Genomic DNA, 43,166 nt, shown 5'->3' with positions numbered 1-43,166 from the left:
GCTCCCGGCCGCGACCACACCCACACCCGTACCCGGGGCAGGGGTCGCGTCCACGAACGTGGCCATCAGCGGTGTCATGACACCATTCTCCCAAGACTCGAACAAGAATTCGAGCACATCACCATCCCACAATCAGGTGATCAACACGCGAAAACTCTTGCATATATGGGGAAACCAGAAACAACCTCAAGGGGGCCGTGCGCAAGCCAAGACAGTCCACACGAGAGCAGAGAACGGTTCGTAGACGCGGGAACTGCTATTACCTGTGCGAAGTTGAGGCTGGGTAGAAGACGTCAGCGTCACCCCGAGCCAGTGGATCCACGTTCGGCGGTGCACCGGAGACGGAGCCGGGGAACGTCACGCCAGAACACGCCGCCAGGCGACCGCTACCCACAACCAAAATCCGAGCAACACCCCGAAACCCCACAGCTAGCCCGCAACCAGAAAACGAGCCACCCCTGAACCCACCGGTTCCACCCCGCACGACACAACCCCCCCCACCAGTCCCGGCCACCTCGTCACCGGGGGCCGAGTCGAGAAGCCGGGTCCGTCCCACACCGGGTCATCCCCGTGACATGAAGCCGAACCAGCCCCACAACCCCCAAACCGCGGGGATGGCCACCCCGCACGACACAACCGACAACAAGCCCCAACCACCCACCCCAACAGCAACCTCGAAGCAGCAACGAACATCAACCAGCAACCCACCCCCAACCGAGCTATGTTCGCCAACATGGTCGGAAGGACGAGAACCGGAGGAGCGAGATCCCAAACCCTCTCCAGGGGAATCAGGATCCTGGAACTCCTGTCCACCTCCGACCGACCGCGCACCATCGACGAGATAGCAGCGGAACTCGGCGTGCACCGCTCGATCGTCTACCGGATGGTCCGAACCCTGGAAGACCACCGCCTGGTAGCCCGCGACTCCGCTGGGCGCTGCGCCCCTGGCGCAGGCCTGGCCGTCCTGGCCCACGGTGTCTCCCGCGACCTGCAGAGCGTCGCCGTCCCCGAGCTGGCCTCGGTGGCGGCGGACCTGCGCATGACGTGCTTCGTGGTCGTGCACGACCACGGTGAGTGCATCACCTTGGCCAGTGTCGAGCCCCGGCGCGCGGCGGGCACTGTGGCCGAGCACCCCGGTACCCGCCACCCGCTGGAGCACGGGGCTCCGGGCATCGCGCTGTTGACGTTGCTCGGGACTGAAGGGATGGGCGCTGACGTGGCCGAGAGGGTGGCGCAGGCGCGTCGGCAGGGGTTCGCGACCAGTCATGACGAGGTGATCCCCGGGTTGTCGTCGCTGGCCGTGCCGATTCCCTCGCATGCTCCGAGCTGCGCGGCGATTGGTGTCGTCTACGTCGCCACCGATCGTGCACTGGCGGATCTGGCCGAGCGGCTGCAGATCGCGGCGAACTTCATTGGCGCGCAGACGGCGTAGGTGGCGCTGCTGCGCAGCCGGCGGTGACCGTCGCCCAGTTGCGCCTATTCTTCCAGGCATGACGGTTTTGCGGCGGGTGCCCGGTACCGCGGTCGACGTGGCCTTGGCGGTGCTGGTCGCTGTCGTGGTGCTGCTCTCCGTGCTGCTGAACTTCGCGGTCGAGCAGGGTGTCCTGCGGCTGTTCGACGTGCTGATGATCCTCGGCACCTGCACGGCCCTGGTGCTGCGCCGCCACTTCCCGGTTCCCGTCGCGCTGGTCGCGCTGGTGGGTTGTGCGGTCTACTACCCGCTCAGCACGGTGGACGGTCCGCTGCTGCTGGCCTTCGCGGTCGCGCTGAGCACCGTGGCTGCCGAGGGACGCACGGCCGTCGCGGTGCTGCTCGCGGTGGTGGCGATGCTGCTCGTCGGCTACGGCGAGGTCAGCGGCGGGCAGCGGCACCTGGACGACACCTCGCTGTACCTGTTCGCCGGGTGGCTGGTCGCAGCCGTCGCGATCGGCGGGCTGGTGCACAACCGGCGCGCTTACCTCAACGAAGCGGAGCAGCGGATGCTGGCGGTGGAGCGGGAGAAGGAGGAGGAAGCCCGCTCCCGGGCGAACGAGGAGCGGCTGCGCATCGCGCGGGAACTGCACGACGTGCTCGGCCACCACCTCTCGCTGATCAACGTGCAGGCCGGGGCCGCGCTGCACCGGATGGACGCCGAGCCCGCGCAGGCCGGGTCGGCGCTGACCTCGATCAAGCAGGCCAGCAAGGAGGCGCTGCGCGACCTGCGGGCCGCGCTCGGCGTGCTGCGCCAGGTCGACGAGGCGCCAGTCGGGCCGGCGCCCGGGTTGGGGCGGCTGGACGACCTGGTCGCCCAGGCCCGCGCGACGGGGTTGGCGGTGCGGGTCGAGGTCGACGGCGAGCCCCGGTCGCTACCGCCGGAGGTGGACCTGGCCGGGTACCGGATCGTGCAGGAGGCGTTGACCAACGTGACCCGACACGCCGACGCGCGCACCGCCCTCGTGCGGGTCAGCTACTCCGGTCAGGATGTGCACGTGCAGATCGACGACGACGGGACCGCTACGCCGACGCGGAACGTCCATCGGGGCAACGGGATCCGCGGCATGGAGGAACGGGCGCGGGCGTTGGGTGGGGAGCTCACCGCGGGCCCCCTGCCCACCGGTGGGTTCCAGGTGGCGGCCAGCCTGCCGTGGCGGGCCGCGCGGTGATCCGGGTGCTGCTGGCCGACGACCAGACGCTGGTGCGCGCCGGGTTCCGCTCCATCCTGGCCGGGGAGGACGACATCGAGGTGGTCGCGGAGGCCGCCGACGGTGCCGAGGCGGTGCGCCGCGCCGCCGAGCTGCAGCCCGACGTGGTGCTGATGGACATCCGGATGCCGGCGCTGGACGGGCTGGAGGCGACCCGGCGGATCTGCGCCGACCCGCAGCTGGCGGCGGTGAAGGTGCTCATCCTGACCACCTTCGACGTCGACGACCACGTCTACGGGGCGCTGCGCGCCGGGGCGAGCGGGTTCCTGGTCAAGGACACCGAACCGACCGAGCTGATCCACGCGGTGCGCGTGGTGGCCCGCGGCGACGCGCTGCTGGCCCCGGCGATCACCCGGCGGCTCATCGCGGAGTTCGCCGCGCGCAGCGACCGACCGGCACCCAGCCCGCGGTTGGGGGCGCTGACCGATCGGGAGCGGGAGGTGCTGGTGCTGGTGGCGCGTGGGCTGTCCAACGACGAGATCGCCGGTCGCCTGGTGCTCAGCCCGGCCACGGCGAAGACCCACGTCAGCCGGATCATGAGCAAGCTCGGGGTGCGCGACCGCGCGCAACTGGTGGTGCTGGCCTACGAGTCGGCGCTGGTCACCCCGGGCTGGCTGAGCTGAACCGGGCGCAACTCCGGGTGTAGGGGAGCGCCCCTAGGGGGCAACCGGCGCGGTACCCGAAGTGCCCTCCGCAGCCCGACGTCCGGCGCCCGCCGCGGCGCCAGGCTGGTGGGCATGGATCCGGAAACCCTCGACCTGGCGCGCCTGCAGTTCGCCCTGACCGCAGGCGGGCACTTCCTGTTCGTCGCGCTGACCATCGGGTTGGCGACGCTGGTGGCCTGCGTGCAGACCTGGGCGACGCTGTCGCGGAACCCGGTTCACGAGCGGATGACCCGGTTCTGGGGTCAGCTGTACGTGATCAACTACGCGGTGGGCATCGTCACCGGGCTGGTGATGGAGTTCCAGTTCGGGCTGGCCTGGAGCGGGCTGATGCACACCGCGGGCAACGTCATCGGTGCCTCGCTGGCGATGGAGGCGCTGGTCGCATTCTTCCTCGAATCGACGTTCCTGGGTTTGTGGATCTTCGGCTGGGGGCGGGTGAACCGCTGGGTGCACCTCGGGTTCATCTGGGTCGTCGTGCTCACCGCCTACGCCTCGGCGTACTGGATCATGGTGTCGAACGGGTTCCTGCACAACCCCGTGGGCTACGAGCACTCCGACGGCGTGCTGCGGCTCACTGACGCCTGGGCGGTGTTGACCAACCCCACCGCCACCACCGCCTTCTGGCACATCCTGGGCGGTTCCCTGGTGACCGCGGGCGTGTTCGTGGCGGGGATGAGCGCCCTGCACCTGTTCCGCCGGACCGCCGAGGTGGAGCTGTTCACCAAGTCGCTGCGCACCGGCCTGTTCACCGCGTTGCCCGCGCTGTTCGTGACGGTGGTGGCGGGCAGCATGCAGTTCCCCCACCTGCAGCCGATGAAGGACGCCGTCCTCTCCCAGGACGGCGACCGGGTCGTGGAGCTGCAGGCGGAGCTCGCGGGCCGCTTCGGCCCCGGGGACTACGTGCCGCCGGAGGCGTGGACCGCGACGGCCGCGATCGTGATGCTGCTGGCCTTCGCGCTGCTGCTGTACCTGCTGGTGCCGAGCGTGCTGCTGGCGTTGTTCAAACCCGTCGTGCGGCGGTTCCGGTTGTGGCACCTGGTGCTGGTGGCGGCCGTGCCGCTGCCCTTCCTGGCGATGATCTCCGGCTGGGTGTTCCGCGAGGTGGGCCGCCAGCCGTGGGTGGTCTACGGCGTGCTGCGCGTCGAGGACGCGGTCTCCGACGTGTCCGCGACGGCGATGCGGACGTCGCTGCTGCTCTTCACCGTCCTGTTCGGACTGCTGCTGGTGGTCAACTGGTGGCTGCTGGTGCGCCAGGCGCTGCGCGGCCCCGGCGCGGTGGCCCTGGGGCGCGCACCCGAACCCGAACCCCGTCCGATCTCGGCCGCGTTCTGAGGAGCGAATCGTGGAGTTGCTGGCAATCGCGGTGCTGGGCGTGTTCGCCCTCGGCTACTTCCTGCTCGGGGGTGCCGACATCGGGGTGGGCATGCTGCTGCCCGCGCTGGGGCGGGACGCGCGGCAGCGGCGGGTGGTGATCACCGGCATCGCGCCGTTCTTCCTCGGCAACGAGGTGTGGCTGGTGGCTGCCGCCGGGATTCTGGTCGGAGCCTTCCCCGAGCTGGAGGGTGAACTGCTCAGCGGCCAGTTCCCGGCCGTGGTGCTGCTGCTGGTCGGCTGGGTCGTGCGTGACATGGGCCTGTGGCTGCGGGGTCGGCTCGATGCCCGCGGGTGGTGGGCGGTGTGTGACGCGGCGATCACCGGCGGCAGCTGGGTGGTCGCGCTGAGCTGGGGCTGGATGTTCGCCGGGCTGCTCGTGGGCCAGGTCGGCGAGGTGGCCGCCGGTCCAGGGGCGCTGCTGGCGGCGGTAGCGGTCGCGACGCTGTTCGCGGTGCACGGGCTGGCGTTCGACCGGCTCCGGTTGTCCGGGTTGCCCCACCAGCGCGCAGGCGCCTTGTTCGGGCGCTTCGGGGAGTGGCGGGGGTTCGCGCTCACCTGCGCTGCGGTGGTGGCGCTGTGCCTGGCGGTCGGGTTCCGCCTGCCGCTGGCGGAGCGCACCGCCGACCCCGGCACACTCGGCCTGCTGCTGCCCGCCGTGCTGGTGCTCACGCCGTTGTTGGTCGCTGCCCAGGCCTGCGTGTGGTGGGTCTTCCGGGCTCGCGCGGAAAGGCCGCTGTACCTGTGAACAAGCGACTGCTCGGCCTGCTGCCGCGGTGGACCCGGTGCTCGGTGGCGGTGCTGGCGCTGGTGCAGGCCGGGCTGATCATCGCGCAGGCGGACCTGCTCGCCCGCGCCATCGCGCTGCTCGAAGCCACCTACCTGCCGTGGCTCGCCGGAGCCGTGGTGCTGCGCGCCTGCACCGCCTGGTGCAGCACCGCCCTCGTGCAGGGCGCCGCTGCGAATCTCAAGGCAGACCTGCGCGGCTCGCTCTTCTCGCGCGCGGCTTCGCAGCGGTCGAGCGGATCCTTCAGCACGCTGGTCACGAAGGGGATCGACGCGCTGGAACCGGCGATCACCGGAGTGGTGCCGCAGCTGGCGGTCGCGGTGCTGGTGCCGCCGATCGTGCTGCTGCGGCTGGGGCTGGCCGACTGGTCCTCGGCGTTGATCGTCGCCCTGACCCTCCCGCTGATCCCGCTGTTCGGCGCGCTGATCGGCCTGCGCACCCGCGACGTGACCGAGGACCAGTGGACGCACCTGCAGCGGCTCGGCGGGCACTTCCGCGACGTGCTGGCCGGGTTGAGCACGCTGCGGGTGTTCCGGCGGGCCGAGCATCAGCGGGCGGTGATCGGGCGGATGGCCGACGAGCACCGCTCGGCGACGATGCGCGCGCTGCGGGTGGCGTTCCTGTCTGGTTTCGCCTTGGAGTTGGTGGCGTCGCTGGCGGTTGCGCTGGTCGCGGTGCCGGTGGGCTTGCGGCTGCTGTCGGGCGGGGTGGACCTGACCACGGCCCTGGTGGTGCTCCTGCTGACACCGGAGGCGTTGCTGCCGTTGCGAGCACTGGGCACCCGGTTCCACGCTGCCGCCGAAGGCATGGCGGCGGCCGAGCAGGTCTTCGAGGTCCTGGACGCACCAACCGCGGTGCAGGGCGGCACGCGGCGCGAGGCCACTGCGGGCGAGATCCGCTTCGAGGACGTCACCGTGCACTTCCCCGGTCAGGAGACCCCGGCGTTGGACCGCGTTTCGCTCGTGGTCCGGCCGGGGGAGCGGGTGGCGCTGGTCGGACCCAGCGGTGCGGGCAAGTCCACGGTCCTGCACCTGCTGCTCGGGTTCGTCCAGCCAACCGCCGGCCGGGTGCTGGTGGACGGTGTCGACCTGCGCGAACTTGACGTGGCGGAGTGGCGCCGCCAGGTCGCCTGGGTGCCGCAGCACCCTCATCTGTTCGCCGGGACGATCGCGGACAACATCCGCCTCGGCGCCAGCGGTGCCTCCATGGCGCAGGTCCGGGAGGCCGCCCGCGCGGCGCACGCGGCGGAGTTCATCGAGCAGCTCCCGGACGGCTACCGAACCCGGCTGGGGGAGCGCGGCGCCGAGCTCTCCGCCGGTCAGCGGCAACGCGTCGCGGTCGCCCGCGCCTACCTCAAGGACGCGCCGATCGTCCTGCTCGACGAGCCGACAGCACGCCTGGACCTGCACGCCGAGGCAGCCCTGATGGCCTCGGCGACAGAAGTGCTCCACAGCCGGACCGCCATCGCGGTGGCGCACCGGCCAGCGCTGCTGAAAACCGCGGATCGGGTGATCCGCGTGGTCTGCGGCTCGGTGGAGGTGGCGGCATGAGCGGGCTCGCGGTGACGTCGCTGCTCCGCCGCACCTGGCTCCGCCTGCTGGCGGCCATCGCCGCGGGGGTGACCGCGGAGCTGTGCGCGGTGGGCCTGATGGCACTGGCGGCCTGGCTCATCACCCGTGCGGCCGAGCAGCCCGCGCTGTCCGCGCTGAGCCTGGCCATCGTCGGGGTGCGCGCCTGTGCCCTCGCCCGCGGGGCGTTCCGCTACCTGGAGCGCTTGGTGGGGCACGACGCCGCGTTGCGGGCGGTCGCGCGGCTGCGGCCGGAGGTGTTCCGCGCTCAGCTGGGGCGACCCGCGCTGCGTGACGGGGATGCCCTGTCCCGCTTGGTCTCCGACGTCGACAGCGTGCAGGAACTGCTGCTGCGCTGCCTGTCCCCGGCCGCGATCGCCCTGGTCGTCGCCACCGGCTCGGTCATCGCCTGCACCGCGGTGGTCCCGGCCGCCGGAGTGGTGCTGGCAGGTGGGCTGCTGGTCGCGGCGGTGGCGCTCCCGGCCTTCGCGGTGCTGACCCACCGGCAGGACCAGACCGCCGCCGACCGGGCCGAACTGTCCGTCGCCGCGGCCGACCTCGTGGAGGGAGCCCACGAGCTGGCCGCCTTCGGCGCAGTTCCCGTGGCGGTCGCGCGCGCCGAGCAGCACGCAGCGCGGATGCGTCGACGGGACGGCCGAGCAGCGCGCAGCACCAGTGCCTTGGTGGCGGCCGGTGTCCTGGTGGAGGGCGCAACAGCGGTGGCCGTGTCCTGGTCGGCGCTGCTCGCCGGACAGTCGCAGACCGGTGCCGCCGTGGTGGGGTTCCTGGCCCTGGCGGCGTTCGAAGCCGTCCTCCCGCTGACCGACGCCGCGCGCCGCTGGACCGAGCACCGCCCAGCGCTGCGGCGGATCACCGAACTGCTCGCCGCACCCCCGGTCGCGCTCCCGCCGGTCAACTCGGAGGGCCTCGCGCTCCACGGTGTTTCGGTGCACTACGACCGGCCAGCCCTCACCGACGTGGACCTGACCATCGACCCCGGCCGGACGGTGGCCGTCGTCGGTGCCAGCGGAGCGGGCAAGAGCACTTTGCTCGGCGTCCTCGCCGGGCTCGTCCCCGCTTCGTCGGGGCAGGTGCAACGGCCGGAAACCCGTGCGGTGACGCAGGACGCGCACGTCTTCAGCGCCACCATCCGGGACAACTTGCTGCTGGCCGCACCGGGTGCCGACCAGGCTCGGCTGGAACAGGCGGCCGAGCAGGCCGGGCTGCTGGCCTGGATCCGCCGCCAGCCAGCAGGTTTCGACACCTCCGTCGGCGAAACCGGGCAACCGCTCTCCGGCGGTCAGCGGCAGCGCCTGCTGCTGGCGCGGGCGCTGCTGTCCGAGCCGGACGTGCTGCTGCTCGACGAGCCGACCGAAGCGCTGGAACCTGAACTGGCCGACGACGTCCTGGCGCGGGTCCTGCGCACCAGGGCCGGGCGGACCACGATCGTCGTGACGCACCGGCTGGCCGGTCTGGAGCGGTTCGACGAGGTCCTGGTGCTCGACTCGGGCCGGATCGTCCAGCGCGGACCGCATCGGGAGCTGGTGGCGGCCCCAGGCCCGTTCCGGGACCTGTGGGCGGCGGAAGCGTTGACGGACTTCGCGACCTGGGCGCACGATGATTTGGAGGCCGCGCCGCGGCGCTCGGGGAGAGGAGGCGCGACCGGTGACCCAGCACACCCCCGCGGGGTACTTCCGCGACTGGACGATCACCGAGCTCGCCGACCAGCTGCGCAGCGGTGAGACCAGCGCCGTCGAGCTCGCCCGCGCCGCGCTGCGCGCCATCGACCAGTTCGACGCCGAGCTCAACGCCTTCACCGCCGTCGACCGCGGCGCAGCGGTGCGAGCCGCGGAGAAGGCCGACGCCGAACTCGCCGAAGGCCTCGACCGCGGTCCGCTGCACGGCATCCCGGTGGCGGTCAAGGACCTCGTCGAGGTGGCCGGGTCGCGCACCGAGATGGGCTCGGCACACTTCGCCGACCACGTGTCCACATCGGACGCCGACTGCGTGCGGCGGCTCCGCGCCGGTGGCGCGGTGCTGGTCGGCAGGACCACCACCCACGAGTTCGCCTTCGGCCCCACCGGTGACAGCGCGCACCGCGGCCCGGCCCGCAACCCGCACGACACCACCCGGATCACCGGCGGTTCCAGCGCGGGCAGCGGCGCCGCGGTCGCGGCCGGGATGGTGCCGCTGGCGCTGGGCACCGACACCGGGGGATCGGTGCGGGTCCCGGCCGCGCTGTGCGGGGTGGTGGGGTTCAAACCAGCGTTCGGCGCGATCTCCACCGACGGGGTGTTCCCGCTGGCGCAGTCGCTGGACCACGTCGGCGTACTCGCCCGTACCCCGCAGGACTGCCGCACCGGCTACCGCGTCCTGGCCGGGCTGCGCAGCACACCCAGCCAGGAGCGCGGGCAGGCCGCGAGCATCGGGTGGCTGGACCCGAACGCGCTGCACCCGACGGACCCGGCCATCACCCGGGCCGCCCGCGCCGCCCTCGACGTCGACGGACTGGCTGTGCGGGAGGTCGGCATCCGCGATCCGGACCTGGTGCACCGCGGCTTCCAGGGCATCCAGCACAGCGAGGCCTACGCCAACCACGCCGAGCGCGTGTCCGAGCACCCGGAGCTGTTCACCGACGACGTCCTGGAGCGGCTGCGGCAGGCGGCCCGGACTGCTGGTTGGCAGCACGTGCGCGCGCTCGCCGCGCGCGACCAGTGGCGGCGCGAGGTCCAGGAGCTGCTCTCCGAGGTCGACCTGCTCGCCATGCCCACCACCTGCGTCGTCGCCACCGAGCTCGGCCGCCGCGAGACCACCGTCGACGGGGTCGAGGTGGACGTGCGCGCCGCACTGATCGGGCTGACCAAGCCGTGGAACCTCGCGGGCGTCCCCGCCGTGTCGGTGCCCGCCGGGCGGGTCGGCGGACTCCCGGTCGGCCTCCAGCTCGTCGGCCGACCGGGCCGGGAGGACGTCCTGCTGGCCGTCGCCGCCCGCACCGGCGGCTGAGCCTCAGCCCCGGACCGCCTCCGCGATCGCCCTGCCCAGGTCCTCGGTGGTCGCCCTCCCACCGAGGTCGGGCGTGCGCGGGGCCGAGGAGTCGGCGAGGACGCGGTCGATCGCGGCGACCACGTCGGCACCAGCCTCCGCCAGCCCGAGGTGGTCCAGCATCATCGCCGCCGACCAGATCTGCCCGATCGGGTTGGCGATGCCCCGACCTGCGATGTCCGGCGCCGACCCGTGCACCGGTTCGAAGGTCGACGGGTAGTTGCGCTCGGGGTTGATGTTGCCCGACGGCGCCACCCCGATCGTGCCGGTCACGCCCGGCCCCAGGTCGGAGAGGATGTCGCCGAACAGGTTGCTGGCCACCACCACGTCGAAGCGCTCCGGCGACATCACGAACCGCGCGCACAGGATGTCGATGTGGTCCTGGTCGACGGTGACCTCCGGGTACTCCGCGGCGATCGCGGCGAACCGCTCGTCCCAGTACGGCATCGAGTGGTAGATGCCGTTGGACTTGGTCGCCGAGGTCACGTGCGGTTTGCCGAGCTGGCGGGCCAGCTCGAAGGCGTAGCGCATGATCCGGTCGGTGCCGTGCCGGGTGAAGGCCGCGGTCTGCAGCACCATCTCGGTCGGGGTGCCCTCGCCCTGCCTCCCGCCCAGCTGCGAGTACTCGCCCTCGGTGTTCTCTCGGACCACCCAGAAGTCGATGTCGCCGGGCTGCTTGTCGCGCACCGGCGGCGTCACGCCCGGCAGCAGCCGCACCGGCCGCAGGTTCACGTACTGGTCGAACTCGCGCCGGATGGGCAGCAGCAGCCCCCACAGCGACTTGTGGTCGGGCACGCCGGGCCAGCCGACCGCGCCGAGCAGGATCGCGTCGTGGTCCCGCAACCGCGCCAACCCGTCGGCGGGCATCATCGCCCCGGTGCTCTTGTAGGTCTCGCAGCTCCAGTCGAAGTGCTGGTAGCCGAACCGCACGCCGTACTTGGCGCCGACCACGTCGAGCACCCGCAACGCCTCGGGCATGACCTCGTTGCCGATCCCGTCACCGGGCAGCACCGCGAGTTCGTACTGCTGCACTCTCCACCTCGTCCCTCGGATGTCGCGTTCCCGGGGCCATCTAACGCCCCGCCCCGGGCGCGGGCCAAGACCCCGGCGGCAATCGTCGGTGGCGTCACCGCCGCGCAGCGACTACGAAGGAGCACGTGGATGCGGCACGGGCACTGCGCGAGATCGCGTTCTGGCTGGAACGGGCCGGTGCGCCCAGCTACCGGGTGCGGGCGTTCCGGCGGGCCGCCGCGGTCGTCGACGAGCTGCCGGACCTCGACGACCGGGTGGCTGCCGGGCGGCTGACCGAGCTGGCGGGCATCGGCCGCACGACCGCGGGCGTCATCGAGGCCGCCCACCGCGGCGAGGTCCCCGCCTACCTGGCCCGGCTCCGGTCCGAAGTGGACGTGCCGGAGCGCGGTGCGGAGCTGCGGGCGGCGCTGCGCGGCGACTGCCACACGCACTCGGACTGGTCCGACGGCGGCAGCCCGATCGCCGAGATGGCCACCACCGCCCGCGACCTCGGCCACGAGTGGGTCGCGCTGACCGACCACTCGCCGCGGCTGAAGGTGGCCCGCGGCCTGTCCGCGGACCGCCTGCGCGAGCAGCTGGAGGTCGTCGAGGAGCTCAACGAGCGGTTGGCGCCGTTCCGCGTCCTGACCGGCATCGAGGTCGACATCCGCACCGACGGGTCGCTGGACCAGGAGGAGGAGCTGCTGGCCCGGCTCGACGTGGTGGTGGCCAGCGTGCACTCGGAGCTGCGGATGCCCGCGGCGGAGATGACCCGCCGGATGTGCGCGGCGGTGGCCAACCCGCACGTGGACGTGCTCGGGCACTGCACCGGCCGCCTGATCGGTGGCAAGAAGCGCCCGCAGTCGACCTTCGACGCGCGAGCGGTGTTCGAGGCGTGCCGGGACAACGGGGTCGCCGTCGAGATCAACTCGCGGCCCGACCGGCTGGACCCACCCCGCGAGCTGATCCGGTTGGCCCGCGACGTCGGCTGCCTGTTCAGCATCGACTCCGACGCCCACGCCCCCGGCCAGCTGGACTGGCTGGCGCTCGGCTGCGCCCGCGCCGAGGAGTGCGACGTGTCCCCGGACCGCGTCCTCAACACCCGCACCGCCGACCAGCTCGCCGCGGGCTGAGGGACCCGCACTGAGCAGGGCAGATGCCTGAACGTTCAAGTACTTCTCGCGTATGCTGGTCCGGTGACCGAACCCCGATGGCTCAGCGACGCCGAGCAGTGCGCCTGGCGGAAGTTCGCCGCGCTGATGACGGTTGTCCCGGCCAAGCTCGACGCGCAGCTGCAGCGGGACTCCGGGCTGACCCACTTCGGCTACTGGGTGCTGGCGATGCTCTCCGAGGACCCCGACCGCGCGCTGCGGATGAGCGACCTGGCGGCGCGGGCCAACGCCTCCCCGTCCCGGGTCTCGCACGTGGTCGCCCGGTTGGAGCAGCAGGGCTGGGTGCGCCGCCAGCGCGCCAGCAGCGACGGGCGGGGCAACGTCGCCGAGCTCACCGACGCCGGGTACGACAAGGTCGTGGCCGCCGCGCCGGGGCACGTGGCCCAGGTCCGGGACCTGGTCTTCGGCGGGCTCACCGAAGACCAGGTGCACCAGCTCAACGAGCTCTGCACGGCCGTCCTCGCGCACCTCGACCCGGGCGGCGAGCTCACCACCACCCCGCCCCGCGCCTGACGTCGGGCACGCGCGCACAGGTGGTGCTCAGGCCACGACTCCGGTGTCCTGCTGGGCGAACTGGGTGCGGTAGAGCTCGGCGTACAGGCCGTCGCGGGACAGCAGGTCGGCGTGCGTGCCGTCCTCGGCGATGCGCCCGCCGGAGATGACCAGGATTCGGTCGGCCTCCCGGATGGTGGCCAGGCGGTGCGCGATGACCAGCGCGGTCCGCCCGGACAGGGCCGTGCGCAGTGCCGCCTGCACGGCTGCTTCCGACTCCGAGTCCAGGTGCGCGGTCGCCTCGTCCAGCACCACGACCGGCGGGGCCTTGAGCAGCAGGCGGGCGATCGCCAGCCGCTGCTTCTCGCCACCGGAGAGCCGGTAGCCGCGGTCGCCGACCACCGTCTCCAGCCCCTCCGGCAACGCCTCGACGAGGTGGCCCAGCTGCGCGGTGCGCAGTGCGTCGAGCAGTTCCTCGTCGGTGGCGTCGGGCCGGGCGAAGGCCAGGTTGGCGCGGATGGTGTCGTGGAACATGTGCGCATCCTGGGTGACCACGCCGACGGTGCGGTACAGCGAGGCCAGCGTGACGTCCCGGACGTCGTGGCCGCCGATGCGCACCGCGCCGGAGTCGACGTCGTAGAGCCGCCCGGCCAGGTTGGTGATGGTGGTCTTGCCCGCGCCGGAGTGCCCGACCAGGGCGATCGTCTGGCCTGGTGCGGCGCGGAAGGAGATGTCGTGCAGCACCTCGTGGGCGGGCGAGCTGTCCTTGCGGGCCACCGACTCCAGCGAGGCCAGCGAGACCTCGTCGGAGGCCGGGTAGCGGAACGACACCCGGTCGAACTCGACGTCGGCGGCGTCGGCGGGCAGCTCGGTGGCGTCGACCTTCTCCTGCACCATCGGGCGCAGGTCCAGCACCTCGAAGACCCGGTCGAAGCTGACCAGCGCGGTCATCACGTCCACGTGCACGTTCGACAGCGCGGTCAGCGGCCCGTAGAGCCGGGTGAGCAGCGTGGCCAGCGCGACCAGGGTGCCGAGCTCGAAGGCGCCGGTCAGCACCAGGCCGCCGCCCAACCCGTAGACCACCGCGGTGGCCAGCGAGGCCAGCAGCGTCAGCGCGACGAAGAAGACCCGGCTGTACATCGCCGAGACCACGCCCATGTCGCGAACCCGCGCGGCCCGCTCGGAGAACCTGGCGGCCTCCTCGTCGGCGCGGCCGTAGAGCTTGGCCAGCATCGCCCCGGCCACCCCGAAGCGCTCGGTCATCAGCGAGCTCATCTCGGCGTCGACCTTCATCTGCTCCCGGGTGATCCGCTGCAGCCGCCGCCCGATCCAGCGCACCGGCAGCAGGAACAGCGGCAGCAGCGCCAGCGCGATCAGGGTGATCTGCCAGGACAGCGTCAACATGGTGGCCAGCACCAGCACCAGGCTCAGCACGTTGGACACCACCGAGGACAGCGTGCTGGTCAGCGCCCGCTGCGCGCCGATGACGTCGTTGTTGAGCCGGCTGACCAGCGCCCCGGTCTGGGCCCGCACGAAGAACGCCACCGGCATCCGCTGCACGTGGTCGAAGACCTCCGAGCGCAGGTCGTAGATCAGCCCCTCGCCGAGCCGGGCGGAGTACCAGCGCTGCAGCAGCGACAGCGCGGCGTCGAGGAAGGCGACCCCGGCGACCGCGACCGCCAGCCAGACCACCACCGACATGTTCCGCGGCAGGATCCCGTCGTCGATGATCGCCTTGAACAGCAGCGGGTTGACGATGCCGAGCACGGCGGCCAGCACCACCAGCGCCAGGAACGGGATGATGTCGCGTAGGTACGGCCGGGCGTAGCGCAGGATGCGGCGGGCCAGTCCCGGCGAGAGCCGCTGCCGGGTCACCGACCCGTCGCTGGCGAAGGACCGCATCGTCTCCCAGCTCACCGTCATCTCCGCTGCCCCCTCTGGATGTTCGTCGAATGCACGACGCCATCCTCGAACCTCGTGCAAGGTCGAAGTCAACCACGCCGTCCGCGGTCCGGTGCCCGGATCGGAGATCACCCAGGTGTCGCAACGGCGCGCACGGGCGACGAACTTGAACGAACCTTCGGGTACGTTACTCTGTGCGCTGGCTCGGGCACTTTCCGAACTCGGCGGGGGATCGGTTCGGGGGCGGCGGTCCAGATGGGAGCGACTGGGTGTTGATCGGCACGTCAGCCGGGGGTGGCTGGTGACGGTTTCCGAGCTGGATGCCAACCGCATCCCGCTGCGGGTGGCGGATCGGTTCTTCCTCGCCGCGCACGCCGGCGGGCAGCGGATCACCCCCCGGGTGGACGGTGCGCTGGTGTCGCTGGGCTGCGCCGCGGGCCTGCTGGCCGAACTGATCCTGGAGGAGGAGATCGCGGTCACCCCCAGCGTCCGGCCCAGCGGGCGGGGGCGTTGCCCGGACTTCCTGTCCTGGGCGGTCCTGCGGGAGATCCGCGAGGAACCCGGCCACGACCTGCGCACCTGGCTGGACTACCTGGGCCAGGCCGCCACCGAGAAGGTCCGCGCCCGGCTGGTCATCATCGACGTGCTGCGCGAGGTGCCGGTCTCGGCCGGGTGGCGCGGGGGCGCGGCCTCGGCGTGGCGGTTCGCCGACTCCGGCGTGGCCAGCCCGGAAGCCGCGCTGGAGCTGCTGTTCACCAGCGCCGAGACCGCCACGGGCAACGGCATGATCACCGTCCCGGAACGCCTCGCCGAGATCACCTTCGCGCTGCTGGCGCGCGAGACCGGCGTGATCCGCAACGTGCGGTTGCCCAAGAACGTGGCGCGGCAGGGCGACTTCCGGATGAAGTCCTGGCAGAAGCGCGTCCCAGGCCCGCTGCGGAACCTGATCGCCGAGGTCGCGGCCGCGCGCGGCCAGTCGGCCATCACCCCGAGGCACTGATATCGCCGAACCCGAGGAGGAGCGAGAGTTGCCACCGTCCAAAGTGTCCGCCGCACTGGCCCGCGCTCGACTGGGTGTGACCTCGATCGTCTTCTTCACCGTCGCCGCGGCGGCCCCCGAGACGGTCGTCGGCGGCGGCGCGGTCAGCGGTTTCGCGGTGTCCGGGGTGACCGGGATCCCGCTGGGCTACCTGGCCATCGCGCTGGTCCTCGGGCTGTTCGCGATCGGCTACGTCACGATGTCGCGGCACGTGGAGAACGCCGGGGCCTTCTACGCCTACATCGCCAAGGGCCTGGGCCGGGTGGCCGGCACCGGGGCGGGCGCGGTCGCGCTGGTGTCCTACCTGCTGATCCTGGTCAGCCTGGCGGGTGGGCTCGGCGTGGGGGCGGCCGACTTCCTGCGGCAGGTCACCGGGAGCACCGCGCCGTGGTGGGTGTTCGCGGGCGTGGGACTGGCCGCGGTGGCGGTGCTCGGCGTGCTGCGCATCGACGTCAACGGCCGGGTGCTGGGGGTGCTGCTGCTGGCCGAGGTGGCGATCATCCTGACCTTCGACGCGGCGTTCGTCGCCAACCCGTCCCCGGACGGCGTCGTGCTCGACACGCTCAACCCCGCGCAGCTGGCCACCGGGGCGGCCGGGGTGATCCTGGTGATCGCCTTCACCGGGTTCATCGGCTTCGAGAACTCCACCGTGCTGGCCGAGGAGGCCAGGAACCCGCGCACGGTGATCTACGCGACCTACATCTCGCTGGTGGTCATCGGCGGCCTGTACTCGCTGTCGACGTGGGCGATGACGGTGGCCACCGGGCCGGGCGACATCGTCGCGCAGGCCGAGACCCACTCCACCGAGCTGCTGTTCGTGCTCGCCGGGCAGCGGCTGCCGGGGGTGCTGGTGACCCTCGGCTCGGCCCTGTACGTCACCAGCCTGTTCGCCGCGATGCTGTCGTTCCACCACGTCTGCTCCCGCTACTTCTTCGCGCTGGGCCGGGAAGGCGTGGGCCTGAGCTGGTGGGGGACCACCAGCTCGCGCACCGCGGCCCCGGCGGCGGGCTCGCTGACCACCACCGCGATCTCCCTCGTCGTGGTGGGGCTGGTGGCGGTGACCGGGATCGACCCGATCACCTACCTGTTCTTCTGGGGCGCTTCGGCCGGTGCGCTCGGCGTGCTGTCGCTGGTGATGCTGACCTCGGTCGCGGTCCTGGGCTACTTCCTGGCCCACCGCGACCACGGCCACAGCCGGTGGCGCACCCTGGTCGCCCCCTCGATCGCGGCGCTGGTGCTGGCCGTGGTGCTGCTGCTGACGGTGGTCTCGTTCGGCACGGTGCTCGGTGTGGAGGACGGCGACCCGGCGGCCTGGGCGCTCCCGCTGGGCTTCCTGGTGGTGTTCGTGCTCGGTGTCATCTGGGGCGTGACCTTGAAGCGCGTCCGCCCGTGGGCGTACGCGCGCATCGGCTTGGGAGCGCGCGCGGCGACGGTGCAACCAGGGAAGGAGACGGCCGGTGTCCGGTGACGACGTGCGCATCCGAACCCTGCTCCGGGCCTTCGCCGACGACGAGTTCGCCCGGTGGCTGGCGCCGGACCAGCAGCACCGCCACCGGGTCTACCGGGAGTGGTTCGGCATGGTCGTGCCGCGCGCGGAGCGGATCGGCGAGGTGGTCGTCGGAGCCGACGGCCTCGCGGTGCAGGTCTGGCTCCCGGGCCGCGACGGACCACCGAGCCTCCTCGACGAGGACGGCAACCGGCGCTTGGCCGAGCTCGCCGGGCCGCGCGCGGAGCGCTTCCGCGAGTTCGGCGCGCTGGCGGAGGCCCAGCACCCCGCCCAACCGCACCAGTACCTGGCGATGATCGCGGTCGACCCCTCGGCGCAGTCCACCGGCGTCGGTGGCGCCGAGCTGCGCCGCGCCCTGCAGCGGTGGGACGCCCAAGGGCTGCCTTCCTACCTGGAGGCCAGCAGCGCCCGCAGCCGGAACCTCTACCTGCGCCTGGGCTTCCGCGACACCGGCGCCCCGATGGTCCTCCCGCACGACGGCCCCACCATGTACCCGATGTGGCGCGACGCGGGTGGGTAATCGTCAGCCCACCGCGATCGTCCCCGCCTGGACGACCATCCGGGGCGGGCGGGTGAGCGCGGTGATGTCGGCCAGCGGGTCGGTGTCCAGCACGACCAGGTCGGCGTGCGCACCAGGGTCGAGCGTGCCGACCTCGCCGGGCATCCGCACGAGTTCGGCGGCCACGGACGTCGCGGACCGGATGATCTCCAGGGGCGCCTGCACCTCCGCGCGGATCCTGAACTCCTCGCTCTGGTAGCGCTGCATGCCGCCGAGCAGGTCGGTGCCGAAGACTACGTCGACACCGCCGCGGACCGCCCGCTCGAGGGCGCCGAGCCCGCCTTCCAGGACCTGCGCCACCTTCTCCCAGCTGCCGCGGGGCAGGCCGTGCTCCATGCCCTCGCGCTGCAACGCCCAGTAGGTCACCAGCGTTGGCACCAGGAACGCCCCCCGCTCCACGAGCAGCTGCACGCTGCGGTCGTCCAGCAGGTTCCCGTGCTCGACGCAGCGCACCCCCGCTTCGAGCGCCCGGTTGATCGCCGCTGGTGGGTAGGCGTGCACGGTCACGTACCGGCCAGCGGCCCGAGCTTCGTCGACGATCGCGCGCAGCTCGTCCACCGAGTACTGGGTGGAGTCGATGTGGTCGGTGGGGGAGGCGACGCCACCGGAGGCCATCACCTTGATGTGGTGCGCGCCGCGCCGCAGTTCGTCGCGCGCGGCCAGCCGGACGCCGTCCACCCCGTCGGCGATCCGGCTGGAACCACCGCAGAACGGGTGGTCGTCGTGGACCCGCACCCCGGCGGTCCGCTTGTCGCCGTGCCCACCGGTCTGGCTCAACGCCTTGCCGCCGAAGACCAGCCGCGGGCCGCGGATGAGGCCGTCCTCCTGCGCGGCGGCGAACCCGTAGTCCGCGCCGCCGACGTCGCGCACCGTGGTGAACCCGCGATCGAGCATCGCGCCCATGTTGCGCACCGCGCCGGCGGCGATGTAGCTCGGCGACCAGCCGCGCAGCGCGGTGGTGTCGGCGGTGATGCCAGCGACGTGCACGTGGGCGTCGATCAGGCCCGGCAGGACGTACCCGCCGCGCAGGTCCACCTCGGTGGCACCGGTGGGAGCGGTGGCCCGTCCGCCCACCTCGACGATCCGCCCGTCCGCGCACACCAGGTCTCCTTCCCGGTAAGTGCCTGATCCGACGTCGAGCAGGTGGGCGTTGCGCAGGACCAAGGAGTTCAAGGGTGTCCCTTCGAGTAGTCGTCAGCGGACCGGAGCGCCCGGGCCGAGCGGGATGCCCAGGCCCCACCAGGCGAAGAACAGCACCGTCCAGACCAGCAGCATCGACAGCGCGAGCGGGATGGTCATCGCGGCCAGCGTGCCGATGCCGGCCTCGCGCCGGTACCGCTGGACGAAACCCAGCGCCATCACGAAGTACGGGCTCATCGGCGTGATCACGTTGGTGCAGGAGTCGGCGATGCGGTACAGCGCCTGGGTGGTCTCCGGCGGGATGTCCAGCAGCATCAGCATCGGCACGAACACCGGGGCGACCAGCGCCCACTGCGCCGAGCCGCTGGTGACCACCAGGTTGATCAGGCTGACCAGCACCAGGATGCCCAGGAATACCAGCAGGCTGTGCGCGCCGAGCGATTCCAGCAGCGCCGCGCCGTGGATGGCGGTGACCTCACCGATCCCGGTCCACTTGAAGAAGGCGAGGAACTGCGAGACGGCGAAGAACAGCACCAGGATCGGGGCGATGTCGCGCAGCCCCTGCACCATCAGGTCCGGCAGGTCGCGGCTGCGCCGGACCACCCCGACGGCGGTGCCGTACGCGGCGCCGGTGATCACGAACAGCAGCGACAGGACGGCCGCGATCCCGGACAGCAGGGGCGATTCCAGCAGTGACCCGTCCTCGCCGCGCAGCGGCGACCCGCTCGGGAGGGTCACCACCACCAGCACCGCGAGGTAGCCGAGCGCGGCGATCCCGGCGTTGCGCAGGCCGCGCCGCTGGTCAGCGGTGAGCGCCAGGGACGAGTCGTCCAGCTCGACGTTCGCGTCGTCCTCGCCGGTCTCCACCCTCTTGGCGAGGAAGCCCTCCACGACCAGCGTTATGACCGCGGACAGCACCACCGAGGAGGCGGCGGAGAAGAAGTAGTTGGCCACCGGGCTCACCACGTGGGTCGGGTCCAGCGTGCCGGCCGCGGCGGTGGTCAGCCCGGACAGGATCACGTCGGTCGGCGTGATCAGCGGGCTGGCGTCGGTCCCCGCGGAGATCGCGACCAGCGCCACCACGATCCCCAGCACCGGGCTGCGCCCGACCGCGCGGAACACGATCGCGCCCAGCGGGATGAGCACGATGTAGGCGGCGTCGGAGGCGACGTGCGCGATCATCCCGGTGAACGCCAGCGCGAACGTCACCCCGCGGCGGGGCACCCGGACCACCGCGGCGCGCAGCACGGTGGTCAGCAGTCCGGCCTTGTCCGCCACCGCGACACCGATCATGGTGACCAGCGCGGTACCCAGCGGCGGGAACGTCACGAAGTTCTCCACCACCCCCGAGACGGCGGTGCGGATCCCGTCGGCGGAGATCAGGTTGCGGACCGCGACGATCCCACCGTCCGCCGGGTTGACCGCGGTGACGCCCAGCGCGTGCAACACCCAGCTGAGCACCGCGAGCACCGCGCTCAGGATCCCGAACAGCCAGAACGGGTGGGGGAGCAGGTTGCCCGCGCGTTCGACACCGGCCAGGACCCGGACCAGCACGCGGGTGGACCGCGGTGGTGTCTGCGCAGCGCCACGCACGATGCGACCTCCTGGGACGGGTGCCGGGACGTTGGCGGTCCAGCGGCAGGATGCGCAGCACGCTACGTTGGCTCGATAAAATCAGTCAAGAACGAGATGAGAATGAAACAGTCATTCATAGGGTGAGAAAGTTAAGGGAACTTCGGTCTCGATGGTGGTTCGTCCATGGGAGCGTCGGGGGCCGCAGCCGGGATCGTCGAGGAGCGCCGGGGGAGGCCGTACGATCCCGGTCGTGCCCGAGACACTGGATGACGCCGACCTCGACCTGGTGGCGGCGCTGCAGCGAGCGCCGCGCGCCGGGGTGCGGTTGCTCGCCGAGGTGCTGGACATGTCCGCCAGCACCGTCAGCCGCCGCCTCGCCCGGCTGGTCGACGAGCGGCTGCTGAAGGTGATCGGCCAGGTCAACTGGTCGGTGTTCTCCGACGCGCACCCGCAGCACCTGTGGATCTCCGCGCAACCCGGCACCGCGGGCCAGGTGGCCCGCGACCTCGCGGCACTCCCGGAAACCCAGTTCGCCGCGGTCACCTCCGGTCGCTCCGACGTCTACGGCATCCTGCAACCGAGCGCACGGGCCGACGCCGACTGCCTGATCACCGAGCGGGTCGGCGGCATTCCCGGCGTGGTGGCCACCCACACCGAGATCGCCCTGCGCTCCTACGCCTCCGCGGCGACGTGGCTGCTCGACCGGCTCACGGCGGAGCAGGAGGAGCGCCTGCGCGCGGAGAACCCGGCGCACCGCGACACCGGTGCGACCGGGTTCAGCGCGGACGAGCGGCGGGTGGCGCGTGCGTTGCAGCACGACGGGCGGGCGAGCGCGGCGGACATCGCGCGCCGCTTGGAGCTGAGCCAGTCCACCGCGTACCGGACGGTCCAGTCGCTGCTGGAGCGCGGTGCCATCGTGCCGAGGGTGGAGATCGAGCCCGCGGTGCTGGGCTTCCCGGTGGAGGCGGTGATCTCGCTGACGACGGAGCTGCGCTCGATCACCTCCACCGCCGAGGCGCTCGGCAGGCACCCGTCGGCCCGCTTCGTGTCCACAGTGGCCGGGAGCGCGTCGATGATCTACAACGGCGCGTTCCGCGACGAGGACGACCTCGCCGACCTGCTGACCGGGGACCTGGCGGCGATGGACGGCATCAAGGCCGTGGAGGTCGCGGTCATGCTCCGCGTGCTGACCCGGTACTGGCTGCCCCGCGAAGGGGTGCTGCTCGGTGGCGACGCCGCTCAGGTCTCGGCGCCGACGTAGTGGAACTGCCAGGTCCCGTCCGGGGTGCGGCGGCCGCGCTCGTAGATCAGCAGCGGTGGGACCGCCTGGGCGTTGCGAGCGCGGGCGGGCAGCGTGATCCGCGGGATCGGTTTCCCCGAGCCGTCCGCGGGCACGTCGACCTCGCTCCCGTCCTGCGGACCGCCCCGCAGCACAACCCTGATGTCTGGCAACGCGGAACTCCCTCCTGAAGTGATCGGCACCACTTCAGACCAGGGTGCTCGGAGACCGGTTCCCGGTGTCACTTGATCGTGTGGCGGGTGCTCAGATCATCTCGGTGATGCCCGGTTCCACGCCCAGCAGGGCGCGGCCGAAGACCTCGGCGTTGGAGGCCGGGTGGGCGAGCGCGTGCCGGGCCGCGGTCTGGATGTCGCGCACGATGCCGTGCAGCGGGTCCCGCTCCGACATCGCGCCCGCCCCGTAGGCGTTGATGAGCATCTCGACGGCTTCCCGGCACTGCCGCACCGCGTAGCTGGAGTGCTGCCGGAGGCGGGTTCGCTCCAGCAGGTCGGGGTGCGTGCCGGCGCGCGCGTGCCCGTCGACGACGGCGGCCGACCGGTGCGCGATCATCCGGGCGACGTCGATCCCGGTGGCTGCCTCGGCGACCGCCAGTTGGAACCCGGTCGAGTCGAGCTGGCGCTCGTAGCTGGTGAACGAGATGCCCCGCGCACCGGACTGTGCGACGACGTGCTCCAGTGCCTGCTCGGCCATCCCGAGCAGCGGCGCGATCAGGAAGGTGGCCAGCGTGGGCACCAGCGCCGCCTGGTACCGCGGGGAGTCGTTGCCGGTGCGGGGGAACTCGCCGCGCGTGGCGGGACCGCGGTGCAGCACCCGGTGGTCGGGGATGAACAGGTCCTGGCCGACCAGTAGGTTGCTGCCGGTGGCGCGCATCCCGAGGGTGAACCAGGTGTCCTCGACGGTCAGCTCGCGCATCGGCACCAGCCCGAAGGCGGCGCCCTGCTCCGGGAGCGTCATGCCGAGCATCGCCCACTCCGCGTGCAGGCACCCCGACGCCGGGGCCCACCTGCTGCTCACCAGCCAGCCGCCGTCGGCGCGCCGGGCCCTGGCCTTCGGGGAGAGCACCTGGCAGACCTTGGTGTCCGGGTCGGTGCCGAAGACCTCCTGCTGCGCCTGGTCCGGGAACAGCCCGGTCAGCCAGTCACCGCAGCCGAGGATCATGACCAGCCAGCCCGCCGAGGCGTCGCCCTTGGTGACCTCCGCGGTGGCGTCCAGATAGGTGCGCAGGTCGAGCTCCGCCCCGCCGAAGCGCCGCGGCACCCACGCGCGGAACAGCCCGGCCGCCTCCAGCGCGGCGATCACCTCGTCGGCCAGCCTGCGTTGCTGCTCGCCCTCGCTGCGGTGCGACGCGAGCTGATCGCGCAACGCCGCGGCCCGTGCGACGACGTCCAGCTGCGGCTCCAGCGGAGCGTGGGCCTCCACCATCCAGTCCTCCACGATCACCCGTCCTGATGATCAGTGTGCCTGCACCGCCGCGGCGGAGGGCCAGGTGGTCCGCACCGGGGGCTCCGTCAGGTCGCCTCCGGGGTCACCAGGACGTGGAGGGTCCGTGGGCCGTGCACGCCTTCCACGCGCTTGAGCTCAATGTCGCTGGTGGCCGACGGGCCGCTGATGAAGGTCATCGGCCGCGCCGGGTCCAGTCGCCGCAGGGCCTCCGGGACGTCGTCGGCGACCTGCGACTCGGAGACCACGCAGATGTGCACGTCCGGCACCAGGGTCACCGCCCGGTGCCCCTGGCCCGGCCCGTGGTCGAGCACGATCGTGCCGGTGGAGGCGATGCCCACCACGGCCGTGGTGATCACCGCGTCGACGCGCTCCAGGCCGGCGGTGTCGATCCCGACCCCGTCCTCGACCTGGTCGAACTCCGCGCGCAGGGCATCGCACCACGCCTGTGGTACCCCGGCTGGGGCGAGGACCCGGCGGGCTCCGAGGTCGTGCGCCGCGGCCGTGATCGCGGCGGTCAGCCCGCCCGGTGCGACCCGGTGCACGGTGGCCCGGTAGTCGGCGACCCGCTCGCAGAACAGGCCGACGAGGTCCTCCGCCGGGCGGTGCTCCCGGTAGTGCCGCGGCACGTCGGCCAGCGACGTCCGCTCGGTGCCCGCGATCGCCGAGCGCACCCGGCCCAGGACCGCCTCGCGTGCCGCGCTCATCGCGCATCGCCCCCTCGGTTTCGCTCCCACCACGTTCGGAACGGTTCTTCGGCCGGGGCCGGTGCATCGCGCGCATCGGTCCACCGGGACAGCGGCGGGGGCAGGCGGCCGATAATGCCCTTGCGGCCGACCACCCGGCGGCTCAGCGCCGCCACCTTCTGCGCGGCGGCCAGCCGCTTGGCGTCGCCGAGCACCCACGACGCCAGGGCCATCAGCGCGTCCAGCGGCTTGGACCGCCAGCCGCGGTGCTCCTCGACCACGCGGGTCCGCAGGTGCACCAGCAGGTCCGGGATGTCGATGGCGACCGGGCAGACGTCGTAGCAGGCCCCGCACAGCGAGGACGCGTAGGGCAACGACTTGTCCACTTCGGACCCCGTGCCGCGCAGCTGGGGCGTCAGCACCGCCCCGATCGGGCCGGGGTAGACCGAACCGTAGGCGTGCCCGCCGGTGCGCTCGTACACCGGGCACACGTTCAGGCAGGCCGAGCAGCGGATGCAGCGCAGCGCCTGGCGGCCGACCTCGTCGGCGAGGGCGTTGGTGCGGCCGTTGTCCAGCAGCACCACGTGGAACTGCTGCGGCCCGTCGCCCGGCGTGACGCCGGTCCAGGTCGAGGTGTAGGGGTTCATCCGCTCCCCGGTGCTGGAGCGCGGCAGCAGCTGCAGGAAGACCTCCAGGTCCTGCCAGCGCGGCACCAGCTTCTCGATCCCGACGACGCTGATCAGCGTCTCCGGCAGGGTCAGGCACATCCGGCCGTTGCCCTCGGACTCCACCACGACCAGCGTGCCGGAGTCGGCGACGGCGAAGTTCGCCCCGGAGACGGCGACCTTGGCCCGCAGGAACTTCTCCCGCAGGTGGCGGCGCGCCGCTTCGGCCAGCCGCGCCGGGTCGTCGGTGAGGTCGGTCGGGGCGGGCACGCCGACCTCGCCCATCTCGCGCTGGAAGATCTCCCGGATCTCCGCGCGGTTGCGGTGGATCGCGGGCACCAGGATGTGGCTGGGCGAGTCGTGCCCGAGCTGGACGATCAACTCCGCCAGGTCGGTCTCCCAGGCGTCGACACCGGCCGCCTGCAGCGCCTCGTTGAGCTCGATCTCCTGGGTGGCCATCGACTTGACCTTGACCACCTCGCGCTCCCCGGTGGCGCGCACCAGGTCCACCACGACGCGGTTGGCCTCCGCGGCGTCGCGCGCCCAGTGCACGGTGCCGCCCGCGGCGGTCACCGCCGCCTCGAACTGCTCCAGGTAGGTGTCCAGGTTGGACAGCGTGTGGGCCTTGATCGCCGCACCGGCCTCGCGCAGCTGCGCCCAGTCGTCCAGCTCGTCGACCACGTCGGCGCGCTTGCGCCGGATCGTTGAGGTGGCGTCGGCGAGGTTGTGCCGCAGCTGCGAGTTGGCCAGTTCCCGCTTGGCCGCCTGCGGGAACGCGGGCATACCCAGGTAGGTGCCGGTCACCGGTCGTCTCCTTCCGCGCTGGCCAGGACCTCGGCGAGGTGCATCACCCGGATCCCCGAACGCTGGCGGGACAGCAGCCCGCCGATGTGCATCAGGCACGAGCTGTCCCCGGCGCAGAGCACCTCGGCGTCGGTCTCCCGGACGTGCCGTGCCTTGTCGGCGCCCATCGCCACCGACACGTCCGGGTTCTTCAGCGCGAACGTGCCGCCGAAGCCGCAGCACTGCTCGGCTGCGGGCAGCTCGACCAGCTCCAGCGAGCGGACCGCGCGCAGCAGCCGCAGCGGGCGGTCGCCGACCCGCAGCAGTCGCGCGGAGTGGCAGGTCGGGTGGTAGGTGACCCGGTGCGGGAAGTACGCGCCGACGTCGGTCACCCCGAGCACGTCCACCAGGAACTCCGACAGCTCGTGCACCTGCGGGGCGATTTGTGCGACCGCGCGGCTGAGCTCGCGGTCGCCGTCAGCGACCAACGCGTGCTGGTGGCGCACCGAGGCCACGCACGACCCGGAAGGGGCGACCACGGCGTCGTAGTCGGCGAAGGCGTCCACGAAGGTCCGCACCGAGGACCTCGCCTGCCTGCGGTACCCGGTGTTGGTGTGCATCTGCCCGCAGCAGGTCTGCGCCGCGGGGAACTCCACCTCGCAGCCGAGCCGCTCCAGGAGCCGCACGGTCGCCTTCGGCGCTGCCGGGAACACGGTGTCCCCGAGGCACGTCGCGAACAGCGCCACCCTCATGCCACATCACCTCGTTCTGAGTCGTTCACCGTGGAAGCATCCACGACAGGACGTTGGACTGCAGGAAGACCAGCGCGCACAGGGCCAGCAGCAGCCCGAGGCTCCACTTGAGGACGTCGCGCAGGACCTTGGCCTCCGATCCGGCCACGCCGACGGCGGTGGCCACGATGGTCAGGTTCTGCGGGCTGATCATCTTGCCCATCACCCCGCCGGAGGTGTTGGCCGCGACCAGCAGCGCCGGGTCCACCCCGACCCGCTCCGCGGCGACCTGCTGCAGGCTCGCGAACAGCGCGTTGGCGCTGGTGTCCGAGCCGGTGACGGCCACCCCGATCCAGCCGAGCACGGGGGAGAGGAAGGCGAACGCGGTGCCGAGCCCGGCGATGGCGGTGCCGATCGTGGTGGTCTGCCCGGACTGGTTCATCACGTAGGCCAGCGCCAGCACGCTGATGATGGTCAGCCCGGACCAGCGCATCGAGACCACGGTGCGGCCGAGCTCGGCCAGCGCCGTCGTCGGCTTGATCCGGTAGACCAGCACCACCCCGATGCCGCAGAGCAGCAGCAGGCTGCCGGGGGAGGACAGCCAGGACAGCGTGAACACCGTGCTGCTGGCCGGTTCACCGGAGGCCGACAGCAGGGCGCCGTGCAAGCCCGGCCACGGGATCTCGACGTCGGTGGCGGCCAGCGCGTCCCCGAGCGGCTCCCAGAGCTTGACCACCGAGAACACCGCGATCACCAGCAGGTACGGGAAGAGCGCGAGGACGATCCGCCCGGTGTTCAGCTGCCGCTCCGGGACCGCGGTGGCGCCGCTGGTGAGGTCGGCCTGCGCCTCGGTGCTCCCTGCGGGTTGCCAGAACCGCAGCAGCACGACCAGCGCCACCGCGCCCACCAGCGCCGAGACGATGTCGGTCAGCGGAACCGAGATGTAGTTGGCGCACACGAACTGCGCGACCGCGAACGCCACGCCGGTCACCAGCGCGGCGGGCCAGGTCTGCCGCACACCGCGCCGCCCGTCCACCACGAGCACCAGCAGGACCGGGACGAGCACCGCCAGCAGCGGGGTCTGGCGCCCGACCACGGCGCCGATGTGCTCGTAGGGGATCCCGGTGAGCTCGCCCGCGGTGATGATCGGCGTGCTCAGCGCGCCGAAGGCCACCGGAGCGGTGTTGGCCAGCAGCACCGTCACGGCGGCGCGCAGCGGTGGGAACCCGATGGCGACCAGCATCATGCCGGTGATCGCGACCGGCGCGCCGAACCCGGCGAGGGCCTCGAGCAGACCGCCGAAGCAGAAGGCGATCACCACGGCCTGGATCCGCGGGTCCGGCGAGAGCAGCGCGAAGCTCGCCCGCAGGTCCTCGAAGCGACCGCTGCGCACGGTCAGCTGGTAGAGCCAGATGGCGGTGATGACGATCCACAGGATGGGCAGCACGCCGAAGGCGGCGCCCTGGCCCGCGGACAGCAGCGCGAGATCGGCTGGCATCCCGTAGCCGAGCACGGCGATCACCAGGGCGGCGGCCAGCCCGGCCAGCCCGGCCCAGTGCGCCCTGACGCGCAGGACGCCGAGCAGCAGGAACACCACCAGCAGCGGGATGGCGGCGAGCAGCGCGGACAGGCCGAGGCTGTCCGCGATCGGAGCGGTGAGCGGTTGGTACACGGGGGCGACACCTCTCTGTGCCGTTGACCTTTCTATGGTCAGACCAAGAGCTGGCGGTACCATAAAGATCGCTGGCGGGGTTTGTAAAGGGGGACCGGTGACCGGTTCGGAGATCGACGACCGCGCGGGGTGGCGACCGGTCGCCCGGGCGCGCACCTACGAGCTGGTCATCGACCGCATCGAGGAGCAGATCGTCAGCGGTCAGCTCGTCGTCGGCGACCGGTTGCCGCCGGAGCGCGACCTGGCGCAGATGCTCGGCGTGAGCCGGGCCGCGGTGCGGGAGGCGTTTCGCGCGCTGGAGGCCCAGGGCGTGCTGCGGATGGCGGTGGGCACCGGTCCGGACTCCGGCACGACGGTCGCCGCGCTGCCCAGCCAGGCCCTGACCAGGCTGCTCCGGTTCCACGTGGCGCTGGCGAACTTCCCGATGGCCGACGTGGTGCGGGCGCGGATCATGCTGGAGCGCGAGAGCGCGCGCACCGCCGCGCAGCGCGCCACCGAGGCCGAGCTCGAGGAGCTGCGCGAGCTGCTGGACGAGATGGACGCACCGGACTGCGACCGGGAGCGGTTCAACGACCTTGACACCCGGTTCCACGTCGCCATCGCCGAAGCCGGCGGCAACCGGCTGGTGGCGGACATGACGATCGCTATCCGCGAGTCGCTGCGCCGACCGCTGCTGGCCGCCTTCGACGACCTCGGGGACGAGTGGGACCCGATCGCCGACGGCCTGCGCCACGACCACCGGCTGATCCACCGGGCGCTGCTGGCCCGCGACGCCGCGGAGGCCGAAGCGCAGGTGGAGCGGCACATCCGCAGCTTCTACCGCAGCGCCTGGCTGCAGGACCTCGGCTAGCGGTCAGCGGGAGACCGCGCGGGAGGCCGGGGCCACCGCGAGGTCGGCGGCGATGCGCTCGGCGGTCCGCAGCAGCGGCGGCAGCAGGTCGCGGCGGGCGCCCTCCGGGCTGGTGCGGGAGGCGTGCGAGGAGATGTTCACCGCCGCCACCACCCCGCCCGACCGGTCCCGGATCGGGGCGGCGATCGAGCGCAGCCCGGCCTCCAGCTCCTGGTCCACCAACGCCCAGCCCTGCTCGCGGATGCGCGCCAGCTCCGCCCGGAACTGCTCGGGGGTGGTGATGGTGTGCGGGCCCAGCGGCGCGAGGTCCACTTCGGAGAGGTAGCCGTCCAGCTCGGCCGCGGACAGGTCGGCCAGCAGGACCTTGCCCATCGAGGTGGCGTAGGCGGGGAAGCGGGTGCCGATGTTGATCGACACCGTCATGATCCGCGAGGTGGGCACCCGGGCCACGTAGACGATGTCCGGCCCGTCCAGCACCGACACCGACGCCGACTCGTGCACCTCGGCGACCAGCCGCTCCAGGTGGGGCTGGGCGATCTCCGGCAGCGAGATGCTGGACAGGTAGGCGAAGCCGAGCTCCAGCACCCGCGGGGTCAGCGCGAAGACCCGGCCGTCGGTCCACACGTAACCCAGGTGCACCAGGGTGTGCAGGAAGCGCCGGGCCGCCGCGCGCGACAGGTCCGTCGCGCGGGCCACCTCGGACAGCGTCATCTCGGGGTTGGACTCGTCGAACGCGCGGATCACCATGAGGCCGCGCGCCAGCGACTGCACGTAGCCGCCGGCCGGGTCGGTTGCGGTCTCCACGGTGCTCTCCCCGCTCAGTCGGACTGCTCGTCACCCAGGATCGTATTGGCGATCGCGAAGGCGCTGTTGGCGCGGGGTACCCCGGCGTAGACCGCGACGTGCATCAGCACCTCGCGGATGTGCTCCGGCGGCACCCCGTTGCGGCGCGCGGCCTTGACGTGCATGGCGAACTCGTCCTCGCAGCCCAGCGCGGCCAGGATCGCCAGCGTCAGCATGCTGCGGGTGCGCCGGTCCACCCCGTCGCCGGTCCACAGCTCGCCCCAGGCGTAGCGGGTGATGAAGTCCTGGAAGCCCTCGGTGAACGGGGTGGTCCTGGCGTTCGCGCGGTCCACGTGCTCGTCGCCGAGCACCTCGCGGCGCACGTCCATGCCCTGCGCGTGGCGGGTTTCGTCGGACATCACAGGCTCCTTGTGAAGTGCTCCAGCAGCAGTCGGTTGACCGCTTCGGGCTGCTCGGCGTTGGCCAGGTGTGCGGCGGGGGAGAGCACTTCCAGGCGCGCGCCCCCGACGGCGGCGGCGATCCGCTCGGCGTGCACCGGGGGAGTGGCGGGGTCCTCGGCGCCCGCGATGACCAGCGTCGGTGCGGTGATCCCCCCGAGCCCGTCCAGCAGGTCCATGTCCGCGATGGCCTCGCAGCACCCGGCGTAGCCCTCGGCGTCGGCGGCGGCGAGCATCCCGCCGAACTTCGCCACCACGTCCTCCCGCCCGGCCAGTTCGGGGGTGAACCACTTCGGCAGCGACGGTTCGACCATCGCCGCGGTGCCCTCCTGCCGCACCAGCGCGGCGCGGTCCCGCCACATCGAGGCCGGGCCGAGGTCGGCGGAGGTGCAGATGAGCGCGAGCCGGTCGATGCGCTCGGGCGCGTGCTCGGCCAGCCACATGCCGGTCATGCCGCCCAGCGACACCCCGGCGAAGTGCGCCCTGCGGATGCCCAGAACGTCCAGCAGCGCGAGCACGTCCCCGGCGAGCTGCTTGAGCGTGTACGGACCAGGTGCGCCCGGGGTCTCGCCGTGCCCGCGCTGGTCGTAGCGCAGCACCTGGAACTCCTGCGCCAGCGCCGGGACCTGCGCGTCCCACAGGGTCAGGTCGGTGCCCAGCGAGTTGGACAGCACCACGACCGGGGCGCCATCCGGGCCGGTCAGCTCGTAGTTGACGTTCACCGCTCCTCCAATTCGGCATGTGCGGTCAGTGCGCGGTCGACGAAGGCGTGGGCGGATCCGAGGTAGTCCGACGGTTCGGTGGCCGCGACGACCTCGTCCTCGGACAGCACCTGCCGCACCCGCTGCTCGGCCAGCAGCTCCTCACGCAGCGTGGTGCCCTCCAGCACCGCGCGGCGGCACAACTGCCCGACCAGGTCCTGCGCCTCGGTGCGGCCGAGCGCGTCCACCAACCGGCCTGCCGCGCTCTCGGCCATCACCAGTCCGCGCGTCAGGTCGAGGTTGGCGGCCATCTGCTCGGGACGGGTCCGCAACCCGGCGAGCAGTCGCCGGGTCCGCGCTGACGCGGCGGCGACCAGCCTCAGCAGCTCGGTCAGCGGCTCCCACTCGGACTGCCAGGTCCCGGCGGCGCGTTCGTGCTCCTGGGGCATCGCCGCGAGCAGCGTCGCGACCAGGCCGGGCACGCGCTTGGTCGCGGCGGTCACCAGCACCGCGGACACCGGGTTCTGCTTGTGCGGCATGGCCGAGGAACCACCAGCCTCGCCCTCGGTGAGCTCGCCGACCTCGGTCTGCGCGTGCAGCTCGACGTCCAGGGCGATCTTGCCGAGCGCCCCGGCTGCCGTGCCCAGCGCCCCTGCCAGCTCGGCGACGCGGGTGCGGTCGGTGTGCCACGGGGCCACCGGTTCGGCCAGCTCCAGCTCGGCGGCGAGCAGTCCCAGCACGCGAACGCCGTCGGAGCCCAGCGCGGCGAGCGTGCCCGCGGCCCCGCCGAACTGCACCGCCAGCCGTTCGCGGCGCATCCGCTCCAGCGCGGTGACCGCTTCGTCGAGCGACACCAGCCAGGTCGCGCAGCGGTTGCCGAACGTCGTGGGCAGCGCTTGCTGCAGCAGCGAGCGGGCGATCATGATCGTGCCGCGGTGCTGCTCGGCCAGGCGCGCGCACTCGTCGGCCGCCGCGCGCAGATCACCGATGATCAGGCCCAGGACGTCGCGCGCGACCAGCATGGCCGCCGTGTCGATCACGTCCTGGCTGGTGGCGCCCCGGTGCACGTGTGGTTTGGCGTCCTCACCCAGCACCGCGGACAGGTCGCGGACCAGCGGGATCACCGGAGTCGCCGAGGACACCGCGCGCTCGGCGATCGAGTCGACGTCGAACAGCTCCGCCCGGCAGCACCGGGCGATCTCCTCGGCCGCCGCGCGCGGGACGACCCCGGCCGCGGCCTGCGCCGCGGCCAGCGCCGACTCGAAGTCCAACATCGCCTGCAGCCACGCCCCGGCGGAGGTCCGCTCGGCGGCGGCCGGGGTGCTGAACATCGGCCCGAACAGGCCGTCAGATCGCGAAGAATACGGTTTCGTCATCGCCCTGGATCCGGATGTCGAAGCGGTAGCCCTGGTCTTCCGGGACGGCGATCAGCGTGCCCCGGCGTGCGGGATCCACTGTAGACAGGACCGGGTCGGCGGCGTTGGCCTGCTCCTCGTCCGGGAAGTACACGCGGGTGACCACCCGGTTGAGCATGCCGCGGGCCAGCACGGTCACGTTGATGTGCGGCGCCTCGGTCTGCCCGGTCGGGGTGGGCAGCGGGCCCGGTTTGGCGGTGCGGAACCAGAACTCGCCGTCGGCGCTGGTCGGGCAGCGGCCGAAGCCCTGCCAGGAGGCGGACTCCGGGCGCGGGTCGGCGGGGTGGTCGAAGCGGCCCTGCTCGTCGGCTTGCCAGATCTCGACCACGCCGTCCGGGATCGGCTCGCCGGCGCCGTCGAGGAGCCGCCCGCGCAGCAGGAACGCGCCGGGGGTGCCCTCGCCGACGACCTCCGGGCCGTCGGCCCACAGGATGCCGCCGGGCAGGCCGAAGAACGGGCCGACGGTCTGCGACGGCGTGGTGGCGGGGGGAGTGGGTGCGCCCATCAGTCGTCGTCCTCCTCTTCCTCGTCCTCGAACACGGTGGCCTGCGGGCCGCGCAGCACGATGTCCCACTGGTAGCTCAGCGCCCACTCCGGCACCGTCGTGTCCAGGTCGAAGCGGGAGATCATCCGCTGGCGGGCCCGCTCGTCGCGCACCGAGTTGAAGATCGGGTCCTGGTCGAACAGCGGGTCGCCCGGGAAGTACATCTGGGTGATCAACCGCTGGGTGAACGCCTGCCCGAACAGCGAGAAGTGGATGTGCGCGGGGCGCCAGGCGTTGTCGTGGTTGCGCCACGGGTAGGCGCCAGGCTTGATGGTGACGAACCGGTAGTTGCCGTCGGCGTCGGTCATGCACCGGCCGGTCCCGGAGAAGTTCGGGTCCAGCGGCGCCGGGTGCCGGTCGCCCTGGTGCAGGTAGCGGCCCGCGGAGTTGGCCTGCCAGATCTCCACCAGGGTGTTGGGCACCGGTTTGCCGTTGGAGTCCAGCACCCGGCCGCTGACGATGATCCGCTCGCCCAGTGGCTCCCCGTCGTGCTGCGCGGTCAGGTCGTGGTCGTGCTCGCCGCAGCGGTCCTGCCCCAGCAGCGGGCCGGTGACCTCGGTGAGGTGGTGCGGCAGGTACTGCAGCGGCTGCTTGGGGTGGCGCAGCGCCGACGAGCGGTACTCGGGGGTGTCCAGCGCCGGGTGGGACGGTTCGTCGCTGCCGTAGCGGGGCAGGATCAGCCCGGCTGGCGACCGGGTCTCGTGCGTGGTCATGCTCTCCCGCCTCTCCGTGGTTCACGGTGGTCGTCGCGGTTGGGAGTGGTCTTGCGTGGTGCGGGTTCCCGGTGACTGGCTCGCGCCGCGGTCCCCTGAGGTGCGGTGCAGCGGGGGTGCCGAGCAGCTCCTCGTGCTCTGCTCATCCGATCGTGGCCTTGAGCTCCCGCAACACCGAAAGCTCCGTCCCGGTCGGCGGTGCCAGCTCGGTCGGCGCGTCGGCGACCTCCAGCGGCCACCCGACGGCGGCCCTGGCCTGCTCGACGGTCGCGCCGGGGCTGAGCTGGGTGAGGGTGAGTTCGCAGGTGTCCGGGTCGGGTTCCAGCACGCCCAGGTCGGTGATCACCTTGACCGGGCCCCGGCCGCGCAGCCCGAGCGCCTCCCGGGCGCCCTTGCCGGTGCCGTAGCCGACGGAGGTGACGAAGTCGAGCCGGTCGACGAAGCTGCGCGGGCTCATCCGCATCACGATCAGCACCTCCCGGCAGGACGCGGCGATCTCCGGGGCGCCACCGGCACCGGGCAGCCGAACCCCCGGGTCGGCGTAGTCGCCGCCGATGACGGTGGTGTTGATGTTGCCGAACCGGTCGACCTGCGCGCCGCCGAGGAAGCCGATGTCGATGCGGCCGGGCTGCAGCCAGTAGTTGAAGACCTCCGGCACGCTGACCACCGAGTCGGCGGTGTCGGCCAGCACGCCGTCGCCGATGGACAGCGGCAGCCGGTCGGGCTTGGCGCCCAGCGTGCCGGACTCGTAGATCAGCACCAGGCCCGGGGCGTGGGTGCGCCGCGCCAGGTTGGCGGCGGTGCTGGGCAGGCCGATGCCGACGAAGCAGGCCGCGCCGTCGCGCAGCGACCGGGCCGCGCCGACGGTCATCATCTCGTCCGCGGTGTACTCGGCGGTCATCGCGCGCTCCTCTCCGGCTTGATCTCGGTCTCCAGCCAGTTCGCGAACTTCTCCCGGTCCCGGCCGATTGGGTCCCACTGCTGGTAGTAGGCGTTGTCGCGCTCGTAGTACCCCTGCGCGTACGACGGGTGCGCGCCACCCGGGACCGCGGCGACGGCGGTGACGACCCACTGCGGCAACACCACCGCGCCGGGCCGCGGGGTCAGCTCGTCGACGATCTCCTCGACGGTGACCAGGGAGCGCTTGGAGGCCAGCACGGTTTCCTTCTGCACGCCGGTGATGCCCCACATCTGCACGTTCCCGGCCCGGTCGGCCTGCTGGGCGTGGATGATGCCGACGTCCGGGTTGAGCGCGGGCACGGCGGTCAGCTGCTCGCCGGTGAACGGGCACTCGATCGGCTTGATGGTGTCGGTCTGCGCGGGCAGGTCGGTACCGCGGTAGCCGCGCAGCACCGCGAACGGCAGCCCCGAGGCGCCGGCGGCGTAGCGGTTGGCCATGCCCGCGTGGCTGTGCTCCTCGATCTCCAGCGGGACCGGCCAGGAGTTCTGGACGGCGTCGCGGAACCGGTGCAGCGAGCCGACGCCGGGGTTGCCGCCCCACGAGAAGACCAGCTTGCGCGCGCACCCGGCGCCGATGAGCTGGTCGTAGACGATGTCCGGGGTCATCCGGATCAGGGTGAGGTCCGTGCGGCCCTGCCGGATGATCTCGTGCCCGGCGGCGACCGGGATCAGGTGGGTGAAGCCCTCCAGGGCGATGGCGTCGCCGTCGTGGACGAGCTCCGCGATCGCCTCGTCGAGCTGCAGGATGCGTGCCACCCCGACCACTCCTCCCTTGTGCGCATAGTGAACACCTGTGCTTTCTGCGAACGATATGCGCGCGCCTGAACCCAGGTCAAGGCTCGAGGGCTGAATCCCCGGAGAGCAGCACGTCACCCGAGCACCGGTACGAGTGCCTCGTAACGGACGTGGCCCGTCTCGTTGTGGGGACGCGGGGGGCCGCGGGTGAGGGGGCGAGGTCAGAGGTCGCCGGTCTCGGGCAGGCCGTCGGAGGGGAGCTGGAAGACGGCGACCGCGGCTTCCGCGGCCGCGGTCGCCTGCAGGTAACCGGTCTCGCCCCAGGAGAGCAGGTCGCCGACCTTGCCGGGGTGCACCAGCAGCCGCCGGTAGGTGCGGCCGCTGTCCGGGTCCGGTGCGGGCGGGTGCACCAGGCTGATCACGGCGGCCATCCGCACCTGCGCGTACGGCGCGATCCCGTCGTCCACGCACTGGTAGCCCAGGTAGTGCGGCTCGTCGATGTCGACGGTGACCTCCTCCATCGACTCCCGCCGCAGGATGTCGCAGTACTCGACCTCGCCGGGCTCGGGACGCCCACCGGGCAGGGTGTGCTTGCTGCCGTCCACCCGCAGCAGCACCCGGCCGTCGGGGACGAACAGAAACCCGTACACCTGCCGCACCGGCAGTCCCTCGGGAACGGGGCAGGTGTGCCAGCTGAACTTGGGCATCGGTGCACGTCCCTCCCACGGCGCTGAGGAAGATCACCCTAGCCGAGGAATCCCGCCAACCGCGCGATCGCCGCGCGCTGGACAGCGGGCACCGGGCCGGGATCGCGGCTCCCGGCCCGGTGCGGCATCAGCCGGGACCAGGCTCGTCACGGTCCACCGAGTCGATGCGCTCGGCGAGGTCGTCGCGCCGGTGCTCGCCGAACATCCTCCGCAGTTGGAAGAGCACACGTCCGCGCTCGACCACATCGACGTCGGTCAGGTACTCGTCGAGCAGTTGACCTGCCGATTCTTCTGCAGCGGTGGGTGCCAGGAGGTCTCGAACAGCTTGGAACTGCTTGGCGACCTCGGGCAGCTTGTCCACGGCGTCCTGGTTGTCGGCGAACCACCAAGCGGTGGCCCGGAGTGGGTCGACGATCAACGACCGCAGCCGTGCCGCGCTGTGCTCCCGCTGCTCGTGCTGCCACGAGAGCACAGCCTGGCGCCGCGCCGCCGACTCCCGTGCGGCCACCGCGGAGGCGAGTTCGGGGTCGGCGGTCACGGAGGTGCACTGCGCTTGAGCGCAAACTCCAGTTCGCGCCACTTCCTGCCAGCGCGACAACGCGATGGCCAGCTTCCCGCGCAACCGGTCGCACTCGGTCAGCGAGTGGGCTCGACTGAGTTCTTCGGCCCGCTGGGTGATGCCTTCCGCGGCGATCTCCTGCGCGGACGGCGGCGACCCGGTGCCCGCCACCCGGTACTTCACGACCAACGTGACCTCGAAGGGGAGCAACGGGTCGGCACTCGGCAAGGTGACCGAGTGCTGCTCGCCAACTGACTCGTCCCCGCCGGCGACCATCCGCCTGCGAATCGCACGGGCTTGCTTTCGGTGGTTCATGGGCTCTTCCCAGTGGTCCAGCGCTCACTGCAACCGGGCGGGGTCGACCTCGTCCAGTCGCGTCCACAGCTGGTTGACGACGTCGGACAGGCTCTCGTCCAGCGAGCTGAGGTCCAAACAGTTCGAACCGAACCGGCTGGCGTAGAGCAGCTGCGCGATGCGGCGCGAGTCGTGCTTGGTAGCCGTGACCAGCGGCTCCACCAGGCCAGCACGCCGGTCGGGCTCGGCTTGAGCCGCTGTGCGCAACCAGCTCTCCACCACCGGGCGGAGGTTGTCCGGTGGCATGGCCTCCAGCGCCTGCTGCCAGAACGTCGCCGCTGCCTCCTCGTCGACCTCCAGCGTCCGACCGTCGAGCACGCGCGCAACGCTCTCGGCCATGAGCAGCAGTCGAGCCGGGCTGGCATCGGTGAACCAGTCCGCGAGGTGGCGCAGGAACGTCGAGGCGCCGAGTTCCGCGCCGATCTGCTCGACGGCGGACTGGACCGCGTCCCGCACGAGGGCGCTCTCAGCGTTGGCCAGGTGCTTGAGCCGCGTGAGCGCGATGCGCGGGAACGCCTGCCCGATGCCCGCGCACACCTCGGCCGTCAACAACTGGCGGTCTGCGTTGGACTCGCGCGACCACTCCCAGAGCTTCTGCCGGATCGGTTTGCCCAGGGACAGGTCCGTGGCAGTCGTGGTCAGGAGCCGGACAGCGATCGAACGGCGGTAGGCGTCGAACCGTTCTCCCTTGGCCTCCGCCCAGGAATCAGCGAGCGAGATGGCGATGCTGGGTCCGCCTTGGGTAGCCAGCTCCGCGGCGCGGTCGGCGACTCGCTCCAACTCCTCCTGGCTCAGGTCGCGGATCTGGCTGGGCAGATCACCGATCCATTCCAGCATTGTCTTGCGGAGGGCGTCGTGCTCGCGCCACACGTGCTGCAGCACTCGGACTCCGGACCCACGGGGTCGGAAAGCACGTGTTCTCAGGTCGAAGGTGTCCTTCTCCAGCTTCTCGAGCTTCGTGTACGGGCTCGGCTGCAACAACGGGACGACCTCGTGCCGTTCGACCTTGCTGTGCACCAGGAGTCTGTTGGACGCCGCCACGATGTGCCGGGCGGAAGCCTCCTCCAGCAGACCGGCTGCCAGCATGAGCGACATCCACTCGGTGTCACCCTTCTGCTGGTGTTGCTGGATCTTGGTGCGGAGGTGGGCCGTCGGCCCGTCGAGGCGGTCGTGCAGGGCGGCGTCCAGCGCCTGCTCGGGGTCCTCGCCACGAGCACTCCGCTCCGATACGTCGTCGGCGACCTCCTTGATCCGCGGCGGCCACAGGTGCTGGAGCTTCTCCGGGGGCACCTTGTTGAACAGGTCCTCCGCGTTCGGCACCGTGGCATAGCGGGCGAAGACTGCGGAGGCGGGTGGCCTTCCCAGCTGGTGCACCCGCTCGGGGAAGTTCTCCTCGAACGAACGTGCGTGCTCGTGCGGGATGATCAGGATCAGGTAGCTCTGGTGGTCTTCGAGGCGCTCGGTGAACTTCACGAGCCCGAGGCGGACCTGGTCGAACTCCTCCGGCCCAGCGTTCCTCAGGTCGATGAGCACCGCGGCCGGTTCGTGGTCCACGAGCAAGGATTCCGCTTGGAGCCCGGAATCCTTGTCGATCATGTCCTCGCGGACCACCAGGTCGGGCTGGCGCTGCTGGAGTTCATAACCGAGCCGTCGTCCCGCGGAGAACTGACCGCTCTCGTGCTCAGGTGCGGTGAGCATGACGACGCGGCGGTCGAGCACGGTCCTGAACGCGGTACCTGGCTCGTCGCCGAGCAGCCCATTGGGAGCCACGTACCGCTCGGCCAGCTTCCGCAGCGCTTCCGCGTCCTGGAGTCCGCGTCCGGATTGGCGCGGCGGGCGTGCGAGTGCCAGGACTGCTTCTGCGGCATCGCGGCCGTAGATGTTGACGGTCGACTGCTGGTGGTAGTCCCTACCTGTGGTCGTGTTCCCGTTCCCGGACACCGAAATCGCGCCGTGGTTGGAGTAGTTCTCCGCCGGTTCGACCTGCGGTGCGGGCGCGGGCTCCGCAGGGGCTGGCGGGTCGAGGATGCCGAACTCGTCGACGTCGTGGTCCACCGCGCTCACTGCTCCTCCGCGGTGTGGCCGGCACCGGTGCGACGTCCGCTGGACGGACCGAAGTTGGAGTCGCCCTGCGTGTGGAAGAGACCGGAGAACTCCTGCTTGTGCTGCGACTGGTCGACGTCGTGGCCTGCGGTGGTGTTGTTGTTGCCGCTCACCACGATGCCGCTGTTGCCCCGCACCGATCGGTCCGTGACGTCTCCCATCACACCGGCTTGGGCGACGTTCTCCGCGTGTCCGCGCACGGAGTTCTGGACGTGCGCGTCGCCGAGTGGTGCGGTCTCGTCCTCCGGTCGTGCCCCGGTCTCCGGCTCGGGCTGGCCGACGAGCAGTCCCGCGCGGAGCAGTTCGGCGGACGGTGCCGGGACGCGCAGGTACCCGACCCCCGAGTACTCCTTGGCGTCGACCTCCAGCGGGGCCTGCACGAACTCCGAGGGCTGCCGCGAGGTGTGACCGGCAGCCACGACTTCGTCCATCACCGACTTCGAGATCACCGAGGCCACGTGGGTCACCGCCGGGTCCGAGCGGTCGAGGAGGGCCTTGACGGACTTCGCGTCGACCATGCGGTTGGTGTCGACCATGATCCTGCCGGTGGGGGAGTCCGTCAGCAGCGCGTCGAACGACCCGACGAGGCCCAGGTGCAAGCTCGCCCGCAACCGCAGCGTGATGCCCTCCACGCGGAGCTGAGGCGCGCGGCGGCGCAGTTCGGCCTGCAGGGCGTCGAAGAACCTGTCGACGACGACTGCGACCAGGTCCTGGCGGACGCTCATCAGGTAGCCGTCGCCACGGTGTGCTCGGAAGCGGTCGTCCCAGTCGTTGCGCAGACCGGTTCGGATGGCGGCCTGCTGCAGGACATCCGGCAAGGTCTGCACGATGGTCTGCTGCTGGGTGGTGTTGTGCTTGCTGAAGCCGTGCACGTCGACGGCCAGGATGCCGATGTGTTCCCCGATGGGGCGGTTGATCTCCCGGGACTGGTCGTCCACTGGTTCACCTCCGCGGTCGTGTTCGCAGGACGGGGAGGAGACTGCCCGGTTGCCGCGGCGGGTTCTGTCCAGAACTGGACAGATCAGGGTTTCCGAGGCGCAGCAGCGCACCGGGGTCGGTGATGTGGAGCCTGCCGCGCGAGGTGCGGATCAGGCCGGCGGACTTCCACCTGGCGAGGACGGGGGTGATCGCCGATCTCGCCAGACCGAGCGCGGCTGCCAGCTCTTCCTGTGACATCGCGATGGTGGTGGGTGCCGGGTGGTCCGGGCCCGCCACCTCGATCAACGTGGTGATCAGGTCCGCCAACCGGGTTGTGGTGGTGTGGTGGGCGAGTTGCCAGGCGTGGGCGGCACTGGCCCGCAGCTTGCCCAGGATGTAGCCGTCGAGCTGGGCCTTCAGCCCCATGGCCGCGACGAGTTCGGTGAAGCGGCTGTCGGCGAGCTTGGAGGTGATACCCGGTTCGATGGCCTGGACGGTGGCGGACCGGGGCAGTCCGTCCCGGCTGGAGAACTCGCCGATCACGTCGCCTGGGCCGCGGACCGCGAGCATGAGTTCACGACCGTCGGGCTCGGCGTAGACCACCTTCAACCGCCCAGACAGGCACAACAGAACCCAACCGCCCGGGGCGCCTTGGTGCAGCAACCGGTCACCGGCGCGATGCTTTGCCCGGATGCCCTGCTGGACCATGGTCGACCAGGCACGAGTCGAAATGAGGGAGCGGAAACCGCGTCCTGCGCGGTAGTCGTGTGCCTCGTTCACGTCGTCGTGTCTAACGCCAGGCCGACCTCGCGTGGCGTGCGCGGAGCAAGATCACTCGATGAGCCGTCGAGCCGTTACTTCTGGTGATGCCGGGACGCTGCCGGATCAGCCGGTCAGCGCAGGACGATGCCGCCTGCTGGGAGGTGGAAGTGTCAGCTCGACATCGGCTGCGCTGAACCGGGTGGTCCACTTCGGAGCTGGACGTGGGCGTGCAGGGTGCCGCCGGTGCGGGTGATCTTGGTGCCGAAGTCGGCGCTGACGCGGGTCAGGGTGGTGCGGAGCCATTCGGCGTCGGTGGTCGAGGCCGGGTGCAGGCGCATCCTCCTGGCCTGCATCGGCAGCATGCGCAGGTCGGCCAGGTCACCGGTGGGGGTCAGCGTGGCGAAGAACAGCAGGCGGAGGTCGTCTCGGTAGCACTCGTAGCCGGCGATGCCCTCGTAGTCGTCGATGAGGTCGCCGCAGCCGTGGAGCACCAGCTTGCCGCGGTAGACCTCGATCGGCTGCGGGTGGTGCGAGGAGTGGCCGTGCACCACGTGTACCCCGCCGTCGATCAGCCGGTGCGCGAAGCGGACCTGCTCCGCGGGCACGTGGTACTGCCAGTTCGTCCCCCAGTGCAGTGAGGCGACCACGATGTCGCCGGGACGGGTCTGCTCCCGGATCTCGGCGGCGAGCTCGGTCGCCCGCCGGTCGGAGAGGTCGGGCAGGAAGTGGACGCCCGGCCGTCGTGAGGTGGCCGCCCAGCTGCTCGGGATTCCGCTGGAAGCCGTCCCACAACCGAACACAGCGACCCGGCCGCGCGGCGTGCCGACCAGCACCGGGCGCTTCGCCTCGGCGGCGTCGCGCCCGGCGCCCACCCAGCGCAGCCCCGCTCGGGAAAGCGCGTCGAGCGTGTCGACCAGGCCTTCGCGGCCGAAGTCCAGGACGTGGTTGTTGGCCAGGCTGCACACGTCCGGGCGGGCCACGCGCAAGCAGTCCACGTTGTCCGGGGCCATCCGGTAGTGCAAGCCCTTGTCCGCGGCGAAGTGGCCGTCGCGGGTGATGCTGGACTCGAGGTTGATCACCCGCACGTCCGGCGCGGCCTCCTCGATCGCCCGCAGCGCGCTGCCCCACGGCCAGGCGAACCCGACCGGGCGGCGGATCGGGCCGTTGCGCGCCTCGGCGGCCGCCACGTAGCTGCGCGCGTCCCGCAGGTGGGGCTCGTGCAGGGCCGGGTCACCTGGGTGCGGCAGGATCTGGTCCACGCCGCGGGCGGGCATCACGTCGCCGCACAGGAACAGCTTCATGGCGCGAGCACGGTCCAGACCTGGCCGGGACCGACCGGCAGCGGCTCGCCCGACGGGCCGGTGTATGTGGCCGCGGCGTCCGGGGCCGGGCGCGACCAGGTGCCGTCGAAGGCGCGCCCGTCGCGTAGCACCACGACCGGACCGCTGCCGATGGTCTCGGCGATCGGTGACGGGTTGCCCGCCGCGTCGCGGATCGCCGAATCCCGCACCCGCACCCGCTGGATGACCACGGTCGACGTGCTGAGGCGACCGGAGTCGACCGCCGCGTAGGGCTCGCCGTCCATCGACACCTGCCACCGCTGCTCCTGCGGGGACCAGTAGAACTCCGTGGTGGCAGCCGGGAAGCTGACCTCGTAGTGCTCGGTCGGCGTTCCCCCGGCGGGGGTCGGTCCGGTGACCGGCCGGTTCCGCGGGGGCCAGTTGGCGCCGGGCGGCAACTCGGCCGGGTCGAGGAACAGGTTGTGCGGCACCGGGCGGGCTTCGTCGCGGGAATAGGCGGCGGGCTGGTTGGCGTCGGAGGCATCGGTCAGCGGAGCCGCGTCGATCACCGGCAGCAGCTCCGGAGCCGCGCCCGAGTAGGCCAGCGTGGGGTGGCCGAACTGGGGGAGCAGCTCGGCGTCGGTCTCCCGCGCGCTGCGCACCGGCCCGACCAGCGGCGGCAGCTGCCCGGCGAAGATCGCGAGCAAGCGGCTGTAGCCGCCTTCCACCGGCTCGACGTAGACCAGGTTCGCGGCGCCGATGCCCACCGGCGGCCGGGCGTCCGGCACGTTGTCGATCTTGACAGCGAGCACCGGTGCGGGCGGGGAGGTGGCTGGTGCACCGCCTGCTGGCGGCGAGGGGGACCCGGCTGGCGGTGGCTGGGACGGGCTGCACGCAACTCCGCCGAGCACCACCAGCACGATCCACGCTGCGGTCAACGCGCGCAGCAACTCGCGCGGCATCAAAGGCTCCCCGGAATTCCCTCCGCTTCCAGGCTACGCCCGTGCGGTCACCGCCAGGCGAACACCGGCTGCTCCAGGTCCGCCACCCCGGTGTGCCGGTCGTGCAGCGCGACCTCGCGGAACTGGTGCAGCACTGCCGCCGTCGGCGCGTGGATGAGGGTGCCCAGCAGCGGCAGCTGGATCACCGGGCGGTCGGACTCGGCGATCCGCACGAACCGCGGCTCCACGTCCAGGTCGGCCAGGGGCACGAGGTCGACCCCGGCCACCTCCGCCGGGTTGGGCGCCAGCTGCGGCGCCTCGCCGATCCACACCACCACCGGCGTGATCACGTACCCGGAGCGGGTCGCGTAGTCGTCCAGCTGGCCGAGCACGTCGCACTGGTCCGCGGCCACCCCGAGCTCCTCGTGCAGTTCGCGCAGCGCGGCCTGGGGCGCGTCCTCGCCCGGGTCCACCCGGCCGCCGGGCAGCGCGAACTGGCCCGCGTGGGCGCGCAGCGTCGCGGCCCGCCGGGTGATCCAGACGCCGAGCTCGCCGTCCTCGCTGGCCAGCGCGACCGCCACCGCCGCAGGTCGGC

Annotated in this window: 41 protein-coding genes; 15 read left to right on the top strand and 26 right to left on the bottom strand. The window is 71.9% G+C overall.

The genetic code is table 11. From position 1 onward, the window contains the following. Positions 1-733 precede the first annotated feature (733 nt). The 8 genes from ABT324_RS29045 (at position 734) to ABT324_RS29010 (ending at position 10,075) form a co-directional block, all read left to right on the top strand. On the top strand, positions 734-1,432 hold the full coding sequence (locus tag ABT324_RS29045) for an IclR family transcriptional regulator (protein WP_351183919.1): 699 nt from the start codon (positions 734-736) through the stop codon (positions 1,430-1,432). 58 nt (positions 1,433-1,490) lie between these two features. Further along, positions 1,491-2,642 carry a sensor histidine kinase gene (locus ABT324_RS29040; RefSeq protein ID WP_351183917.1) on the top strand — a complete coding sequence of 384 codons (1,152 nt, stop codon included), beginning with the start codon at positions 1,491-1,493 and terminating at the stop codon, positions 2,640-2,642. After that, a complete protein-coding gene (locus tag ABT324_RS29035; protein WP_351183925.1) occupies positions 2,639-3,304 on the top strand; it encodes a response regulator in 666 nt (221 codons plus the stop codon). Before ABT324_RS29040 ends, ABT324_RS29035 begins: the two co-directional genes overlap by 4 nt. Positions 3,305-3,418: 114 nt before the next feature. Continuing rightward, positions 3,419-4,678, top strand: coding sequence for a cytochrome ubiquinol oxidase subunit I (locus ABT324_RS29030; protein ID WP_351183915.1), 1,260 nt, complete (start codon positions 3,419-3,421; stop codon positions 4,676-4,678). 10 nt (positions 4,679-4,688) lie between these two features. Then, on the top strand, positions 4,689-5,465 hold the full coding sequence (locus tag ABT324_RS29025) for a cytochrome d ubiquinol oxidase subunit II (RefSeq protein WP_351183913.1): 777 nt from the start codon (positions 4,689-4,691) through the stop codon (positions 5,463-5,465). Continuing rightward, complete coding sequence (gene cydD / locus ABT324_RS29020) at positions 5,462-7,054, top strand: thiol reductant ABC exporter subunit CydD (RefSeq protein WP_351183911.1); 1,593 nt, start codon at positions 5,462-5,464, stop codon at positions 7,052-7,054. The genes ABT324_RS29025 and cydD overlap by 4 nt, the downstream gene beginning before the upstream one ends. After that, entirely contained in the window at positions 7,051-8,814 is a 1,764-nt protein-coding gene (cydC, locus tag ABT324_RS29015) for a thiol reductant ABC exporter subunit CydC (RefSeq protein ID WP_351183909.1), read from the top strand. The genes cydD and cydC overlap by 4 nt, the downstream gene beginning before the upstream one ends. Next, positions 8,738-10,075, top strand: a complete 1,338-nt coding sequence (locus tag ABT324_RS29010; protein WP_351183907.1) for an amidase — start codon at positions 8,738-8,740, stop codon at positions 10,073-10,075. Before cydC ends, ABT324_RS29010 begins: the two co-directional genes overlap by 77 nt. A 3-nt stretch (positions 10,076-10,078) precedes the next feature. On the opposite strand, the gene ABT324_RS29005 is transcribed toward ABT324_RS29010, so the two are convergent. Then, complete coding sequence (locus ABT324_RS29005) at positions 10,079-11,146, bottom strand: tartrate dehydrogenase (protein ID WP_351183905.1); 1,068 nt, start codon at positions 11,144-11,146, stop codon at positions 10,079-10,081. A gap of 125 nt (positions 11,147-11,271) precedes the next feature. Between ABT324_RS29005 and ABT324_RS29000 the strand changes: the two genes are divergently transcribed. Together ABT324_RS29000 and ABT324_RS28995 are read left to right on the top strand one after the other, a co-directional pair. Next, positions 11,272-12,258 carry a PHP domain-containing protein gene (locus ABT324_RS29000; protein ID WP_351183903.1) on the top strand — a complete coding sequence of 329 codons (987 nt, stop codon included), beginning with the start codon at positions 11,272-11,274 and terminating at the stop codon, positions 12,256-12,258. Between the two features lie 63 nt (positions 12,259-12,321). Then, on the top strand, positions 12,322-12,810 hold the full coding sequence (locus ABT324_RS28995) for a MarR family winged helix-turn-helix transcriptional regulator (RefSeq protein ID WP_351183901.1): 489 nt from the start codon (positions 12,322-12,324) through the stop codon (positions 12,808-12,810). 27 nt (positions 12,811-12,837) lie between these two features. Here the strand turns inward: ABT324_RS28995 and ABT324_RS28990 are convergent, their stop codons facing one another. Beyond that, entirely contained in the window at positions 12,838-14,712 is a 1,875-nt protein-coding gene (locus tag ABT324_RS28990; RefSeq protein WP_351183898.1) for an ABC transporter ATP-binding protein, read from the bottom strand. Between the two features lie 280 nt (positions 14,713-14,992). On the opposite strand from ABT324_RS28990, the gene ABT324_RS28985 reads away from it, so the two are divergent. Genes ABT324_RS28985 through ABT324_RS28975 form a run of 3 tightly spaced genes read left to right on the top strand, consistent with a single transcriptional unit; the run spans position 14,993 to position 17,757 of the window. After that, positions 14,993-15,691: a GPP34 family phosphoprotein gene (locus ABT324_RS28985; protein ID WP_351183896.1), complete on the top strand. Its 699-nt coding sequence runs from the start codon at positions 14,993-14,995 to the stop codon at positions 15,689-15,691. 28 nt (positions 15,692-15,719) lie between these two features. Then, complete coding sequence (locus ABT324_RS28980) at positions 15,720-17,198, top strand: APC family permease (protein ID WP_351183894.1); 1,479 nt, start codon at positions 15,720-15,722, stop codon at positions 17,196-17,198. Beyond that, on the top strand, positions 17,188-17,757 hold the full coding sequence (locus tag ABT324_RS28975) for a GNAT family N-acetyltransferase (RefSeq protein ID WP_351183892.1): 570 nt from the start codon (positions 17,188-17,190) through the stop codon (positions 17,755-17,757). Before ABT324_RS28980 ends, ABT324_RS28975 begins: the two co-directional genes overlap by 11 nt. 3 nt (positions 17,758-17,760) lie before the next feature. Here the strand turns inward: ABT324_RS28975 and ABT324_RS28970 are convergent, their stop codons facing one another. Continuing rightward, positions 17,761-18,969 (bottom strand): metal-dependent hydrolase family protein, encoded by a 1,209-nt coding sequence (locus ABT324_RS28970; RefSeq protein ID WP_351183890.1) that lies wholly within the window; start codon positions 18,967-18,969, stop codon positions 17,761-17,763. A gap of 21 nt (positions 18,970-18,990) precedes the next feature. Further along, positions 18,991-20,529 (bottom strand): AbgT family transporter, encoded by a 1,539-nt coding sequence (locus ABT324_RS28965; protein ID WP_351183888.1) that lies wholly within the window; start codon positions 20,527-20,529, stop codon positions 18,991-18,993. 232 nt (positions 20,530-20,761) lie between these two features. Here ABT324_RS28965 and ABT324_RS28960 point away from each other — a divergent pair, with 232 nt between their 5' ends. Next, positions 20,762-21,772 carry an Lrp/AsnC family transcriptional regulator gene (locus ABT324_RS28960; RefSeq protein WP_351183886.1) on the top strand — a complete coding sequence of 337 codons (1,011 nt, stop codon included), beginning with the start codon at positions 20,762-20,764 and terminating at the stop codon, positions 21,770-21,772. Here ABT324_RS28960 and ABT324_RS28955 read toward each other — a convergent pair. The 6 genes from ABT324_RS28955 to ABT324_RS28930 form a co-directional block, all read right to left on the bottom strand. After that, entirely contained in the window at positions 21,751-21,963 is a 213-nt protein-coding gene (locus tag ABT324_RS28955; protein WP_351183884.1) for a DUF8847 domain-containing protein, read from the bottom strand. The two genes, ABT324_RS28960 and ABT324_RS28955, sit on opposite strands and share 22 nt — an antisense overlap. A gap of 91 nt (positions 21,964-22,054) precedes the next feature. Further along, positions 22,055-23,233: an acyl-CoA dehydrogenase family protein gene (locus tag ABT324_RS28950; RefSeq protein WP_351183882.1), complete on the bottom strand. Its 1,179-nt coding sequence runs from the start codon at positions 23,231-23,233 to the stop codon at positions 22,055-22,057. 86 nt (positions 23,234-23,319) lie between these two features. Continuing rightward, positions 23,320-23,958 (bottom strand): LutC/YkgG family protein, encoded by a 639-nt coding sequence (locus ABT324_RS28945; protein WP_351183880.1) that lies wholly within the window; start codon positions 23,956-23,958, stop codon positions 23,320-23,322. Beyond that, positions 23,955-25,385, bottom strand: coding sequence for a LutB/LldF family L-lactate oxidation iron-sulfur protein (locus tag ABT324_RS28940; protein WP_351183923.1), 1,431 nt, complete (start codon positions 25,383-25,385; stop codon positions 23,955-23,957). Before ABT324_RS28940 ends, ABT324_RS28945 begins: the two co-directional genes overlap by 4 nt. A gap of 17 nt (positions 25,386-25,402) precedes the next feature. After that, positions 25,403-26,137, bottom strand: a complete 735-nt coding sequence (locus ABT324_RS28935; protein WP_351183878.1) for a (Fe-S)-binding protein — start codon at positions 26,135-26,137, stop codon at positions 25,403-25,405. A gap of 25 nt (positions 26,138-26,162) precedes the next feature. Further along, complete coding sequence (locus tag ABT324_RS28930) at positions 26,163-27,788, bottom strand: L-lactate permease (RefSeq protein ID WP_351183876.1); 1,626 nt, start codon at positions 27,786-27,788, stop codon at positions 26,163-26,165. Between the two features lie 97 nt (positions 27,789-27,885). Between ABT324_RS28930 and ABT324_RS28925 the strand changes: the two genes are divergently transcribed. Continuing rightward, complete coding sequence (locus ABT324_RS28925; protein ID WP_351183874.1) at positions 27,886-28,638, top strand: FadR/GntR family transcriptional regulator; 753 nt, start codon at positions 27,886-27,888, stop codon at positions 28,636-28,638. 3 nt (positions 28,639-28,641) lie between these two features. Here the strand turns inward: ABT324_RS28925 and ABT324_RS28920 are convergent, their stop codons facing one another. The 16 genes from ABT324_RS28920 to ABT324_RS28845 all read right to left on the bottom strand — a co-directional run. Further along, a complete protein-coding gene (locus ABT324_RS28920; RefSeq protein WP_351183872.1) occupies positions 28,642-29,442 on the bottom strand; it encodes an IclR family transcriptional regulator in 801 nt (266 codons plus the stop codon). A gap of 14 nt (positions 29,443-29,456) precedes the next feature. Continuing rightward, positions 29,457-29,840: a 4-carboxymuconolactone decarboxylase gene (gene pcaC, locus ABT324_RS28915; RefSeq protein WP_351183870.1), complete on the bottom strand. Its 384-nt coding sequence runs from the start codon at positions 29,838-29,840 to the stop codon at positions 29,457-29,459. Next, on the bottom strand, positions 29,840-30,601 hold the full coding sequence (pcaD, locus tag ABT324_RS28910) for a 3-oxoadipate enol-lactonase (RefSeq protein WP_351183868.1): 762 nt from the start codon (positions 30,599-30,601) through the stop codon (positions 29,840-29,842). The genes pcaC and pcaD overlap by 1 nt, the downstream gene beginning before the upstream one ends. After that, a complete protein-coding gene (pcaB, locus tag ABT324_RS28905; RefSeq protein ID WP_351183866.1) occupies positions 30,598-31,911 on the bottom strand; it encodes a 3-carboxy-cis,cis-muconate cycloisomerase in 1,314 nt (437 codons plus the stop codon). Before pcaB ends, pcaD begins: the two co-directional genes overlap by 4 nt. A 16-nt stretch (positions 31,912-31,927) precedes the next feature. Next, on the bottom strand, positions 31,928-32,500 hold the full coding sequence (pcaG, locus tag ABT324_RS28900; RefSeq protein WP_351183864.1) for a protocatechuate 3,4-dioxygenase subunit alpha: 573 nt from the start codon (positions 32,498-32,500) through the stop codon (positions 31,928-31,930). Beyond that, positions 32,500-33,252, bottom strand: coding sequence for a protocatechuate 3,4-dioxygenase subunit beta (gene pcaH, locus ABT324_RS28895; RefSeq protein ID WP_351183863.1), 753 nt, complete (start codon positions 33,250-33,252; stop codon positions 32,500-32,502). The genes pcaG and pcaH overlap by 1 nt, the downstream gene beginning before the upstream one ends. A gap of 142 nt (positions 33,253-33,394) precedes the next feature. After that, entirely contained in the window at positions 33,395-34,153 is a 759-nt protein-coding gene (locus ABT324_RS28890) for a CoA-transferase subunit beta (RefSeq protein WP_351183861.1), read from the bottom strand. Further along, entirely contained in the window at positions 34,150-34,968 is an 819-nt protein-coding gene (locus ABT324_RS28885) for a CoA transferase subunit A (RefSeq protein WP_351183859.1), read from the bottom strand. Before ABT324_RS28885 ends, ABT324_RS28890 begins: the two co-directional genes overlap by 4 nt. A gap of 200 nt (positions 34,969-35,168) precedes the next feature. Further along, positions 35,169-35,654: an NUDIX domain-containing protein gene (locus tag ABT324_RS28880; RefSeq protein WP_351183857.1), complete on the bottom strand. Its 486-nt coding sequence runs from the start codon at positions 35,652-35,654 to the stop codon at positions 35,169-35,171. Between the two features lie 127 nt (positions 35,655-35,781). Continuing rightward, positions 35,782-36,441 carry a hypothetical protein gene (locus tag ABT324_RS28875; RefSeq protein WP_351183855.1) on the bottom strand — a complete coding sequence of 220 codons (660 nt, stop codon included), beginning with the start codon at positions 36,439-36,441 and terminating at the stop codon, positions 35,782-35,784. Positions 36,442-36,552: 111 nt separating this feature from the next. Beyond that, the gene (locus ABT324_RS28870; RefSeq protein ID WP_351183853.1) at positions 36,553-38,631 is read right to left on the bottom strand and encodes a hypothetical protein; all 2,079 of its coding nucleotides are present in this window, start codon (positions 38,629-38,631) and stop codon (positions 36,553-36,555) included. Next, on the bottom strand, positions 38,628-39,608 hold the full coding sequence (locus ABT324_RS28865) for a hypothetical protein (protein ID WP_351183851.1): 981 nt from the start codon (positions 39,606-39,608) through the stop codon (positions 38,628-38,630). Before ABT324_RS28865 ends, ABT324_RS28870 begins: the two co-directional genes overlap by 4 nt. 4 nt (positions 39,609-39,612) lie before the next feature. Continuing rightward, positions 39,613-40,296 (bottom strand): Crp/Fnr family transcriptional regulator, encoded by a 684-nt coding sequence (locus tag ABT324_RS28860; protein ID WP_351183921.1) that lies wholly within the window; start codon positions 40,294-40,296, stop codon positions 39,613-39,615. A 224-nt stretch (positions 40,297-40,520) separates the two neighbouring features. Next, positions 40,521-41,651: a CapA family protein gene (locus ABT324_RS28855; RefSeq protein WP_351183849.1), complete on the bottom strand. Its 1,131-nt coding sequence runs from the start codon at positions 41,649-41,651 to the stop codon at positions 40,521-40,523. Continuing rightward, a complete protein-coding gene (locus ABT324_RS28850; protein ID WP_351183848.1) occupies positions 41,648-42,592 on the bottom strand; it encodes a DUF3048 domain-containing protein in 945 nt (314 codons plus the stop codon). The genes ABT324_RS28855 and ABT324_RS28850 overlap by 4 nt, the downstream gene beginning before the upstream one ends. Positions 42,593-42,639: 47 nt before the next feature. Then, positions 42,640-43,166: NUDIX hydrolase (locus ABT324_RS28845; RefSeq protein WP_351183846.1), on the bottom strand; the 527-nt coding region annotated here is incomplete at its 5' end.

It is taken from the genome of Saccharopolyspora sp. NPDC000359 (assembly GCF_040300525.1).
Classification (GTDB): Bacteria; Actinomycetota; Actinomycetes; order Mycobacteriales; family Pseudonocardiaceae; genus Saccharopolyspora.
This window is presented reverse-complemented; position numbering and strand designations above follow the sequence as displayed.

Bases quoted from the DNA above. Each gene is read 5' to 3' on its own strand.
- ABT324_RS29045 (WP_351183919.1), top strand. From the start codon at position 734: ATGGTCGGAAGGACGAGAACCGGAGGAGCGAGATCCCAAACCCTCTCC.
- ABT324_RS29040 (WP_351183917.1), top strand. From the start codon at position 1,491: ATGACGGTTTTGCGGCGGGTGCCCGGTACCGCGGTCGACGTGGCCTTG.
- ABT324_RS29030 (WP_351183915.1), top strand. From the start codon at position 3,419: ATGGATCCGGAAACCCTCGACCTGGCGCGCCTGCAGTTCGCCCTGACC.
- cydC (WP_351183909.1), top strand. From the start codon at position 7,051: ATGAGCGGGCTCGCGGTGACGTCGCTGCTCCGCCGCACCTGGCTCCGC.
- ABT324_RS28990 (WP_351183898.1), bottom strand. From the start codon at position 14,712: ATGACGGTGAGCTGGGAGACGATGCGGTCCTTCGCCAGCGACGGGTCG.
- ABT324_RS28950 (WP_351183882.1), bottom strand. From the start codon at position 23,233: ATGGTGGAGGCCCACGCTCCGCTGGAGCCGCAGCTGGACGTCGTCGCA.
- ABT324_RS28945 (WP_351183880.1), bottom strand. From the start codon at position 23,958: ATGAGCGCGGCACGCGAGGCGGTCCTGGGCCGGGTGCGCTCGGCGATC.
- ABT324_RS28940 (WP_351183923.1), bottom strand. From the start codon at position 25,385: ATGCCCGCGTTCCCGCAGGCGGCCAAGCGGGAACTGGCCAACTCGCAG.
- ABT324_RS28935 (WP_351183878.1), bottom strand. From the start codon at position 26,137: ATGAGGGTGGCGCTGTTCGCGACGTGCCTCGGGGACACCGTGTTCCCG.
- pcaC (WP_351183870.1), bottom strand. From the start codon at position 29,840: ATGTCCGACGAAACCCGCCACGCGCAGGGCATGGACGTGCGCCGCGAG.
- pcaB (WP_351183866.1), bottom strand. From the start codon at position 31,911: ATGTTCAGCACCCCGGCCGCCGCCGAGCGGACCTCCGCCGGGGCGTGG.
- pcaG (WP_351183864.1), bottom strand. From the start codon at position 32,500: ATGGGCGCACCCACTCCCCCCGCCACCACGCCGTCGCAGACCGTCGGC.
- pcaH (WP_351183863.1), bottom strand. From the start codon at position 33,252: ATGACCACGCACGAGACCCGGTCGCCAGCCGGGCTGATCCTGCCCCGC.
- ABT324_RS28890 (WP_351183861.1), bottom strand. From the start codon at position 34,153: ATGACCGCCGAGTACACCGCGGACGAGATGATGACCGTCGGCGCGGCC.
- ABT324_RS28880 (WP_351183857.1), bottom strand. From the start codon at position 35,654: ATGCCCAAGTTCAGCTGGCACACCTGCCCCGTTCCCGAGGGACTGCCG.
- ABT324_RS28860 (WP_351183921.1), bottom strand. From the start codon at position 40,296: ATGGTCCAGCAGGGCATCCGGGCAAAGCATCGCGCCGGTGACCGGTTG.
- ABT324_RS28855 (WP_351183849.1), bottom strand. From the start codon at position 41,651: ATGAAGCTGTTCCTGTGCGGCGACGTGATGCCCGCCCGCGGCGTGGAC.
- ABT324_RS28850 (WP_351183848.1), bottom strand. From the start codon at position 42,592: ATGCCGCGCGAGTTGCTGCGCGCGTTGACCGCAGCGTGGATCGTGCTG.